The sequence below is a fragment of the Butyrivibrio hungatei DSM 14810 genome (genome assembly GCF_900143205.1).
Taxonomy (GTDB): domain Bacteria; phylum Bacillota; class Clostridia; order Lachnospirales; family Lachnospiraceae; genus Butyrivibrio; species Butyrivibrio hungatei.
In genome coordinates, this window is record NZ_FRDH01000007.1 from 145490 (window position 1) to 203160 (window position 57671).

At 40.1% G+C, this 57671-nt stretch carries 50 protein-coding genes, 1 tRNA gene and 1 pseudogene (1 of these 52 cut by a window edge); 5 read left to right on the forward strand and 47 right to left on the reverse strand.

Features of this window, described 5'->3' with window-relative positions:
- The 3 genes and pseudogenes from BUA02_RS15890 to BUA02_RS09605 form a co-directional block, all read right to left on the reverse strand.
- Nucleotides 1-542, reverse strand: a pseudogene (locus BUA02_RS15890) (hypothetical protein); the annotation flags it as partial.
- A 785-nt stretch (nucleotides 543-1327) separates the two neighbouring features.
- Nucleotides 1328-2989, reverse strand: a complete 1662-nt coding sequence (locus tag BUA02_RS09600) for an alpha-amylase family glycosyl hydrolase (protein ID WP_072703383.1) — start codon at nucleotides 2987-2989, stop codon at nucleotides 1328-1330.
- 97 nt (nucleotides 2990-3086) lie between these two features.
- On the reverse strand, nucleotides 3087-4061 hold the full coding sequence (locus BUA02_RS09605) for a nucleoside/nucleotide kinase family protein (protein ID WP_083572723.1): 975 nt from the start codon (nucleotides 4059-4061) through the stop codon (nucleotides 3087-3089).
- A 200-nt stretch (nucleotides 4062-4261) separates the two neighbouring features.
- Between BUA02_RS09605 and BUA02_RS09610 the strand changes: the two genes are divergently transcribed.
- The 4 genes from BUA02_RS09610 (at nucleotide 4262) to BUA02_RS09625 (ending at nucleotide 9015) form a co-directional block, all read left to right on the forward strand.
- Complete coding sequence (locus BUA02_RS09610; protein ID WP_072703386.1) at nucleotides 4262-5275, forward strand: LacI family DNA-binding transcriptional regulator; 1014 nt, start codon at nucleotides 4262-4264, stop codon at nucleotides 5273-5275.
- A 354-nt stretch (nucleotides 5276-5629) separates the two neighbouring features.
- Entirely contained in the window at nucleotides 5630-6970 is a 1341-nt protein-coding gene (locus BUA02_RS09615; RefSeq protein WP_072703389.1) for an ABC transporter substrate-binding protein, read from the forward strand.
- Between the two features lie 78 nt (nucleotides 6971-7048).
- The gene (locus BUA02_RS09620; protein ID WP_091757026.1) at nucleotides 7049-8146 is read left to right on the forward strand and encodes a carbohydrate ABC transporter permease; all 1098 of its coding nucleotides are present in this window, start codon (nucleotides 7049-7051) and stop codon (nucleotides 8144-8146) included.
- Nucleotides 8146-9015: a carbohydrate ABC transporter permease gene (locus BUA02_RS09625; protein ID WP_072703392.1), complete on the forward strand. Its 870-nt coding sequence runs from the start codon at nucleotides 8146-8148 to the stop codon at nucleotides 9013-9015. Before BUA02_RS09620 ends, BUA02_RS09625 begins: the two co-directional genes overlap by 1 nt.
- Before the next feature lie 63 nt (nucleotides 9016-9078).
- Here BUA02_RS09625 and BUA02_RS09630 read toward each other — a convergent pair whose 3' ends face one another.
- From BUA02_RS09630 to BUA02_RS09765, 28 genes are all read right to left on the reverse strand, one after another.
- On the reverse strand, nucleotides 9079-9354 hold the full coding sequence (locus BUA02_RS09630; protein ID WP_083385687.1) for a DUF1858 domain-containing protein: 276 nt from the start codon (nucleotides 9352-9354) through the stop codon (nucleotides 9079-9081).
- 79 nt (nucleotides 9355-9433) lie between these two features.
- Nucleotides 9434-10468, reverse strand: a complete 1035-nt coding sequence (locus tag BUA02_RS09635; protein WP_072703395.1) for an aldo/keto reductase — start codon at nucleotides 10466-10468, stop codon at nucleotides 9434-9436.
- Between the two features lie 31 nt (nucleotides 10469-10499).
- Nucleotides 10500-12875 carry an alpha-galactosidase gene (locus BUA02_RS09640; RefSeq protein WP_072703398.1) on the reverse strand — a complete coding sequence of 792 codons (2376 nt, stop codon included), beginning with the start codon at nucleotides 12873-12875 and terminating at the stop codon, nucleotides 10500-10502.
- A 2-nt stretch (nucleotides 12876-12877) separates the two neighbouring features.
- Nucleotides 12878-13444, reverse strand: coding sequence for a TetR/AcrR family transcriptional regulator (locus tag BUA02_RS09645; protein ID WP_072703401.1), 567 nt, complete (start codon nucleotides 13442-13444; stop codon nucleotides 12878-12880).
- A 33-nt stretch (nucleotides 13445-13477) separates the two neighbouring features.
- Nucleotides 13478-14929 carry an aminoacyl-histidine dipeptidase gene (locus BUA02_RS09650; protein ID WP_072703404.1) on the reverse strand — a complete coding sequence of 484 codons (1452 nt, stop codon included), beginning with the start codon at nucleotides 14927-14929 and terminating at the stop codon, nucleotides 13478-13480.
- 105 nt (nucleotides 14930-15034) lie between these two features.
- On the reverse strand, nucleotides 15035-15391 hold the full coding sequence (rplT, locus tag BUA02_RS09655; RefSeq protein WP_071175429.1) for a 50S ribosomal protein L20: 357 nt from the start codon (nucleotides 15389-15391) through the stop codon (nucleotides 15035-15037).
- A 50-nt stretch (nucleotides 15392-15441) separates the two neighbouring features.
- Nucleotides 15442-15642 carry a 50S ribosomal protein L35 gene (rpmI, locus tag BUA02_RS09660; RefSeq protein WP_013280183.1) on the reverse strand — a complete coding sequence of 67 codons (201 nt, stop codon included), beginning with the start codon at nucleotides 15640-15642 and terminating at the stop codon, nucleotides 15442-15444.
- A gap of 69 nt (nucleotides 15643-15711) precedes the next feature.
- Nucleotides 15712-16221 carry a translation initiation factor IF-3 gene (infC, locus tag BUA02_RS09665; RefSeq protein ID WP_178297644.1) on the reverse strand — a complete coding sequence of 170 codons (510 nt, stop codon included), beginning with the start codon at nucleotides 16219-16221 and terminating at the stop codon, nucleotides 15712-15714.
- A gap of 214 nt (nucleotides 16222-16435) precedes the next feature.
- Complete coding sequence (locus BUA02_RS09670) at nucleotides 16436-17020, reverse strand: VanZ family protein (RefSeq protein ID WP_072703407.1); 585 nt, start codon at nucleotides 17018-17020, stop codon at nucleotides 16436-16438.
- A complete protein-coding gene (locus tag BUA02_RS09675) occupies nucleotides 17020-17637 on the reverse strand; it encodes a flavin reductase family protein (protein WP_072703409.1) in 618 nt (205 codons plus the stop codon). The genes BUA02_RS09670 and BUA02_RS09675 overlap by 1 nt, the downstream gene beginning before the upstream one ends.
- A gap of 13 nt (nucleotides 17638-17650) precedes the next feature.
- A complete protein-coding gene (gene pepF, locus BUA02_RS09680) occupies nucleotides 17651-19450 on the reverse strand; it encodes an oligoendopeptidase F (RefSeq protein ID WP_072703412.1) in 1800 nt (599 codons plus the stop codon).
- A gap of 23 nt (nucleotides 19451-19473) precedes the next feature.
- Complete coding sequence (locus tag BUA02_RS09685; protein ID WP_072703416.1) at nucleotides 19474-20145, reverse strand: HAD family hydrolase; 672 nt, start codon at nucleotides 20143-20145, stop codon at nucleotides 19474-19476.
- A 54-nt stretch (nucleotides 20146-20199) separates the two neighbouring features.
- On the reverse strand, nucleotides 20200-21864 hold the full coding sequence (locus tag BUA02_RS09690) for an alpha-amylase family glycosyl hydrolase (RefSeq protein WP_072703419.1): 1665 nt from the start codon (nucleotides 21862-21864) through the stop codon (nucleotides 20200-20202).
- Between the two features lie 23 nt (nucleotides 21865-21887).
- Nucleotides 21888-22916 carry a CPBP family intramembrane glutamic endopeptidase gene (locus BUA02_RS09695; protein ID WP_072703422.1) on the reverse strand — a complete coding sequence of 343 codons (1029 nt, stop codon included), beginning with the start codon at nucleotides 22914-22916 and terminating at the stop codon, nucleotides 21888-21890.
- A gap of 244 nt (nucleotides 22917-23160) precedes the next feature.
- Nucleotides 23161-23466, reverse strand: a complete 306-nt coding sequence (locus tag BUA02_RS09700) for a hypothetical protein (RefSeq protein ID WP_072703425.1) — start codon at nucleotides 23464-23466, stop codon at nucleotides 23161-23163.
- An 18-nt stretch (nucleotides 23467-23484) separates the two neighbouring features.
- Nucleotides 23485-24909, reverse strand: a complete 1425-nt coding sequence (locus tag BUA02_RS09705) for a hypothetical protein (protein ID WP_072703428.1) — start codon at nucleotides 24907-24909, stop codon at nucleotides 23485-23487.
- A 4-nt stretch (nucleotides 24910-24913) separates the two neighbouring features.
- A complete protein-coding gene (locus tag BUA02_RS09710; protein ID WP_072703431.1) occupies nucleotides 24914-27139 on the reverse strand; it encodes a nuclease-related domain-containing protein in 2226 nt (741 codons plus the stop codon).
- A gap of 786 nt (nucleotides 27140-27925) precedes the next feature.
- Complete coding sequence (locus BUA02_RS09715) at nucleotides 27926-29128, reverse strand: hypothetical protein (protein ID WP_072703434.1); 1203 nt, start codon at nucleotides 29126-29128, stop codon at nucleotides 27926-27928.
- 152 nt (nucleotides 29129-29280) lie between these two features.
- Nucleotides 29281-29352 (reverse strand) — tRNA-Trp (locus BUA02_RS09720).
- Nucleotides 29353-29433: 81 nt separating this feature from the next.
- Nucleotides 29434-29955, reverse strand: a complete 522-nt coding sequence (locus BUA02_RS09725) for a peptidylprolyl isomerase (protein ID WP_071175417.1) — start codon at nucleotides 29953-29955, stop codon at nucleotides 29434-29436.
- A gap of 83 nt (nucleotides 29956-30038) precedes the next feature.
- Nucleotides 30039-30845 carry a hypothetical protein gene (locus BUA02_RS09730; RefSeq protein WP_072703436.1) on the reverse strand — a complete coding sequence of 269 codons (807 nt, stop codon included), beginning with the start codon at nucleotides 30843-30845 and terminating at the stop codon, nucleotides 30039-30041.
- 128 nt (nucleotides 30846-30973) lie between these two features.
- Complete coding sequence (locus tag BUA02_RS09735) at nucleotides 30974-32425, reverse strand: CapA family protein (RefSeq protein ID WP_178297640.1); 1452 nt, start codon at nucleotides 32423-32425, stop codon at nucleotides 30974-30976.
- On the reverse strand, nucleotides 32425-34647 hold the full coding sequence (locus BUA02_RS09740) for a DUF3160 domain-containing protein (protein WP_072703440.1): 2223 nt from the start codon (nucleotides 34645-34647) through the stop codon (nucleotides 32425-32427). Before BUA02_RS09740 ends, BUA02_RS09735 begins: the two co-directional genes overlap by 1 nt.
- A 113-nt stretch (nucleotides 34648-34760) precedes the next feature.
- Nucleotides 34761-35498, reverse strand: a complete 738-nt coding sequence (locus BUA02_RS09745; RefSeq protein ID WP_071175413.1) for a GTP pyrophosphokinase — start codon at nucleotides 35496-35498, stop codon at nucleotides 34761-34763.
- Between the two features lie 189 nt (nucleotides 35499-35687).
- Nucleotides 35688-36923, reverse strand: coding sequence for a bacterial transcriptional activator domain-containing protein (locus BUA02_RS09750; protein ID WP_072703442.1), 1236 nt, complete (start codon nucleotides 36921-36923; stop codon nucleotides 35688-35690).
- A 7-nt stretch (nucleotides 36924-36930) separates the two neighbouring features.
- Nucleotides 36931-37134: a hypothetical protein gene (locus BUA02_RS09755; protein WP_071175411.1), complete on the reverse strand. Its 204-nt coding sequence runs from the start codon at nucleotides 37132-37134 to the stop codon at nucleotides 36931-36933.
- 176 nt (nucleotides 37135-37310) lie between these two features.
- Nucleotides 37311-38006 carry a hypothetical protein gene (locus BUA02_RS09760; protein WP_072703444.1) on the reverse strand — a complete coding sequence of 232 codons (696 nt, stop codon included), beginning with the start codon at nucleotides 38004-38006 and terminating at the stop codon, nucleotides 37311-37313.
- 142 nt (nucleotides 38007-38148) lie between these two features.
- Nucleotides 38149-38673: a cysteine hydrolase family protein gene (locus BUA02_RS09765; protein ID WP_072703446.1), complete on the reverse strand. Its 525-nt coding sequence runs from the start codon at nucleotides 38671-38673 to the stop codon at nucleotides 38149-38151.
- A 183-nt stretch (nucleotides 38674-38856) separates the two neighbouring features.
- On the opposite strand from BUA02_RS09765, the gene BUA02_RS09770 reads away from it, so the two are divergent.
- Nucleotides 38857-40467: a hypothetical protein gene (locus BUA02_RS09770; RefSeq protein ID WP_143147405.1), complete on the forward strand. Its 1611-nt coding sequence runs from the start codon at nucleotides 38857-38859 to the stop codon at nucleotides 40465-40467.
- Nucleotides 40468-40510: 43 nt separating this feature from the next.
- Here BUA02_RS09770 and BUA02_RS09775 read toward each other — a convergent pair whose 3' ends face one another.
- The 16 genes from BUA02_RS09775 to rpoB form a co-directional block, all read right to left on the reverse strand.
- Nucleotides 40511-41005 (reverse strand): HAD domain-containing protein, encoded by a 495-nt coding sequence (locus BUA02_RS09775; RefSeq protein WP_072703450.1) that lies wholly within the window; start codon nucleotides 41003-41005, stop codon nucleotides 40511-40513.
- Between the two features lie 15 nt (nucleotides 41006-41020).
- Nucleotides 41021-41167, reverse strand: a complete 147-nt coding sequence (locus tag BUA02_RS15895; protein WP_178297641.1) for a hypothetical protein — start codon at nucleotides 41165-41167, stop codon at nucleotides 41021-41023.
- A complete protein-coding gene (locus BUA02_RS09780) occupies nucleotides 41167-42042 on the reverse strand; it encodes a metallophosphoesterase family protein (protein ID WP_072703452.1) in 876 nt (291 codons plus the stop codon). The genes BUA02_RS15895 and BUA02_RS09780 overlap by 1 nt, the downstream gene beginning before the upstream one ends.
- Nucleotides 42043-42210: 168 nt before the next feature.
- Nucleotides 42211-42750, reverse strand: a complete 540-nt coding sequence (locus BUA02_RS09785) for a phosphoglycerate mutase family protein (RefSeq protein ID WP_072703455.1) — start codon at nucleotides 42748-42750, stop codon at nucleotides 42211-42213.
- Nucleotides 42747-43004 carry an NUDIX domain-containing protein gene (locus BUA02_RS09790; protein WP_072703458.1) on the reverse strand — a complete coding sequence of 86 codons (258 nt, stop codon included), beginning with the start codon at nucleotides 43002-43004 and terminating at the stop codon, nucleotides 42747-42749. The genes BUA02_RS09785 and BUA02_RS09790 overlap by 4 nt, the downstream gene beginning before the upstream one ends.
- Nucleotides 43005-43049: 45 nt before the next feature.
- Entirely contained in the window at nucleotides 43050-43469 is a 420-nt protein-coding gene (locus tag BUA02_RS09795) for a GNAT family N-acetyltransferase (protein ID WP_072703461.1), read from the reverse strand.
- 47 nt (nucleotides 43470-43516) lie between these two features.
- Nucleotides 43517-44140, reverse strand: a complete 624-nt coding sequence (locus BUA02_RS09800; protein WP_207647714.1) for a hypothetical protein — start codon at nucleotides 44138-44140, stop codon at nucleotides 43517-43519.
- Nucleotides 44141-44216: 76 nt separating this feature from the next.
- The gene (locus BUA02_RS09805; RefSeq protein ID WP_072703465.1) at nucleotides 44217-45224 is read right to left on the reverse strand and encodes a non-canonical purine NTP pyrophosphatase; all 1008 of its coding nucleotides are present in this window, start codon (nucleotides 45222-45224) and stop codon (nucleotides 44217-44219) included.
- 101 nt (nucleotides 45225-45325) lie between these two features.
- Nucleotides 45326-45940, reverse strand: coding sequence for an HAD family hydrolase (locus tag BUA02_RS09810; RefSeq protein WP_072703467.1), 615 nt, complete (start codon nucleotides 45938-45940; stop codon nucleotides 45326-45328).
- A gap of 39 nt (nucleotides 45941-45979) precedes the next feature.
- On the reverse strand, nucleotides 45980-46495 hold the full coding sequence (locus BUA02_RS09815; RefSeq protein ID WP_072703470.1) for an AAA family ATPase: 516 nt from the start codon (nucleotides 46493-46495) through the stop codon (nucleotides 45980-45982).
- A gap of 115 nt (nucleotides 46496-46610) precedes the next feature.
- Nucleotides 46611-47801, reverse strand: a complete 1191-nt coding sequence (gene tuf / locus BUA02_RS09820; RefSeq protein WP_072703472.1) for an elongation factor Tu — start codon at nucleotides 47799-47801, stop codon at nucleotides 46611-46613.
- Nucleotides 47802-47939: 138 nt separating this feature from the next.
- Entirely contained in the window at nucleotides 47940-50057 is a 2118-nt protein-coding gene (gene fusA, locus BUA02_RS09825) for an elongation factor G (protein WP_071175401.1), read from the reverse strand.
- 54 nt (nucleotides 50058-50111) lie between these two features.
- Nucleotides 50112-50582 (reverse strand): 30S ribosomal protein S7, encoded by a 471-nt coding sequence (gene rpsG / locus BUA02_RS09830; RefSeq protein WP_071175400.1) that lies wholly within the window; start codon nucleotides 50580-50582, stop codon nucleotides 50112-50114.
- Nucleotides 50583-50745: 163 nt separating this feature from the next.
- Nucleotides 50746-51165: a 30S ribosomal protein S12 gene (gene rpsL, locus BUA02_RS09835; protein ID WP_026515647.1), complete on the reverse strand. Its 420-nt coding sequence runs from the start codon at nucleotides 51163-51165 to the stop codon at nucleotides 50746-50748.
- A gap of 144 nt (nucleotides 51166-51309) precedes the next feature.
- A complete protein-coding gene (gene rpoC / locus BUA02_RS09840) occupies nucleotides 51310-55032 on the reverse strand; it encodes a DNA-directed RNA polymerase subunit beta' (RefSeq protein WP_072703594.1) in 3723 nt (1240 codons plus the stop codon).
- A 59-nt stretch (nucleotides 55033-55091) separates the two neighbouring features.
- A protein-coding gene (gene rpoB / locus BUA02_RS09845; protein ID WP_072703476.1) for a DNA-directed RNA polymerase subunit beta crosses the window boundary here: on the reverse strand, nucleotides 55092-57671 show its 3' portion. The gene runs 1290 nt beyond the window's last position; 2580 of the gene's 3870 nt are visible here — the last part of the coding sequence; the start codon falls outside the window, past its right edge; it ends in the stop codon at nucleotides 55092-55094.

Genomic DNA, 57671 nt, shown 5'->3' on the forward strand with positions numbered 1-57671 from the left:
TCAAGTGTCATCTCTGGCATTGCCTCAGGTGCTGGCTCCTCAAGTGCCATCTCTGGCATTGCCTCAGGTGCTGACTCCTCTGCAGGTGCTTCTCCTGATGCCATTGCTGCCATCATCTTATCTACATCAGTTGCTGTTTCTGCAGCGGCCATTGCTGCCATCAAAGCTTCTGTATCCTGTACAGGCGCTTCTTCAGCTGTAGCCTCAGCTACTGCCTCTTCAAGTGCTATTTCTGGTGCTGGTTCTTCTGCTGGCATTTCAACTGCAGCCGCTGCTGCAAGAGCATCTGCTTCTGCAATTTCAGCCGGACTTGGAGCGGCAACCTCCGCTTTATTTTCAGCAAGCATAGCTTCAAGATCAGGAAGATCTGGTGCTGGTTCTGGCGCAGCTTTCTTTGGACGTCCTCTCTTTGGCTTAGGTGCTTCTGCAGGTGCAGGCTCCGGAGCCGGTGTTTCTGCCGCCATAGCAGCTAATAAATCATCAACATTCGCTGTTGAAAGATCCTGTCCGTTAATCATTTCCTGAGTGCTCATGCCTTCCATGTATATATCTCCTTTCGAGAATCAAACTCAAAAAACATGCATAAAACAGCCTATATATATTATCGTTTATTTCGATGATAATTTACAGTAAATTTTTCATAAATTTATCTAATTTAGGCAAATTTACAGAAGATTCATATTTAATTTGTCATCAGGCTAAATTGTCTAAACCTTGTCATCACTTCCATGACTAACTTCACAGAAATCCTAACTTGAAAGCATGCCTTTGGCTCTTTATTCTCCTTTTGGACATGTCAAATATTTAGATAAGCAAGTTTTTATAGCATGCCTTTTTCTATCTTTTCTACTTTTAGCATGTCAAAAATCTAGATAAACATGTTTTATGGCATGTCTTTTTCTATGATTTCCTCTTTTAACATGCCGAATAGCCAAATAAACAAGTATTTTGGCATGTCTTTTTCTATAATTCCATCATTTGACATGCTAAGCCCAAACAAATCAAGCCAATATACCGCAAATCAAGCCCATATACCCAAAATGAGCCACTAACCCCGTCCCTAGGGCTCATTCAAAATGAGCCACAACCTCCGTCCCTAGGGCTCATTTTCTCTCAAGCCAGCATACATGGGCACCGTAGTCCAAGCCTTTATACCAAAAATGAGCCGCAACCTCCGTCCCTGGGGCTCAAAAACTCCCGCTGGCCTCCCTAGGGCTCATTTGGGCGAAAAATCCCCCGGCTGAGCCTCAAAAGCCCAAACGGGGGAATAGAACTACATATTCACATATCAAACAAGTTTAAAACTCACTAAAAATTTACTCAAATCTTACTCTTCAGAAATCTTGTAGCTATAATCTGCAAAATCAGCTTCGAGAACAGCCTTGTGGCCTTGGTTTTCCCAAACAAATTTCATAACAGATCCGGCAAAAGAAATATCGAGCTTAGCATCAAAGCCAAATGCAGGGCATGTATTTCGGAATTTCAGGAGTTTAAGCTGCTCCTTAACAACATCCTTTTTCATAGCCTCTTCAATCTGTTCTAATGTTAGATTTGTACGATTGATTTCTTTGTGTCCGCCGGCACCAGCTCTTTTAACAGCTTCATGATCATTCTTGCCTGCAAAGAGGTCAAGGTACCATACTTGTGGCTTACCTGGCATGAACATCTGGATTGCTCTAGCAAAAAGCATCTTCTTGTCATCATCGCCAAGGGCACTGTAGTATGTAGCGTTTACCTGATAATACATATTCTTGGCACCGTGAAGATCCTTAACAAATCCGCCGCGGCCAACAATTGTATCGATCATCTTCTGAATATCATCATCAGCTAAGATTCCCTTAAGATCAAGAAGAGGAATACCATCGTGGCATCCAAGCATGTTAACTACGCGGATCTTCTTTTCCTGAATCTCGTTTGCCCACTTAGCAAGCACTTCTCCAGACTTTGTCTCAATAGCATAGATCAAAAGTCCAGGAAGGAAGAAGTCATATGTCATATAGCCCTTATTTGCTACAACTTCATAGATCTTCTCGCTGTAACTTGCATGAATCTCTGGTAAAAGAGATACCTTAAACTCGTCAGCAAGCTTCTTAACCTTTTCAAGTACATCCCAAGTATCAGGCTCATTTAAGAAGTTCTTTTTACCTGGTTCCTTTGGAGCATAAGCAAAAGCATCAAGTCTTACGATGCTTGCGCCATATCCTGAAAGAGCCTTAAGAGTATTTCTGTAATGCTCCCAAACGAGATCGGACTTAATATTAAGATCCATCTGACCAAGATATCTTCTACCTGATTCCAAAAGATCTACAACTGCATCCTTATATTTCTCATAGCCAGTAAAATCGATTTCTGCTGGCTTCTTTCCCTCATCAAGTCCCGCACACACTCTCTTTGACAATCTATCTGCTGCAAGATACTGAATATCAAGTTTATCCATCAGATCCTGCGCGTCAGGGCGCTTGTACTGCACCTCCTGATAGAATGTATTCCAATATGGAACATCCTTTCCATCAGGCATACGCACCATAAGTATTGGAAGTCCTGGCTTTCTAAAGAACATGTCCTTAATGTACTTCTGATCAGGCTGAATGTAGCCCTCATCAGTCATCTCGCCATAGCCATCCCAAAACTTATTCCAGTTAATGAAGAAATCCTTATACTTGGACTTCTCACCGTTTTTCACAAGATCCTGGAACTGAGGAGAAAGAACTGAGGCATGATTCAAGATAAAATCAAGCTTTAAGTTGATTCCAAGCTTCTCAAGCTTCTCAAGGTCCTCCTTACTTCCAAGTTCTTCATTTATGCCATAATCAATAACGGAAAAACCTCTATCCAGATCTGTGTTAAATATACTAGGCAAAATATAGAAAGACTGAAACACATCTTTAAACTCGTCCTTAGAAAGAACTCCTACAATGTCTCCGAGCTTTCCGCCCATACTGTCCGGATAAGCATTAAGCATTGGTCCATTATCCACAAATTTACTCATACATATTCCTTTCAAATACTACAATGTTACGTTTTTCACAGAGCGAGAATGTCAACAAAATCTGTCATACACAATCTCAAAAAAGGCGTCCTGCCAATCACTTCATAAGCTCTTTAAACTGATCGTAGCTGATGATCTCTCCTGATTTAGTTACGATGATCTTGGCTTTGTGAGCCTGGTTAACAAGTTTGTTTTGCTCAAGCTCAAGTACAAGTGTTGTAAATGGACTGTCAAGCTTGCCATCCCTGTTTCTTGATCTTCTGTGTTCAAGTGTTTCCTGTGGTGTACTATTTAAAAGAACAGGTATATCAACCTGAGTCATGTAATCGCTGTTACCATGTGTCCACTCTACGATCAGAACCTGCTTGTCTGACATATCAACTTCGTCATACCAAAGAGAAGCTTCATCTCTGCCCATTCTCTTGAGCCAAAGCTTGTCAGCTCCATCCTTAAATGCCTTCATGATCTGATCTACTTCTGCAAAGTCTGTCTCCTTTGGAGTTCCAAGGTAATCATCAAGTCCCTTGCTTCCAGCCTCAAAGTATGACTTGAACCATGCGTCAGTTTCTATATGTGCCTTGTTTGCGTCATCTTCAGCTATCTGCCACTCTTTTACCTTTGCAAAGTTTTCTGGATTCATGACACCAGCGTCAACCATTCCTCTGATGCCGCAAACTCTGAATGTATGAAGTCTCTCTGCATCATTGTACATAGGAATACGATGTGGATAATTATCTCCTGACATTGTGTAGCTACCGATTCCAGCCTGTTCTAACATATATGACAATAGTGACGCAATTTCAGATTTTCCAACTCCTGATCCGCCGCAAACTGCTACAACAGCGCGTCTGTAAGGATTAGCAGTCATCTTTTCCTTAAGCTCTTTTACCAGAACAGGAAAAATAGTCTTGGCCTTAGCTATATGGCTCTCGCCGATTTCAATCTTGTCCCCTGGCATATCGCCGTGAGGAATATCACTTGGTATTTCTAAACTAGCAATATTATCTGAAGCTTTTTCAACCTTGTCTAAAACATCGTTTGAAACAGTCATTTTGTTAAATTCTTTATTCATAATTCTCCTTCTTAAAAACAACAACCAACTTGCACAAATCCCAGCCACCGCCAAGAGCCAGTATTTATGCGGCTTCTACATAATAATTCCATCAAAAGAAATTTCGCGTACAGTTTTCATTTTGACAAGTCATACTATGCCATGTTATTTTGAACACAAGATACAATAACTTTTTTTCTTTGTAAAGACTAAAAAAAATTATGATAACGATTAAAGAGATTGCAAAACAACTAAACATGAGCACTACAACAGTTTCAAATGTTATCCACGGAAAAACTGGTGAAGTGTCCGAAGAAACAACAAAAATCGTTCAAGACTTCCTGAAAAAAGTTGACTATGTACCTAACATCAACGCGCGAAATCTTGCACAAAATGAATCCAAGATCATAGGTCTTGCCCTTAAGGCTCGTGCCGACAAGTATGAAAACCTCATAATGGACCCTTTTGTATCGGTCCTTATAGGTGGTGTCGAAGAAACCATCAGAAATGCCGGCTACTTCATGATGCTGTATATTTCCAGTGACACAACAGAGATCATGCGACATGTTTCCACATGGAATGTTGATGGCCTGATACTTTTTGGTATGCTCAATGACGACGGAATCCGCGTCAGTGAAAAATACAAAAAGCCTATAGTCTGCATCGACACTTACAGTATTGAAGGATTAAAGCACTTCACAAATGTCGGTCTTGATGATGAACAGGGCACCTACGACATGGTCACCTATCTTATCTCACAAGGTCATAAAAAGATTGCATTCCTGTCAGATAATATGAATGGTGTCGACCTTGCCAGACTCAATGGTTACAAGAAAGCTCTTAAAGACAACAATATAAAGTACTCGGATTCAAACTTCCTAAAGATCAGACCTAAAAGTGATGAAGTCGAGTATAGCTTGGAAGAAATCTGTCGAAAGGCCAGGGACTTCACCGCGATCATGTGCGTATCTGATCTCTATGCCATTACACTTATGGCAGCCCTTGAAGATAGAGGCATATCTGTTCCAAATGATATTTCAATAGTTGGTTTTGATGATAATATGCTTGGTCAGTTACACAGGCCAGCCCTCACTACTGTTCATCAGGATGTAAAAGAAAAAGGTATTGTAGCAGCAAGGACGTTGTTACAGCAGCTAAACAACCAGAAGACACCTAATCAGATTCTTCTTCCTACACACCTTGTTATCAGAGATACTGTAAAGAAATTAACGTAATAATGACCCTTATCCGTGAATATGTCAAATTTTTTTGATCAAAATCGGATAAGGGTTATTTATTTTTACCAATCACCTTATGCGCATAAGTCATGATTGTTAACGCTATTACAAATATTTAATGTACGTTTTATTATAATTTAAGAATTTTCTGTGTTCACGCCAAGCCCAGTATTTTACTGGGCTTGGCGTTTTTCTTTAGCACACTTATATTAAAATAATGCTAGATACCGCTTGAATTTTAACAGTTTCTGTGCTAATTTGAATATAGCGTACAACTTATGCGCAAAAGTAACCGCCAAAAATGAATTTTATTATGGCATTTTGCACAAAGGAACAAAGGAGGAAACAAAAATGAAAAAGAAACTCATGTCAGTTCTTTTAGCAGGAACAATGGTTCTTTCACTTGTTGCTTGCGGAAAGGCTACCACTGACACAACTACATCTGACAACACAGATGCAACTGCTACTCAGACAGATGCTACTCAGACAGATGCTGCTCAGCCAGCTGATGCCTCAGGTTCTAAAGATGCAATTCGTCTTGTAAATGGTAAGCCTGAGATCAATGACCAGCTCAATACCCTTGCTGCTAAGTACAAGGAAGAGACTGGAAATGAAGTAGTTATCGAGACTATCGGTGGCGATCAGAAGGCTTCTGATGCACTTAAGGGTTATTATCAGGCTGGTAATATGCCAGATATCTTCTTCGTAGAGAGCAACGATATTCCTGATTGGGAAGGTAAGCTTGTTGACCTTGCTGGTGAGCAGTGGACAGAAGATACAGATTCTGAGCTCGTTGTTAACGGCGTTACAGTAGGTTTCCCATATTCAGTTGAGGCTACAGCTCTTGGTTACAACAAGGAGCTCCTTGACAAGGCAGGTATCGATCCTTCAACTCTTACTTCACCTGCAGCTTGGAAAGAAGCTGTAGAGAAGCTTGACTCCATGAAGGATGAGCTTGGTATCACAGCTGTATTTGGCTGGTGCACAGAGCCATCTAACCTTGGATGGTCATCAGGTACACACGTATTTGGTCAGTATCTTGATGCTGGTCTTGCATACGACGATACAAAGTACATTGATCTCCTCAATGATGGTGGACAGATCGACGAGAACAGAATGAAAGCATTCGCTGAATTCATCGACATGATGAATCAGTATTCAGATCCTGATCTTGTTATCGATGGTAACTATGATAGCCAGGTTGCTGGATTTGCAGAAGGCAAGTATGTATTCGTAACTCAGGGTAACTGGATTGCTCCTAACATTCTTGCAAACGACAACTATGATGGATTCGAGATGGGCTTTGCTCCATACGCATTTGAAGATGGTATTGATACAATCATCGGTGGTGTTCCAAACTTCTGGGCAGTATATGCTGATGGTAACGTAGAAGCTGCTAAGGCATTCCTTCAGTGGTGTTCTGAAGATTCTGCTCAGCAGATCCTTGTTGAGGAAGCTGCACTTATCAGCCCATACACAGATTGTAAGTACACATCAGATGCTCCATTCGCAGCAAGCATTGCACAGTATATCTCAGCTGGTAAGCTTTCATACTGGCACACAATGGAGAAGAAGAGCGGTCTTGAAGATAAGACTTCTGTTGTATTCAACCAGTTTGCACAGGGTGCACTTGATGTAGATAGCTTCGTATCTACAATGGGTCAGGTTATTGCTAGCTACTACGCTAAATAATCCTGCAAAAAATTTATAGATTGTTTAGGCGGGGGCAAATTAATTGCTCCTGCCTTTTCTGGAAAAAGGAGATTCAATATGAGAGGAACTTTCAGACCTAAAAGAACTTCAGCAGTCATATGTCTTATAATCGGTATATTGCTTACAGCTGCTGCTCTTACAATTGATATTTTTTTGGCAACAGGTTTCATTCCTTCAGATAATAGTTCCGATCTGTGGTTTAGAGGACCTCTGTTAGTACTTGGAATTATAGGAATTGTTTTAGGATTATATTTTTATCCTACACTCAAGCATCATCGTACAATTATTAATGTATTGTTTTTGTTCCCATTACTTTTCGCATTTTTTATTACAGTTATCTTACCTCTGTTTTTAGGTCTCTTCTATTCTTTCACTGATTGGAATGGAATAGAGTATTCGAGTGTAATTGGAGTTGGAAATTATACAAAAATGTTCAAGGATCCAAGCTTTATCTGGTCAATCCTTATTACATTCTTGTTTGTAGTATTTAATATGATACTTGTTAACCTTGTAGCTTTCCTTTTAGCTCTTCTATGCACTTCCAAGCTTCCAGGCATGGGATTCTTCAGAGCAGCTTACTTCCTGCCAAACCTTATCGGCGGAATCGTACTTGGTTACATTTGGAATTTCATTTTTGCTAATGTAGTAACTCTTTTAACAGATTCATTATCAGGAAACAGATTATCAATGCTTGCCAATACCAAGACAGCATTTATGGCGATCATCATAGTATATGTATGGCAGTATGCAGGTTATATCATGCTGATCTACATCACAGGTCTTAACACTATTCCAGGTGATGTACTTGAGGCTGCAGCAATCGACGGCGCTAAGCCTCTTCAGACACTATTTGAGATCAAGATACCAATGATCGCACCAACTATTACGATCTGTACATTCCTTACACTTACATCTGCTTTCAAACAGTTCGATGTAAACCTTGCTCTTACAAATGGTGCAGGCGCTGTTCCAAACTTCCTTGGAGAGTTCATCACAAATGGTACTCAGATGCTTGCACTTAATATTTATGATACAGCTATTACTGCAAGAGATTACTCTTTTGCACAGGCTAAAGCGTTCCTGTTCTTCATAATCCTTGCTTGTGTATCAATCATTCAGGTTCGCATTTCAAATAAGAAGGAGGTAGAACTGTAATGCATAGAAAAGAAAGACTACCTATCATTGTATTAAGGTTTGTTATTGCTACTATACTTGCAATATATGTACTATTTCCTTTCGCACTTGTTGTTATCAACTCATGTAAGAACAAAACAAATATTATTGATAACCCTATCAGTTTTAATGAAGCAAGCTTGGGGCAGCTGTTGTCAAACCTTGACAATGTTATCAATAATCAGAGCTTCCTATTTTGGAGAGCATTTGGCTTTTCTGCGCTTATAACTGTGTTATCTTTAGTACTTTTAGCATTATTTGGGGCTATGGCAGCCTGGGTCATCTGCCGAAACAAGACAAAATGGTCAGCAGCAATCTACTTCACATTCATTGCTTCTATGATCATTCCTTTCCAGGTAGTTATGCTTCCACTTATCTCAACATTTAGAAGAGCTGGTGATTTCATCGGTATTCCAATGCTCTTCTCTGTACAAGGTATCGTATTTGCTTACCTTGGATTTGGTGGAGCTATGACAGTATTTATCTTAAACGGATTTATCAAGGGTGTTCCATATGACCTTGAAGAGGCAGCATCAATCGATGGTTGTGCTCCTGAACAGACTTTCTTCAGGATCATCTTTCCTCTTCTTACACCTGTTATTACAACAGTTACCATTCTTAATGGTATGTGGATCTGGAACGATTACCTTCTTCCATCACTTATGCTTGGAAGAGCCGGTGATATCAAAACCCTTCCAATTGCCGTACAGGCATTTGTTGGTTCATTCGTTAAGCAGTGGGATCTGATCCTTACTGCAGCACTTTTGGCAATCCTGCCAATGATCATCCTTTTCCTTATCGCTCAGAAGCAGATCATGGAAGGCATGATAGAAGGAGCCGTTAAAGGCTAATATAAACCCACAAAAAATACCTCGCACATTATATGTGCGAGGTATTTTGATATTCTGATCTAATTATGCATTATGCTCAAGAAGGTAATCATTAAGAGCATCTACAATCTCTTCGCCATCGATACCATGAACTGCGCAAGCCTCAGCAAGTGATTCCATCTGTGAAGCTGGGCAATGAATACATCCCATACCACACTCCATAAGGAACTGTGCTGCAAGTGGATGCTTTGTAATGATCTCACCAACGTTCATATCCACTGTAACTAAGTTCTCGTTCTCCACGTTTTTGTCCTCTCTTTCCTCGTCATTTCCAAAAAACAGATCTTTTAATCCGCTCATTTTTTCTCCTATTCGTGCATGTGTAACCATGTACAAGTAAGTTTAACAGTTAGCACTTTTTTGATTGTGCACAATGATTTTACCGCACACTTACTTCTCCTGCAAGTACCTTTTTATAATCTTCATAATTTTTTCGCAGAAGTTCAGGAGTATTAAGTTCATAAGGGCACTTTAATGTACATGCTCTGCAACCTAAACACTCGTCAATCTTGGCCATTTCACCCTGCCAGTATTCATTTAGCCAGTTTTCTGAAGGCGCTCTTCTGAGCATAAGAGACATTCTGGCACAATTATTGATCTGGATACCTGCTGGACATGGCATGCAATAACCACAACCTCTGCAGAAATCACCTGACAATTCCTTCTGCTCCTTCATAATGAAGGCTTCAAGCTCTCCACTATATTCAGGAGTATTGTCCATATATGAGAGCCACTCATCAAGCTCAGATTCCCTCTGAATCCCCCAAATAGGCATTACATTATCAAATTGACTCATGAATGCCATAGCCGCATCGGAGCGGTTGATAAGTCCTCCAGCGAGTCCTTTCATAGCTATGAAGCCCATATTGTGCTCTTTGCACATTTTTACAAGCTCGATCTCCCTCTTAGAAGAGAGATAACTAAACGGGAACTGTAACGTCTCATAAAGGCCGCTTTCTATGCACTCTCTTGCAACCAACAGCTTATGTGATGTAACACCAATGTGCTTTATAAGTCCTTTTGCCTTGGCTTCCAGCATGCATTCATACATTCCTGTACCATCGCCAGGCTTGTAGCACTGTGACACCATATGGAACTGATAGATATCGATATGATCTGTCTGTAGCTTATTTAGGGATGTCTCAAGATCTTTCCAGAAATCCTCTGGTGTCTTGGCTGCAGTCTTAGTGGCGATATAAATCTTGTCACGGACGCCATATTCTACAAGACCTTTGCCCAATTTTTCTTCGCTATCGCTATAGGCTCTAGCTGTGTCAAAAAAGGTAATTCCACCCTCATAGGCCTTTCTAAGTATCTTAACAGAGGTTTCAATATCATCTCTCTGAATAGGAAGAGCGCCAAATCCGTTCTGTGGCGCGCTTATCCCTGTGGTGCCAAGTGTTATCTGTCTCATGCCAAATCTCCTATATACTAGTCAAAAGTCTTTATTTTACTTCTTCAAATACGTAGAGTCTTGTATCTCCGGTTCTCATGATCCTTGTTCCTTCGTTATTGCCAGTTCCACAGAAGGATGAATTAAGGGCTACTCCATGATTGTTAAAAGAAGCTCCTGTAGCCGTTTCTTTCTGCTCTTCTCCACTCATATTAACAACCTTGTCCATAATAGTATGAAGGATTCCGTCCTGTTTCACGTGGATAGGAGTCTGTGTATTTACAAGGCTTCCAAAGTCTTTAAGACTATGAGGAACCTTTCTGCCTGTCATATTATAGAGTTTGTAATCATCAAGTCCCACTGTTCTAAGGCATCTATAGTCATTATTTGGCCTTGCATTCTTTTCAACCACAAATGCTACAGCCTTAGTCTTATCCTTGCTGACAATAATATAGCTATTATCAGGAAGTCTGTAGTAATCGCCAAACTGGAACAATTTTCTATGTTTCTTGTAAAACTCAACCTGATCCGAAACCAGCTTTTTATCTGCCTCAGACATGTCGCATAGATTAAGTTCATAGCCAAAACATCCGGCAGCTGCAACTTCAAACCTGGTCTCCATTGGCACAGTATTAAGCGTTTGATGGTTAGGACAAGCTGAAACATGGGCTCCAATAGTACTTGCAGGATATCCGTAGCTGTAGCCTCTTTGAATATCTACTCTGCACATAGCATCTGTATCATCACTTCCCCAGATCTGCGGGAAATAACACAATATGCCAAGATCAAACCTGTTACCACCAGCAGAGCAGCCTTCAAACAATATCTCAGGAAAGCTCTCAGTAAGTTCCTTCATGATCCTGTAAAGTCCAATATAATATCTGTGCTGGAACTCACCCTGTTTCTCAGGTGCAAGTGCTGTACTATATCTATCAGAGAATATCCTGTTCATATCCCATTTAACATAGGACACTTTGCCTGATGAAAAGACCTTTTTCATGTTGTCAATTACATAGTCCTGAACATCATCCCTTGTAAGGTCAAGGTTCATCTGATTTCTACCCTTTGAATGAGGATGGCCAGGAACAGTTACAGCCCACTCAGGATGTGATCTGTAGAGGTCACTATCCTCATTTACCATCTCAGGCTCAACCCAAAGACCAAAGGACATTCCAAGATCTGTGATCTTGTTTGCAAGCTCCTTGATTCCTCCAGGAAGCTTCTTTTTATTCTCATACCAATCACCAAGAGATGAATTGTCATTATTTCTTTTGCCAAACCAGCCATCATCCATGACAAAGAGCTCTATACCGCATTTCTTAGCCTCTTTTGCAAGGGAAACAAGTGAGTTCTGAGTAATGTTGAAATATGAAGCCTCCCAGCTGTTGATCAGGATAGGACGTTCTTTCTTTTTCCAGGTACCTCTTACTATATGTTCTCTTACAAAATCCTGCATGTTGATGCTCATTGCATTCATGCCCTTGTCAGAATAGGTCATAACAGCCTCAGGAGCCTCAAATTTGCTTCCTGGTGCAAGGATCCAAGAAAATCCCACAGGCTGGATGCCGCTGACAAAACGGCTCATAGAATTGCCATTTGATGACAGGGCTTCATAATGATTGCCACTGTAGATAAGGTTAAAACCGTAACAGTCTCCACTAAAATCATCAGCTGATGTGCTGCTTACTATAACTAAAGGATTGGATCTTGATCCTGACTCGCCTGCCGCAAGCTCTTCAGATACTACTTTTCCACCGCTGCAGATACTCTCATACTTGCCCATTTCATCAGCCCATCTTCCATGGAAGGAAGTAAACTTATGAGATGGAGAATTAAAATCAACACAGGTACTAAGGATTCTGTCAATCCTGATATCTTCTTTACTTTCATTGGACAAAACTGCACTTCTGGTGATGACATCGCACTCAGGGAATACTGAATAAATGAGCTTAAGTCTTGCTCCATATTCCTTGTCTTTTAAGGTAACAACAAGCTGCTGGATCTTGTCATCTAAAACTGCAACATCCTCTGCATATGAAGATGGAAGTGTACTTAGAGGCTTTTTGCCATCGGTTACCTTGTGGCACTCATAGAGAAAGTCCACGGTACTAGAGCCATCTGCATAGGTCAGTTCCACGAAAGGATCTCTGATATCGCCTTTTCCAAAGCTGGACATCTCCAAAGTCAGCTGTTCAAGCATGACAGAGCTATGTTCATCTGAATAGTTATTGAGGTTACCTGCTCCATTAAAGTGCTTTGGCGCAACAGCAGCTGCTACTTCATCTAAATGATTTAAACAGTCATTTTGGTTAGGAAACAAAAGACCTCCGTAATGAAGGTGTTCAAGATGGCCTGATTCAAGCCTTCTGAACATATATGCAGTATTCTTTGTCTGCAGCAAAAAGACATTATTATTAGTAACGATCATTGTCAATTCCTCACTTTAAGTCCATTCATGATGATATCGATCATGCCGTTTAGTGACTCTTCATAACTGTACTTGGTGTTACTGAGTTCTTTTGATGTAAGGAACTTTTCAATGGCTCCCTCGATGATCAGCTTAATAAGAGGAATTGGAAGATCCTTTATAAGCTTTTTGTCGATAGCTTCTTTTAAAAGCTTCTCTGTTTCTTCCCAATCGCTTTCAATTCGCTCAGCAACCTTCCTGTAAACAAGAGGATACTTTTCCTTGAGCTGGTAAACCTTTCTAAAGTCGATATTCTTATAGTTGTCAGGAAGACAAACAATGAGCATAGAAATCTTTTCCAGAAGATCCAAGGAATCATCTGCCAAGACTTCTGCCTCTTTTTTCTTGATGTTAGAAAAACCATATTCTACAGTAGCAAAAAAGAGTTCATCTTTATCATCAAATTCCTTATAAATTGTCTTTTTACTAATGTGAAGCTCCTTGGATATATCATCCATAGTAAACTTCATTCCCTTGCTGTTAAACTGGTCGATAACAGCTTCCATAATCTTTTGCCTGATTTCATTCATATGAAATCCCCTCCTTATATAAGCCCCAATAAATTACTTCAAAACTGCTTTTAAATATTCAAATACGTTGCCTGCAGACTTAACTGAAAGCTTTTCCTTTGGTGAGTGAATATCCTGCATGTCAGGACCGATAGAAATTGAATCAAGCCCCTTGATCTTCTCGCTAAAGAGTCCGCACTCAAGTCCGGCATGAATAGCCTCAACCTTAGGCTCAACGCCATACATATCCTTGTAAACCTTAACCATGTGATCTCTAAGTTCTGAATGCTGTCTGTACTTCCAACCTGGATACTGTCCAGTTACGTTATATACTCCGCCATTAACTGTAGCGATTGTCTCCAGCTTTCTGATGAGCATCTTCTTGGCAGACTCTACGCTGCTTCTAACTGACTGTTCTGTTGTTACGACATTTCCTTCTGTCTTGACAATACCAAGGTTAAGAGATGTCTCAACAAGTCCTTCTACTGATGAGCTCATAGCCTGAACTCCGTCAGGGAAAGAGATCATTGCACCAAGTACTCTCTTGGCACTGTGGAGATCATATGCATCAAAACTTCCCACGCCGCACTCTGTAACTGTGATATCAACGTTAGGATCCTTTACTTCAAGCTCTCCCTTAACGTCTGAAAGAGTATTCTGTACGCTGGCCTTAAATGTATCTACATATGCCTTATCTACAACTACCTTAGCAACTGAAGATGAAGGAATTGCATTATCTGCAACGCCGCCATTTATGCTGATAAGGGCAACCTCTGTCTCATTTTTGGCATCATCCATAGCCTCAACAAGAGTTCTTGCTAAAAGAACATTCGCATTGCCTCTGCCTTTGATGATCATCTCACCTGAGTGTCCACCTAAAAGACCTGAAACCTTAACCTCAAGGCATACGCCATCTTTTTTTATGCTATTTCCAAGATCAAATTCTGTATAGAATCTTGCACCACCAGCGCAGCTTACGATAAAGTGGCCCTCTTCCTCATTGTCAATGTTGATGAGCTTCTTACTCTTAAGCATTGAAAGGTCGATTGCCTGTGCGCCAAACATACCTGTCTCTTCATTTGTTGTGATGACAACTTCAAGTGGAGGATGTGGGATATCGTCTGAATCAAGAATTGCAAGGCAGTAAGCTACAGCTATTCCGTCATCTCCGCCAAGGCTGGTACCTTCAGCCCATACGTACTCTCCATCAGTTCTGCATCTAAGTCCCTCTTTTGTCATATCAATATCGCAACCATCTTCTTTAACAGCTACCATGTCCATGTGTCCCTGGAGAATAACTGGCTCTTTGTCCTCGTAGCCCTTGCTACCTGGAGCTTTGATGATAACATTGAGTTCCTTATCCTGGATAACTTCAAAATTTCTTTCCTTAGCAAAAGAAACGAGATAATCGCTTATCTTCTGCAGATTGCCTGAACCATGTGGTATATTACAAATTTCTTCAAAATACTTAAAAACTTCTTTTGGTTGTAAATTTTCAAATGCCATTCTAAATTGCCTCCTAAACGCGAAAAAATAAGGAGTATCAAAGATTTGATACTCCTTAATTCTATCCTAAAAAAACTTTTTTTACAATGAAAGTTTCCGCAAAAATTATGCGATTTTTGTCTTAGCAAGCTCTGCAAGTGTCTTGAATCCTTCTGGATCATTTACTGCAAGCTCAGCAAGCATCTTTCTGTTGATATCAACACCTGCAAGCTTAAGACCATGCATCATGTTGCTGTATGAAAGACCGTTGATTCTAGCAGCTGCGTTGATACGTGTGATCCAAAGAGATCTCATATCTCTCTTCTTCTGCTTACGTCCAGCGAATGCTGATGTAAGTGCTCTCATAACTGACTGCTTAGCAACTCTATACTGCTTTGATCTTGCTCCTCTGTATCCCTTTGCAAGCTTTAATACTCTATTGTGCTTCTTCTTGGCATTCATTGCGCCTTTAACTCTTGCCATCTTAATATCCTCCTAATAAATTCTAATAAACCAAACTGTAAACGTACTTCTTATGCGTAAGGAAGAATGCTCTTCATTGCCTTAACGTTTGTAGCGTCAACAAGTCCGGCATGTCTAAGATTTCTCTTTCTCTTTGTGGACTTCTTTGTTAAGATGTGGCGCTTATACGCTTTGTTTCTCATGAGCTTTCCTGTGCCAGTAACCTTGAATCTCTTGGCAGCAGCTCTCTTTGTTTTCATCTTTTGCTGCATAACTAAAATCCTCCTATGACTCTTTCATTATTTTGTAGCTATATCTTAACCAAAAATTGGTAAAATACCTTAGTTCTTCTTTTCTGAAAGGAACATTGTCATACTACGTCCCTCAACCTTAGGCTGTTTCTCAATAACTGCTACATCTGCAAGTGCTTCTGCAAAATCTGTAAGGATGTGTACGCTTGCTCCCATGTGAGCCATCTCACGTCCGCGGAAACGAAGTGTTACCTTTACACGATTTCCTTTTTCAAGAAACTTCTTGGCAGCGTTAACCTTAGTATTAAGATCATTTGTATCAATGTTTGGTGAAAGTCTGATCTCTTTGATCTCAACAGTCTTCTGTTTCTTCTTTGCTTCCTTCTCTTTGCGAAGCTGCTCATACTTAAACTTACCGTAATCAACAACTCTGCAAACAGGTGGTTTAGCTGTTGGGGCGATCATAACAAGATCTACGCCTTCATCTTCGGCAACTTTTCTAGCGTCCTGAATTGACATGACACCAAGCTGCTCCCCATCAATACCGATTACACGAACTTCCTTAGCTCTGATCTGATCATTAATAAATAACTCGCTAATGGCTTTACCCTCCGAAATAAATAAAAAAGGTGAATACGCAATGTATCCACCAAAATCTCACATAAATCACAGACCTTATACATGTCTGTTTGAAAGATATTAACGCCTACTGGCTAAGCCGCAGGGTGAGAGTGGATACTCTGCTTTGTTTTCAAATACTAAAGTAATATATCACATGCAAAAAAACATGTCAACACATTTTATCAGAATTGCATCAATTATGTAAAGGCTTATTTCTTCTCTTTGCCTTTCTATGCTTTTTATCTGATTCTTCGCTATTTGACAGGGGCTTGAATATAGTCATTCTTCCTGTCCAGCCAATTATCCTGGTGAGGATGATTCCGGGAAGTACTCCACAGCAATCGATGAGCACATCTCTTTTGGACGGTGACCTGCCACTTACAAAGGACTGATGATACTCATCAAGACACGCAAAACCTGCACAGAATATTCCTGCCGTAAACACCAGCCACAGTCCCCTTACACCATATACATAAAGCGGAAATGCTACTGATACGGCAAGCAAAAAGTACTCTGTAAAATGGGCTGTCTTTCTGACATAAAACTGGGAGCTTTCGGACAGATCTTCAATATGCTCCTTACTCCATCCCTTATCAAGCTTTTCATTGGCAAATGAAAAGACCTTTATTCCGACCTTATAGCTGAGCTGACTACTGGTAGTGCCTTCCTGAGATGAAAACATGAATATGATGCACATCATTATGATTGCGGGTGTGAAGGAAAGTGGTTTAAGCACGAACCGCAATGTTTGTTTTATATACATCAAAAAGTATTTCATTATTTTCTCTTCTTTTTTCCTGGCTTTTTAGCAGATTTCTTTTCTGACTTCTCAGGCTTTTTAGCTACGCTATAGCCAAACTTACCAAGCTTTTCTCCAAGCATAAAATATTCGCCATGAGAATAAGCCACAAGCTTAGCCTTGCCAAGATCAAGTCTACCCTTGTCATCAAGAAGCTTGTCATCAACTGTGACACAGACAACTTCTGCAATAAAAAGGTCATGGCTTCCAAGGTCTACAACCTGCTTAACTTTGCATTCGATATTCACAGGACTTTCTTCGATTCCAGGCGCAGATATCTTTTGGGATTTCGAAGGAGTAAGATTCATCTCTTTGAACTTGTCGAAATCTCTTCCTGATCTGACACCGCACCAGTCTGTAGCACGTGTAAGCTTCTTGCTGGTGAGATTAACTACAAATTCACCTGTTTCCTTTATGATATCGTAGGAGAATCTTTCTTTTCTAACAGATATAGACAGCATAGCAGGAGAACTACAGATGTTCCCTGCCCATGCTACTGTTATTATGTTTGGTGTTTCGCCAGGGCGACCGCAGCTAACCATTACCGCTGGTATTGGATAGAGCATATTTCCCGGCTGCCATACCTCTTTTGCCATATTATTACCTCAATTATCTGGTGATCTCTTCCATCTCGTTGATAGCTTCACCAAATACAGCAAGTGCTGAATCGATAGGAGCTTTTGTTGTAAGATCCACGCCTGCAATCTTAAGAAGGCTTACTGGATCCTGAGTGCATCCGCTTGAAAGGAACTTCTTGTACTGATCTACTGCTGGCTTACCTTCCTTAAGGATCCTGTCTGCAATTGCAACAGCTGCTGCAAAGCTTGTAGCATACTGATATACATAGAAGTTGTAATAGAAGTGAGGAATTCTGCACCACTCCCATCCAATCTGTGGATCAGAGATCATGTCTTTGCCAAAGTACTGCTTGTTAAGTTCAAGATATACGTCATAGAGTGACTCTGCTGTAAGTGGAGTTCCAGCTTCTGCCATCTCACAGGTCTTGCGCTCAAACTCTTCAAACATAGTCTGTCTGAACATTGTACCCTTGAAGCTATCAAGGAAGTGGTTGATGATAAATGCCTTTTCTTCCTTGGACTTAGCGTTGTCCTTCATGTAGTGATAAAGAAGAACTTCGTTTGTAGTAGAAGCTACCTCTGCTACAAAGATCTTGTATCCGGCATCAACTATTGTCTGTGCCTTATTTGAATACCATGTGTGCATTGAATGTCCCATCTCATGCACAAGTGTGAACACATCATCAAGAGTATCGTTGTAGTTAAGGAGCATATAAGGGTGTACATTATAAACACCTGAAGAATATGCGCCGCCTCTCTTACCTTCGTTTTCAACTACGTCGATCCATCTGTTCTCGTAAGCTTCCTTAACTACTTCAAGGTAGTCCTCTCCAAGAGGAGCAAGTGCCTTAAGTGAAAGCTCTTTTGCCTCCTCATAGGAAACCTTCATATCAAAATCAGGGAGCATTCCTACGTAAACGTCATACATGTGAAGCTCATCAACTCCAAGGAGCTTCTTACGAAGTGTTACGTATCTGTGCATCTTGTCCATGTTGTCATGAATTGACTCAAAAAGGCTGTCACAAACTGCAGGAGATACATCATTATGATCTACTGCTGCCTCGAAGGCTGATCCATATTTTCTAGCCTTAGCTTCGAAGATACGGCTCTTAACCTCTCCGTCATACATTGCAGCCCAGGTATTCTTGAACTCTTCATATCTGCCGTAGAAAGCCTCAAAACTAGCCTTTCTAAGATCTCTGTCCTTGGACATCTGTGTAGGAACAAATCTTCCATTTGAAAGCTGAACCTCTTCGCCCTTGGAATCCTTAACAGAAGGGAACTTAAGGTCAGCGTTAGCAAGCATACCATATGCCTTCTGTGATGCGCCCTGCATCTCTCCTGCTGATGCTAAAAGAGCTTCTGTAGCCGCATCAAGCATGTGTTCCTTAAGCCTTCTGGTCTCGGCGATCTTTCTTTTGTATCTGTCAAGTTCTGGAGTCTCAGCGTAGAATTTCTCAAGATCTGCATCTGAGATCTGAAGGATCTCTGGATCAATGAATGCTGACTTTTCTGAAACAGCCATATATGTTGAAAGTGCTCTCTGTTTCATGCCCTGATACTTGGAATTAGCTGTATCCTGGTCTTCTCTCATGTGAGCATATCCATAAACTCTATCAAGATAAAGCTCAACCTCTTCTGCAAGCTTTGATACCTCTAAGAGGCTCTTGCTGTCTTTTGAGATCTTGCCCTGGTAAGAAGCAAACTTATCTGCAAGTTCATTAACCTTATTAAGCTCGCTCTCCCATTTGCTCTCATCGTCGTAAATATCTTCCAGTCGCCAAGTGAGCTCCTTAGCAACTTCATCTCTTTTTGGTAATTTCTGCTGCATACTTATGTCTCCTGTCTTTAAGATTATCCTATATCGGAGAAATCTCCGTCTTTTACAATGATAGCGTCAACGCCGTTCTTTTCGGCAACTCCGCCATCACTAAAAGTTTCATTTCCTATCATAACGCACCTTGAAGGCTCAAGGTTGTTACTTTTTATGAGTTCTTCCAAAAACTCCTTTTGCGGCTTTTTTACCCCTTTATCTGAAGAGATAAAAATGTCATCAAAGCAAGGTGTAAGTCCTGTTTCATCCAGCTCTTTTTCTGTAAAGAATCTCTGGGCATTAGATAAAAGAAATACCTTCTTGCCATCCTTTCTAAGACCATTTATAAGGTTCATAGTATCCTTATAAAGAGTGAACTTATCCCTTGATTCCTCTCTGAAATAGATGCAAAGGTCTTCAAGGCTTGCTGGGGCTACCTTTTCATTGATCTTGTCAGAAATGAGTTTCGCCCATACTCTCTCTATTTTGATTTCCGGGTATTCAGCATGATTCTTTGACTGGAGGTCTTTTTCTTCCTCTTTGCAAAGCTTAAGATATGTAGCCCTTAGCTCCTTGGCCTCGTAATTAGCGCCATATTCATCCTTGAGCTTGCCTGCCATATTGGTCCAAAGCTCTAATGATTCCTCATCGGTGTGGATGTCTACTAAGGTTCCATAGAGATCGAAAATGTAATTATCGTACTTATTATACATACCGATACCTCCTCCCAAAAAACAAAAAGAGCCATGCAGAACATGGCTCAATTATCACTTCTTAGTAAGTACTGCTATTCCAAAGGCTGGAACAGTTACTACTTCCCCATCTATCGTAGAAACTGCCTCAGTGGCATTAAGAGAATACGCAAGCTCTGTATACTGAGCTGCCTCTGCATTCTTACCAAGGTCTACTTCCCTCGCCTCATCAGAGATATTGATAAGGAAAAGAAGACTTCCTGTTTCAAATTCGCCATTTTGCTTTTCTTTCTTAATATAACATGAAATATCCTTATCAGCCAATTCCTCAATAGGTTCAGTAACGCCGCGAGCTATGACCGGATATGTGTTTCTAAGCCTGATGGCAGCCTTATAGTAATTGTATATGGACTGTGGATCCTTTATCTGCTCCTCAAGAGAAGGATACTTCATGTCAAAAGAGTCCATATCAGCAGGCCCGTCGCACATTCCTTCCGCGTCTTGGCTTCCCCACTGCATTGGTGCCCTCTTATTTTCATCTTTGCCAGAGCCTACCATACCAAGCTCTTCACCATAGTAGATAAAAGCATTGCCACTGGTCAAAAGATTCAGTGCTCCCGCAAGTTTGACGCCTTCTTCCGAATGTTTTCCTGTATAGTATCCGGCAGATCTTGCCATGTCATGATTAGTATAAAAAGGAGCGTTTATTGCGTCAGGATTTATTTCTGATATGATCTTTTCCGTGTTAGCAAGAGAGTCTGCATACTTGGAAGCCACGTATCTTCCTCTTGCCATCTTGGCTATATCACCTTCACTTCCTGACATGTCGAAGTCAAAAAAGCTGTCTATTCCGCTAGCATAGTACTTGGAATAGGTTGCGATATTAGTCCAGGCTTCACCAACAATGTAAGCGTCCTTGTTCTGCTCTTTTATCTCACTATTAAGCCAGGTCATAAACTCGATGTTACTCTCATCATCACCTGTGTAATAGGACGTAACCGCATCAAGTCTAAATCCATCAACTCCATGGTCTGTCCAAAAGCCTGTGATATCCTGAATCTCAGCTCTTACATCTTCGCTATCAAGGTTTAGATCCGGCATTCCTGACCAGAATCTTGCTTCATAGTAAATATCAGTTCCCTTAAGTGGCTCGTAGCCTTCCTTTTTGTCTTTTGAAAAATTGTAGTAATCAAGATATTTACAATTTGTGAGATCTTCCTGTGAAAAGAGGATATTGCCATCCTCAGAAGTCTCAGCATCCTTGAAACTTTCTGCATTATCTCTTATATAAGAAACTGCCTCTTTAAACCAGGGATGCTGATCTGACGTATGATTAAGGACTGTATCTACTATGATGTTGACCTTCCTGTCATGACAAGCCTTAACAAGCTCATCAAAATCATCCATGGAACCATACTGAGGATCAATATCCTTATAATCTGTCACGTCATATTTGTGATAGGTTGTAGATGGACAGATTGGCATGAGCCAGATCTCATTGCAACCAAGATCCGTATCTGTGGTATCATCTCCGTCATTTATGTAGTCAAGCTTCTGTATGAGTCCCTGGAGATCTCCGATCCCATCGCCATTGCTGTCATAGAAAGAGTAGACGAATACCTCATAGGTTGTGCGGTATTTGTCGTCTATGATATTAAGAGGCGTATTTCCACAAGCAGACAACATACATGCCGTAGCACATAGGATTGCTAGTTCTTTTCGTAATAACTTCGTTCTCATATAGCTCTTTTCCCCAACACTTATCAAATAAACTTAAACACCTTGCAGATAACTTCCAATATGCTGATTCCAAACTGCATCAGTATGATTGATAAGATCCAGTAAAATACATATATTATCATTCCAGGGTTACCCATAACTGTATCAAATCTCTCGCCCTTTGGAATCTCGCCTTCATGATGCTCAAACACAAACTTCTTGCGAAAAACGATCATAAGTATGATCCCTGCTACAGCAACTGCCAAAAGCCATAGGCCAATAGTCATTAATAATATAAGTGAATAAATATTATCCCGTACCAGATCAGTATATGTGTCAATATCTCCAGATAAAAGAGCTGTTGTGATCTGGCCAATCACAGATCCATTAAGTACATATGCTGACAGATAGCTGCTTACGCCATTGATCATCATGTGGATTGCAATTGAATAGCCGATTCTTCCCGTTCTGATATAAATAAATGCAAAGAACATGCCAAGTGCTGTAGCATATACAAACTGCGCAAGATTGCCGTGGTACAGACCAAACATGATTCCCGAAAGGAGCATTGCTGATACTTCACCGTATTTTACAGTTCTATCGATCAGAAATTTTCTAAACAATAATTCTTCGAATATAGGTGCAAGAATCGCTACTACTACAATCTGCATCACTGGTGACATTGTTCCTACCACGTCAAATATAGGATTTACTGCCCCAAGACCTGTAAGTCTCCCAATGAGGCCATTAAGTACAAGTCCTGTAAGATTAGATATGTACATGATAGCTACAGATATGCAATAGCATGCGATAAATCCACCTATACCAAGTCTCTTTTTCTCAATCTGATGCTTGGGAAGGCTTCTAACTGCCAGATACATTATCGGATAGATAATTGCGAATCTAAGGCCAAAATTAATGATCAATGTGATGCTCTGTGGTAAATATGGTGCTCTGCATATCAGCTTAACAACCTGCAGTACCACTATGTACAAAAGTACATACACCCAATGCATCCCCACATAACTCAGCCCAAATCTTGAGTATGTCCTTTTTGCGTTTTCTCTTTCCATTAAACTCCTCCTGTGTTTGCTATGAATGTTATTATACCAAGAAAGAGTGGGACATAACTAGAGGGGGATTATCTTGCATGTAGCAAAATAGAGCTGGTTGTTACGTTTAATTTGGGAAATGCATAAAATGGGAAGCAATTTACATCTCTAATAATCATTCAAATAATCAGACTCACTAATATTCTAAAAAAGGTTGAACATAGTATTATGTTCAACCTCAAATGATAACTTTTAGAAAAGTATTTTATTCTACTTTTGTCCACCTTCGCTTGTACCCATCTTCATTCATTATCCACTGAGTTTCGCTTACAACCTCAGCCTCTTCATAAGCAAATAGTGAGCTCAAATACACATATCCATTCTTAACATACCACCTTCCAGGAATTCCTTTGTTAGTGCATATCCCAGAAGATTTTAAAATATAGTCTGCTTGATGCTCTGTATTCCATGTTCCAACCATATAGCTTGGATGAGAAATAGGATCTACAACACACAAAAACAGAAATGATGCCATTATAGCTGCAATAACTGGTAGTATTACTTTTTTCATATAATCACCTTTCAAAATCTAGTTTTCTGTATAGATTAAAAAATATGAACACAGCATTGCAACTATTCCAGTATACATGTGATTATAATAAATCATTATGCATGGAAGAACAGCGGCCATTGAACATGAGACCATAAATGCTGTAGTATTTTTATTCCTTAATTTATAAAGATTGTATTTGTATATCATGTAAAACATAATTATAGTTATTAAAACAAGGAAAAAATGATATCTTCGTATCAAAAACAATACTGGTGTCATAATAGAAAATGTCAAAAAAAATCTATATGCATATTGATTTTTCAATGCATGAGTAGCTTTTTTTGAAATGATGTTTTGCAAATACACAAATCCCAATACAGCAAGAACATCAATTAAATAATGTCCATTCTTCGCAAAGTGAGCTACTGTACATATAGACACTATTGGAATGGCGATATTAACGAGAATTGAAACGAATCCCGCCGTAACGTCCTCACATTTATCAATGTCATATACAGAATAATTGCCAACTTGACTAGCGATTCTCTTTCTTTCAGAATTAAGCCCCTGAAGACTGGCAACCGTATAGCAGAACCCATACCACTCTTTTTCCATACACTCTTTATAGAACTGATCCAAATCGCTATCGTACATAACATCATGAACCATATCATCAGTCGTATTTGCTATCTTTTCTGCTAGAATTGCCCCTTTCTTTACTACAAGATACTCAAGCTTTTGTGCATCGCTTAAATAGATTCCTTTTTTATTTAATTCAATCGCTTTATCAGCAAGAATTTTAGGGATATAAATCAATTCATAACACACACCTGCGCGCCTACCTGTTACCATCTTATCATTATACGTATTTTTTCCTTTTAATTCTTCACTGTATTGGCTGTATGCCTCAGAATAACTTATATTTTTTTGAAATGAATTATTGATTATTGAGCAAAACGGCACTCCATACTGACTTGTTTCTGTTCCCGTCATCCTATAAAACGCTCTTACTATTCGAGCATATTGTTCAATTTCTTCAGGTTTATCTCTTAATACTAAGGGCATTATTCTATCCCTATAAAAAGAAAACAGTTCCCAAAGCATATCAGTATCCTGCTGATGAGTTACACGCTTCCACATTTCTCTTATCGCATAACAAGCAATAATTTCGCATGTACGTGGAGCCTGATAATCTTTAGAAAGTGCATCAAGTAATGGCATAATGCTCTTTCTCACCTGTTCCCCAAAGAATACTTGTCTTACATTTAATTCCAATGATGCATCGTATAGAGCTCTTGCTCTTTTTGCTCCATCTATATCAGCTTGTTCACCGTTAGATTCTGCCTGTTTTAATATATCCAACATCTGAATAGATATTTCAAAATATGCTTCCTCTGATGTTAGCGTAAAAGTTCCTTCCTTAGTGTCTGATATCCACCTATTGTCTACTCTTCTAAGCATTTCATTAACCTCTATAATTTTCTGGCACAGCTACATCGTCCAGTGAAATTTTTAATGCCTCACATGCATTGCAGATACTTTTTAACTTCTTATCTGTTATCATTGAAAAAATAACCTTGTAATCCTTGTGAACATACTTATGTGATGCTTTCAAATTTTTCTTTATTGCATTGGCAATCTTCTCTTGCATTTCAGCACTCAATTTATCTCCATAAGATGAATTCAGCGCCCTCCCCAGCAAAACAGGTCTAACAATTGGATAATCCAATTCATTTTTGCTTATTTCAAAATCGTTATTAGCTATGACAATGATTCCATGTACAACATTCTTAATATCATCTGAAGAATCATCAAAAACATCTTTTAAAAACATAGAAAGATATCTAATATGATTTTCACTTTGTTCTATTACATTCTGTTTTTCAGAAGGAAGTAACTCCCCACGACTGTCATAATGAGCAACCCTTCCATCTGAATAGATTTCTATTTTTCCCTTTTGATAATTCTTAACTTCAAGTGTAAACACACCATTCTCATTTACTATGATCAAGTCATTTTCAAACTCACCAATTCTCTTTTCCATTTCAGTCTTAGGCGATGTTATCGGAAGAATTGCACTATTAAAGATAATCCAGTCCCCTTCATTATACTTTGCCAGTTCAGATAAAATAAAACTTTCTCCCGCCTCACCCTGACTAACTGAGGATTTATCATTTTTATAATTTCTAAATAAATCGTTAAACCAATATAGAAAAGATTCTAACTTTAAAATATATCCGTCATACTCTTTGTCAACTATTGCCCAACCCTTTTGCTTATGCCCATCAAAGACATATTTCATTTGTTTTTTTCTTAAATTCAAAGCATTTATATAATCCAATAGTTCATTAAAGCGATCCGTATTAACCTCATAGTTATTAAATTCTTCATTTGTCAAATACAAATCCTTAATTACACTAATATCTGGGATAGCAAAATCATCATCATTCACATCTGTAAAATACTTATAAAATTTTCCAACATATGGATTTGCATTTTGATTTAAATCATAATGAGAATAAGATTGACTTGCTTCATCCCATGACATATGAACATATCTATAAACTTTTGCCTTGCCAGGATATTTCAGCGTCAGCTGAATGTTTCCTAATCTATCTCTTCTTTTTCCCACTAATTCCCAATAAGAAATACCTGCCCACGTATTTCTTATATAGTCATCCAATCCTTTTTGCCTTAATGTAACGTATTCTTTGGCTAGCAATAATTCTGTTTGCCTATCTTCTTCTAACCTTCGCTGATATTTTTTTCTGGCTTTCGAAAACGAATCTTTCGATTTAGTCGAAACTACTTTTTTCTTTTCAGAATTATTTATATTTGTTTTTTTCTCTAAAGCTGTCGCTTTATGGCCACCTATCATTTTTACTATTTTATTACAATTTTCTTCCAATCCTGCCAATGCATCCATTGCATAGCAAGCTGAATACCATGAATGCAAAAGGCATTTATCATATACTTTCTTAGCTCTATCGTCCTGATATATATTGATAACATCCTCTTTGTCCGAACATACCATGATAGAAATGATTTCGTATACTTTAATTGCCAATTCTAGTTCTTTTAGCTGTTCTTCACTTATTGAATCCCCGCCCTTGTATATTATCAATGCTCTATGAGCCAATATTTGGGAAATCTCAAATAATTCAAAATTTACATCTTTGCTAATCTTGTCTTTTTTTACCAAAAGCTTACCAAATTCAGTGGCATCATAAAAAGCTCGAACTATCCCTTCATACTTGTCATATTCTTTTTCATCTGCCTTAAGTGTAAGAGAAAAGATACTATCTCTGTAAAATTTAAAAAGTTCCCATAGTATCTTCATATCATTACGATTGCATATTAAAAACCACGCTTCCCTCACTGCATATCTAACTGCTGCTTCACATGTTTTAGGTCCCTTATTATCTACTAATATAGCCTTAAAAAATGCAGTAAGCCTTTCTGAGTAATTATCTATAATAAAGCTCTCGTTATCGTACCAGCCATTTGTTAATTCATAGATATCTTCCACTTTTTTTGAAAACTCAACATCCAGCAAATCAACTCTAGCATCTGTCTGTTCAACTATATCTATTATTTGAGCTAATAATATAATATGTGCTTTTTCAGGCGAAATCTCCGATACACCATTTTCAGTGCTTTCAAACCATTTCAATCCATCTCTCGATAACATTCTTCATCCTCCATCTAGTTAAAGCCGACGTTGACTATTATAACGCCCCCCCGTGTATATCAATACGTATAAGTGATAAAAGCATTCCCCGACAACTATTTATTTCATCAAACTGCAGTATTCTAAGAAATAAAATTTCAAATCACTTGTTTTCATATGAATTTACACCAATAAAAAAAGACAGAATTTCTAGTGATTATCTTGAATTCTGTCTTTTTCAATAATCGATAAGAATTATCTTCATGATTGTCTTACTCCATCGATTATGCTATCTTATTAAAGCCGTGTCCCTCCAGCAGAAAGGAGGTGAGGCAGTTCAATGGAATGTATAACCGCATTTATTATCTCTGTATTGGCAAGTATAGTCGCCTACTATATTTGCAAATGGCTAGACAGAGATGAGTAACACGGCCCTAGCCTGAGCATAACTCGCTCAATAGAGCAAGAAACCCTCGATGTCGCCACATCGAGGGTTTCGTTTTTTCAATGAAATATATAATCGCTTTTTCTGCATCTCTGCAATAACATCATATATCAACAGCAAAGTTCAGTCAATATCTATAAACAAAAAGCATAAAACTCATCCAATTCATCTCTTTATTTGCAAATGGCTAGACAGAGATGAGTAACACGGTACTAACCTGAGAATAGCTCACTCTAACGAGCAAGAAACCCTAGATGCTGCAACATCTAGGGTTTCGTTTTTGCCATAGCTTTTTATTATCTCGTTTTAATGCGTTTCCGCACAATCATAATACTACATTTACTACAACGAGTCAATTTCAATCAATTAGAATACAGATACAAACTTCCGCTCTCTTCATCAATTCTATAGTTTAGATCCAGCATCTTACAGAAATCCTCAAGTGTTACCATTGTTACACTAAAGTCGTTCTCTGGCTTGTGATTATTACCGATATGAAGGTCTTCGCCATCGCAGGTAGCTTTGAGATCAGTCACATTCATCTCGTTGTAATGGCATGTCATTACGTATTTGTGGTCGCCGATGGTCCAGGAACACTCAAGGTCCTGGTCTTTGGTGGTCTGGTCCTTAGTAAGGATCTCAAAAGAGCCGCCAAGCCTGTCTGTGTACTCTCTGATCACAAAGGCAGGACTTCCTATACCGTCTGCTACAAGGCCGAAATCTACAAACATCATATAGCTGTTTTCATCATAGTTATATTCTGAATAAGCGTATTTTTCAGTCATTACTCCTACAGTACCGTAGTCATTTTGATTGTTATCATAGAGCATCTCTTCATCATTAAGATAGATGTGGTCCAGCTGTGAAACATGTATATCTTCTATAGCATCCTCATAGCCCTGATACTGCTCTCCCGAGATTTTTCCATCTTTGATGGCCTGGGCAATCCCATTGTCTAAGGCATTTTTATAATATTCTTCATCATATTCAACACCATTAATGGCAAAATATCCAAGGCCATAGGTCTTATAAGTGCTTCCTGGAGCAGTATCACATACAACTCTTATATTGTCATAAGGGTGCTCTTCTAAAAAGTTCTTATCATTGTACTTAAGTTCTTCTCTATAGATCTCGTTTGCCTTTACGAAGGCTTCTGCAAGCTTATCCACCTGATCAGAACTGGCAATCTTTACATCTCCATCAGAAATGAACTCCTCAAATAAAGGCTTGATCCTGGAATCGTAAGATGTTCTGACCACGTACTCATAATCAGTTCTTATTTTTCCTTTATATATCTTCATTTCGTACATACCAACATTATGTCGATATGCATATACCTTAAATTCAAGGTCACGCTCTTTTGACTTATATGTATAAGCTATTTCCTTTGGGCTTTCGCTAACTGTCTCTCGACTTACATACTCACACTTTTCAGAAATATTTTCTTTAACATACTTTGCCACATCGCCTTTACTAGGAACAGGTCCCTCAGGTCCGCCGCATCCACCAAGGAAAGTTGAAACTGCAAGAGCTGTAAGGCATACTAATACATTTCTTTTTTTCATATATTGGCTCCAAATTGTTACACATTTTTTCATATTTACACAGTATACTTCATGGTCCAACTTTTGTACACGTTTTGCGTCAAATAAGAATTTCTTACACAACAAAAAAAGCTGAACTCTAGAAACTCTCTAAAGTTCAGCCTATACAATAGCAGGGGAAGCAGGATTCGAACCCGCATGAGCGGTTTTGGAGACCGGCATACTAGCCATTGTATGATTCCCCTATTGCACCAACGAATGTTATGATAGCATACCGGCTCATGATTGTAAAGAAGAATTCTGCAAAAAACAAAAGTATTTTAGTATCAGTACTTCTCTGGTTCTGGATAGTCTACTCCAAAGGTCTCAACAGTAACTGTCTTCATGACCTGATCCTGAACAGGACGATCATTCCAGTCTGTCTCTGTCTCTGCGATCTTGTTGACAACATCAAGACCTTCAGTAACCTTACCAAATGCAGCGTAATCACCATCAAGGTGAGGAGATGTCTTGTGCATGATAAAGAACTGTGAGCCTGCTGAGTTAGGCATCATGGATCTAGCCATAGAGAGAACACCCTCTGTGTGCTTTAAGTCATTCTTGAAACCATTTGATGAAAACTCACCCTTGATACCATATCCTGGGCCACCCATTCCTGTTCCTTCTGGATCTCCGCCCTGGAGCATGAAGCCGCGGATTACTCTGTGGAAGATAAGTCCATCATAAAAGTTCTTTTTAATAAGTGAAATGAAGTTATTAACTGTGTTAGGTGCAATCTCTGGATAGAGCTCAGCCTTAATAACATCACCATTTTCCATAGTAATTGTAACTATTGGGTTCTGTGCCATTTCTTTTCCTCCTAGTCAAATCATTCTTTGACTAGTATAACAAAAAAGAACTGCCGGCACAAACCAGCAGTTCTTTTAACATCTTATTCGCCTAAGCTGATATTAAATACCTTTGAGATGCCAAGTACCCAAAGAGCAAGATTATCTTTGTTGTAGATATCTGAGTAATCTGTGTCGCCATTATCAATGGAGAACTTGTAGTTGAGCATATCACTTACAAATGTATCATCCTTGCCATCGATAGTTACGTCGTAGTAACGAACCTCTCTGTTGTCGAATGAAACTCTCATCTTCTTGACCTGAACATCATGATCTCCAAATTCATAAGCAATTGAAAGTGCCTGAAGGCAAGCATAAGCAAATGAGTAATCATCGTCTGTTACGTCATCACTGATAAGATTAACCTCAAGGAACTGGTAAACAAGGTCTCTGTTGAGCTTCTCTCCTTTTGGAAGAATCTCTTTATCCATGTAATCGCACATTTCTCCAGCAGTTACACCGTTGAAAAGAACTGTATCATCTTTGATTGTTCCACTTGGAGCTGATGTGATGCATCCATCCTCATATCCTACATAAGAATATCCAAGGAGAACGCCCTGTCCACTGTTTGCAGTGCTACTAATATCTTCAAGATCCTCAATATCTTCAAGTTCAAGATCTGAATCTTCACTCATCTCGTCAATATCTGTATCAATATCTTCTGATGCCTCTGTGCTAGCTTCATCAGATGAGCCAATCTCTTCTTCGAGCTTCTTTTCTGAAACGAACTCTTTCTTCTGATTCTCGTCCTCTGTTCCCTTAAGTTCGTGGTTTCCACTTGAACTGTTACAAGCAGTTGCTGAGAACAACATTACGAGACATAAGCCAAAACATACTAATCTCTTTTTCATTTTTCTTTCCTCCTAAAGGGCTATCATAGTAAAAATTTTATAGCCAGCGCTTAGGACATTAAACAATACAAAGGGCAAATTAGTCAAGTTTATAATAGACTTTTTGGCGAAAAAAAATATATGCCAAGTCACTTTAGTTTCCAGTATGCCTCAAACTCTGTCTGCTGCCATTCTTTAATGGAGACTCCTTCAAAAGAGTGCTCGATAACAAAGCTTGCTTTGGCTCCTTTATACTCCTGATCTGCTCTGAAATTCCCAAGAGAGTAGTAAACAAGCATATCTTTGCCATCAGGTCTTTTTACAAGCTCTGCTTTCTGGACCACATGAGGATGGCTTCCTATGACCACATCCGCCCCAGCCTCTGCCAAAAGAGCTGTCATCTCCTTTTGATAGTCAGATACTTTTGTCTCGTATTCATCACCCCAATGCACATAGACGATCACAAAATCCGCTTCATTTCTGGCGCTTTTGATCTCACTGACGAATGCATCCTTCTCTGCGTCTGAATCTCCAGGAAGGTAATGGATCATGTATGGGTATTTGTCTGACGCATCACCTGCATTAGTTCCGTATGTGTAGGCAAATAGCGCGATCTTAATGCCATTTTTGCTGATAAGCTCATAGGGGCGATATTCTGTCTCAGTGCTCCCCTGCATTCCCAGCACAGTCATGCCATTTTCCTTGTAAAAAGAACTGCTGACATCGATACCATAGGTCCCTTTATCAAGAACGTGGTTATTGGCACAGGCCACAACGTCAAATCCCGCTTTTTTAAGAGCTTTGCCAACCTCCATAGGTGAACCAAAGCTTGGATAGCCTGATACCATGTCTTTTTTATCAACTAACACAGTCTCTGCCTGAACCATAGCAATGTCCGCACTCTGGATCTCTTTTGCAAAGGGCTCATACAAAAAGTCAAAGCTTCCACCTTCGTATCTCTTTGCATATTCGTAGATAGGCTCATGAATGATGTTGTCACCAAAGGCCAAAAAGCTCACTTCGTTTTCTATGTTCTTAAGCCCAAAGGACTCCCATCTCCAAAGGGTATTATTGCCGCTTCTGTCTTCTGTAAGGATGATCGAAGGATTCTTGTCCATAAGCTTCATTCGGCTTACAAGGATACCAATGTCCGAAGCAAACCATTTCTGGCTGACTTTTCCATCATCAGAAATGTCATATATGAAGATATGCTGTGAATAGGCGCTGTCGTTATTTTTCACCCAGAAGGGACGCGCCTTGCCGTAGGTTCCTCTTTTCCACACCAAAAGAACTATCTCAGGATTGCCATTTCCATCAAGGTCCGTAAGAAATCCATCCTGAATCCTGTATGCATCATCACTTGTCCACAATCTGCCGCCATTTGAACTATATAATCCACATTTTTTACCCTGAATTACCAACGAATAATCGTATCCATTTTCGGTAAAAGAAATTCTTTTATCCTGGAAGCTGACCCAAAGAGGTGGTGCAAACAGGGTTCTAAGATTTGAAAAGTTCAGAGCACAGCAAATGGCTGCCACTGCAAAAAGCAGTAGCAGCCACCATTTATATTTACTTATGTATTGTAAACACCTTTTCATCAGCCACCTATTCTGTAACTCATTGTCCATTCAGGCTTAGCTGGTGCTGATTCGCTCTCAACCCAGTTCCAGTCATCATCGAGATATCCACCCTCAAGCATTGCTCTCCACTGGCTGTCTGTGAGCCTGTTCTCTATTGGCTGTGTGAACTGATAGAAGCTGTAAGCAGCGCCTCTTGCTACGTGGAGCTCACCGTCGATAGGGAACACCACGTACAGGCTATCAACTTTACCAGAGCCGACCTCGAGAACTGTTCCGTTAGGATCTGTGGCTATATCTGCAATTACAGGGCATGGAGCCTGATAAGCATAGACAAGGTCCGTATCAAAGTCATCCTGATTAGCCTTAAGCCAGAAGTGCTCAAGATTACCGCCATAATTTCTGATGTACTCATAGTCATCATCTGAAAGTGACTCATTTTTTAGCTCTTTTTCTGAGATCTGAAGAAGTCTCATGGCAATCTCCGAAAGGAGCTTTAAGTCTTCCTCGCTCTCCTGGTCGATCATGCCATAGCCCTTAAGGCCTTCAAGAGTCTTGTTAGAAAGAGACACGAATCTGCTATAAACAACTGGCTGAGGATCTACATATCCTCTGTCATCAGGGATTTCCTCATCTTCTCCGCCGCCCATCTCAGCCATGACCTGTTTGGCATAAAGAATTGTGTCGTGCTTGAGCTCAGCATATGAACCAGTAAAGGTTTCAAGGTTCTTTTTGTCCCAATCCTCAGACTTCATGTATGAAGGATAGCCCTCGCCCTTATGCTCAAGGAGAGGTCTAAGTGTGTTGAGCCATTCAGAATAAAGAGATGCATTCCATGTTGCAGGATCTGAATTATTGAAGGTTTCCTGCATCATAGCCATGTTCTCTGAGTAGTTCTTGTAATCTGTAGCACCCTGCTCTTTTAAGATATCCATTGCTGTGTCTGAACCCAGGGCTGCTGGCACATCAAGAGCATCAGGGAGCATCCTGCGCTGTCCCTGGCTGTTCTCTTCCACTGCGCGGAATATTAGCTGCTGCATGATCGCTGCATCTACTGTAAATCTCTGTCCCATGAATCTATAGGATGGGATCACGTTTTCTTCGTCTTCATATACAGGTATTGAATTTATCTGTGGTGCCTTAGCATTCTTAAACTCTGTTACTACCTGCTGAAACGCAGCTGCATTTGATGTAAGGTCAGAAGTTTCTGGCATCTTGCCATAGCTCTTTTCCAAGATTTCCTTAACATCTGCGTATCCGATATCATCTGATACTCCGGCAAAAAAGCTGGTTATGTCATAAACGCTGTTGTAATCAGCATCACCCTCTGAAAGTGCTGCGTTCATGAGGACTGTGCATCTGACCATTTCCTCGCTGTCAGCCTTGAAGGCAATTCGTCCATACCACATCATAGCGCGGAAGTACTTTTCAAGCTGCGCATCGCCTTCATAGTAGCCTCTTGGTTTGTACTGGCTGTAGTCTTCATTAAGGCCTGTAAGCGGGCATTCATATATGCCATCTGCTGCCTGTATCTTGGCAAGCTCCTGCTGGACTGCCTTGTTAAAGCTATCAGCTGAAATTGGAGCTGTGATCTTGTCATCAAGAAGAAGGCATCCAACATAGAAGAATTCAAGGTTATTTAAAGCTGCGCCTTCCCAATCTGTGCCTTTTAAGGCTTCATACTGGGCTGCAGTTCTTTTGAGCATATCTTTACTGATGTTATTTAATTTTACTGAAAGGTAGTTTTTCTCAGTTCTTTTAAGAAGATATGAGAAATACAGGTGATATGTGTGCATAAGGGAATCAACAGTTACAAAGCTAGGAAATACGATGTATCTGTTACTTTCATACACATCAAAAAACTCTGAGAAGCTATCCTGCTTGACTGCAAAGTTCTTTTCCTTGAGAGAATCAACAAGCTGCGCTGCAGATTCTCCACCGTACTCACTACTTGTATCAAACATGTAGTCAAAGTAGTGGTGATAGACAACATTAGAGAAGTCATCTGCTACCTTGTATGGTTCAATTGATGGAACCAGATCAGGATCATAGTAGATATCTTCATCATAGCCAAAGGCGGATTCAGTTCCTGTGCCCTGAGCGACGTTTGTATTTGTATTTGTTGCTGAATTTGAATCAGAAGCAGATTCAGGATCATTTGGCGTACTTGAACATCCGGCTACGCCACAAAGTGACATAGTCATAGTGATCGCCATAACTATAGAAACAATTCTTTTCTTCATAACACTCCTCTTTCCTTTCCCCCAAAAAGTGAGCCCTAGGGACGGAGGTTGCGGCTCATTTTCAAAAAGTGAGCCGCAACCTCCGTCCCTAGGGCTCACTTTTGCTTTCTATCTTAGTCAGTATCTCCGCTAGCGTCAATCTTCTCGCGGATCTGCTGCATTCGAAGATCCAGCTGGTTGATGAGATCTGCGCTGAATTTAAGATCATCAGAAATAACTTCCTGATTCTCAATATTCTTTTTATATTTCATCTTATGCTCAAGACTTGCCCAGAAATCCATTGCGATAGTTCTAAACTGAACTTCCACCTTCATATACTCTTTTTCCTGAGTCAGGAAGATAGGAACTTCGATGATGAGATGAAGACTTCTGTATCCGCTTTCCTTAGGGGTTTCAATATAATCTTTTCTCAAAAGAACCTTGATATCGTCCTGATTTGCAAGACAATCAGCCAGCATATAGATATCATCCACAAAGGAACAGATGACTCTGATACCGGCTACATCTGACAAATGCTCGTTTATATTATCGAGGGTAAACTCAACTCCTTTGCTTGCCAGCTTGTTGTAGATGCTGACAGGCGTCTTGATCCTCATCTTAATAGCTTCAAATGGATTACGGTTGTTGATAAGTGAGAGCTCTTTGTTTAGAACATCAAGCTTGGTCCTCACTTCTGATAACGCACAATCATATTTCATCATAAGGATCTGGAAATCCTTTGCCTGATCCTTCATTTTGAGAAGGTTCTCGAGATCACCTGGTGTAATAAAATTAAGTGACCCAATCTCTTCTATACTTTCTGCATTCTCAGCAAAATCTATATCTGAATAGTCGACATGTTTAGCTGCCATAGACTTCACTCCTTTTCGCTTATAATACTACTTGATAAGTATATCAATAGAACTTAAACCACATATGAACGAATTATAAAATTTTCGATAAATAAATTGCCCATAAACCCAAAATTCCGCAAGGCACGTTACGTGCCTGCGGAATCCTCATAAAAAAACCACTTTTCCCCCGAAAAGCTATATTTATTGTTATTCTGCCCGGCCAAGGCCTTCTGGAAGATCTACTAAAGAAACTACGCTATATTCCAGTTCTGTTCTTGGTCCAGCCAAAATTTTAAGCTTGTTAAGAACTCTTCTGTATACGATCTTGCAGCTTTCTTTGTTGGTTCCAACAAGGAGAAGCAAGAACTGTGATGCGGAATACTTACAATAAGTATCTCCCTGACGAAGAGTAAGAGATATTGCCTTCTGCAAGAGTTTTCCTCTTGCCTCCAACTTAGCCTGATTAGAAATGGTCTTGCCTTCGTAATCTACCAGTGTCAGAAGCATCATGTACACTGACTGTCCTGAACGCTCCATGTTGCGACTAAGTATATGATATGCATCTATGAAGCTTGGGTAGGAGCAATCATAGGCTCCACCTTCTTCTACTGATACATTTCCTCTTCTTTCTATGATGTCATTCCTGATCTGTAAGATCTTGCCTGGTGTATTTGTAATCTGTCTGCTCATTCGCTCGTAGCATTCAAGAAGATCATTACTTGGGGTTATGCCAAGTTCGTCAGTGTAATATCTGACTGTCTCATCATATACAGCATATGCATCTTTAAACGCTTCCATATCCACAAGGGCGTTGATCTCACCGATCTGCCACTCATCATCCGGATAAAGCTCTGCTGCCTTTTTGTAGGTCTTATACATAGCTTCGTAATCTCTGCGCTTTTCGTAGTAATTGGCAACCGCAACTACACACTCAGAGTACATCTTCTGTAATTGAACACTCTTGATGATCACCCATTCCTGGGTCGCTATTTCTGGTAAAAGCTCAGCTACATAAAGATCAAAGGCTCTTTTATAATGTAAAAAACCTTCCGTTGTGTCTTCGTGCTTTCTGGCTTCAATAACAGCCTTCTCAAACTCTCCTGCATCTGTGACTATTTCTATATTGTCATCAGTATAGAAGATACCATCTTTATTGACAATGTAGTCATAGTCTGGCAGTCCTGATTTCTTTAGCTGCTTATGCATCTGATAGATCAGATTGTTGAAGCTGTTGCTAAGATTCGACTGTTCTTCGCGCTCATAGAGGATATTCATAAGTCTTTCCTTAGGAATACCATTTTCTCCAGCGAGCCACACTATTTCTAACAGCTGAACGTATTTTGCAGACTTATTTTTACCAACTGATATGTTCTTACCCTCATAAGAAACCACAAGTCCACCAAATAACTGAACGTCTAACTTAATCCTAATCCCCTCGCTCATAAGTCACCTACCTGTTTACCACTTCTTTCCGGTTGCCTTCGTAATTGCAAACACTGAGATTTTCCGTTCCGCCATTTATATTTTCTAGTCGAAAATTAGACCACTTACAACACCAACATTCTTTCATAGGAACAAGTGCTCCATCATCAGGTTCCCAATGCTCGCAGCAGTAATCCTCCTTTACGATCATGAGTCCACATTCGTCGTACATAGTTTCCTCCATTCATCGTCACAACTGCATGCTCTCTTTCACACTTTTACAATAACATGAAACTTATTTTCACTGATTTATATTGTCGCCAAATGTACTTTTTTTGTCGTGGGATGAAAAAAGCTCCCCAGGCTTTGTAAACCTGAAGAGCTTCCGATTAATTATACGATTATTTTTTATTTTACTGTGAATTCAACTACGTCAGCATTCTGCATCTCGCTAACTAAGCCATCGATCACAGAATAGTCTGGTACTTCTTTTTCTTCAGTACCATCATTTACGTAGTTTGTTGCATTATCTTCTGAATCAAACTCTGTCCTTGCTAAAAGCACAAGTGAGAGTAAACCATCTTTGACCGTATATTTTGCAACTGAGTTAGGTGTTGCAAAGTATATACAATCTCCTTTCATGACTACAGGGTAACCTGTACCGCTGCTGTCTAATCCGCCGAGTCCTGTTACTTTTCCATCTTCTCCAATGATAAAGAAGCTTGAATCTATTGCCGCATTCTTGCCATCAAGGTCGAAGCAGCTGCTTGATACTAAGAGTACATCTGTATCTCCAAACTTGAGCTTGGCATATCCCATACCTGATTCAAGCTTTGTATCGATCACCTGGTCAAAAGAATCAAGGCCTTCCGCATCAATCATTGGCGCTCCGCCAGGGAGAACTACGTCGTAGTCGCCTTCTATCTCATCTGGCGCTGTTTCTGCATTTGGTGTTGTAGCTTCATGTGTTGTGTCTTCTGAGATCACATATACATCGCCAGTAGCGCCTGAACTACTTTCTGATGTATCAAGTGACTTACCTTGACTACCACATCCCATTAGCATTACTGCCAATGCCAAAGAAAGTACGATTTTTTTCTTCATAGGCAATTCCTCCTGTTAATAATATGTTGGTAATTATTACATTAATCGTAATAATTGTCAAATCATGTATTTACAGGAGTTTGAGTATATACGTTTATATTTGTTATATCATTTATTTCTTGATTTGTAATAAATGTGTAATTTATTGTTTAATTTTCCCTATTGCCTCTTCCATGGATGGGCACTGTGCAAATCTCTTTGGCCACATCATCTCGTTGTAGTATCTGTAGGTTGTCTCTCCATCCATGTAGTCATTATCAAAGGTTGAGTTTGTGCCCTGTGGGATTATCACGTTGTATCCCCTTTCAAAGGCTGACTTAACAGTGGCATCAATGCAGAAGTTAGTCTGAAGACCTACTATCATCAGGTCTTTTTCATTGCTCTGTTCCAGATATTCCGTTAATTCCTTGTTTCCGAAGGCACTATTTATGGTCTTATAAAAGATCTTTTCTCCATCCCTAGGAGCTACCTGATCTGCTATCTCAAAATCTCTATCTCCGATTGAAAATCCTGAACCAGGGCCGTCATCATGCTGAACGTAGATCACTTCCACGTTATTCTGTCTTGCAGTCTCTATGATCTTTGTGGTGTTACTTATAAAACTCTCAAATGCGTAAAGTCTTTCGTCAGTGATTCCCTTTTGAATGTCGATAACTAGTAATTTCATACACTTCCTCCAGATGTCTTGTAATAGAAATTATTATCGCACAGATCATATCAGTTCATCTACTGCATTTCTAATCTATGCATTTTTGATTTTTGCTCAACATAAAGATATTTTTACTTGTGTTCCTATTGTAAGAAGATTTTTTCGAGTAAGATATATAAAGATATAGTGAGGTTAGTATATATGATGAAAAAACAATTTTTAGCAGGAATAATGTCTTTTACCCTTGCAGCGTCAATGCTTGCTGGCTGTGGTAAAGATACAGAAATAAAAGAAAGCGCGTCAGGGCGGTCTAAAGAGTTTGAATCAGTTGATAATAGCGAAAGCTCTTCAGAAACTTCATCCGAAACTGCCGCTGAAAACGCTAGTATAGAAGAAAATATCTACGAAGCCTTCATGAATGGTGACGTTAAAGTTAAATATCAAAATCTCCCATCAAAGGGCGGCGATTCTCTTTCTGATTACCTAGAAGATGGCAAAGAATACGACATCAATGAGATCATCAAATGTATCGAAAACGACCACAATACTGTTGATGGTGACCCTAAGTATTGTTACATCGATTGCGGAGAAGACGGTGTTCAAGAGTTACTGATAAAGCTTGATCTTGGCGCATCATCGAGTCTTTCTTTTATCCTTAAGGAATTTGATGGAAAGCTTAAGATCTGTTATTCCGGTGAAGCTTGGGAGAGAAGTGAACTTAGTATCAGTGATACCGGAATGATCTCATCAGCAGGTTCTGCAGGGGCAACAGCTCACGGCGGTGATTTTGCATTCGTAAACGCCGATGGTGATTACAAGTTCTTTTACTCCAGTATGACAGAAGGTGATCCTTATAGCTACTATGCTTACAATGAAGCGGGCGATATGGTAACAGTTAAATTTGAAGGGCTTGAAACTGAGCACTTTATGATCACTAGATACTACATTGAGGATGAAAACGGTGTGGATCACCCTTACTACACCTACGATATGCTTGATGAAGATTATTCGATCATTACTACTGATGAGTGCTTTGACGAATCAAATCCCTATATGCAAAGATTCATTGAAGCTGGCATAAAGGTCTATAAGCAAAACGAAATTGACGAAATGCTCACCAAAAAAGCTGAGGAAATAAGCTATCCAGGCGGCTATCATCCATACTCTTCTGATGAAGAAGATAATCAATATGGCATTTCTTTAGTTTCTATGGAACACACGGATGTATCATCTTTATGCCCGGATGATCAGTTTGAAAGTTGCAGAGATGTTTCATTAAATGATATTACTGGTGATATCACCGAGTACGTAGATGGAATCAAAGGAACTCGATTTGATGGGCATTTAGCTGTATTTAGAAGTAAGAACGACAGCGGAGACATCATTTACAGTTTTACAGTTGATGGAAAAGAGGCTGGAAGCTGTATTCATGAGGCACATGACTTTAAGACCATTGATTACATTCAGGCCAAAGATATTGATGGTGATGGAGTTGCTGAGATTCTCATCGTTACTTATACCTACAGTTCAGAACCAATTATAGCTGTTGATTTCTCAGCTCTTAAGTACTGCCAAAATAGAAATGCGGCTGATGGCTCATCATATGGCATAGATACTTGCTACCACCTAAATAATGACTTTTCTTGGGGCAACGCTTACTTCTACATTGAACATGACGAAGCTTTAACTAGCGGAAATGTTGTTTATGTCAGTCTTGAAGATAGCGGCCTTAGAGTTGTTGTTGATAAGGGTGAAAAAGTTAATGGCGCATATGAATTTGATACATATGATGTTGTGATGAAGCTTGGATGATCATAAAACGAGGCCTCTATCCTTTTTCGAGATAGAGGTCTCATTATTTAAGTATCTCTATTGCCTTTTCTACGTCTTTTTCCGTAAGTCCTATCTCTGGATCAGTCTTCACCTGATGTCTTGCCACTTCCTCGTTATGTAAATCTAGGTCATCTAGCACCACCCACTTGGTAAAAGAGCTGTTGTCATCCAGCCACTTAAGTATCTCATCAGCCTTAACTAGACTAAATTTCTTTGTTTTTCTTATCTCCTCTGTCGTCAGATCCGGCGTAACTCCGTAAATGCTTATTTCTTCTTTTGCTAGCGCGTTAGCAAAAAACTCAGCTTCCGGTCTTACGGGCTTCATAGACTCATCAAACCAAAACCTCCATCCTGAATGGAGAATAAGCTTTGCATTAGTTCTTTTCACAAGAGTTCCTAGAAGCTTTACAGCTTCAGGGTCTACATATTTACCTTCACTGATCTCACGCTGATGATCATTATTCCAGAATTTGGAATTGAGAACGCCGTCTACGTCTAGAAAAATGATTTTATTCATAGTTTCAACATAGCCTCATTGATTCAGTTCTTTTGTGTAATAATGCCTTTTCCCCGTGTATGGATAATCTTCACGATTGCTTAGATTAAATGTCTTAAGCATCTCATATATTTCTTGAATATCTTGTTCATTACCATCTGATGTTATTCTAAAATCTGGCATTATCTAGTCTCCTCTTTGCCAAATATTGTATCAAGTTCTTTTTCCCAAAACTCCTCAGGTATGCCGTGAAGAGTCTCTATACCTGTCTTTTTGTAATAATCAGACATTACTTTTCTCAATATTGATGCATGGGAGTTTTCACCTGTCTGCAAAAGATGTTTTGTAATCCTATACCAGCCTGGTGCCAGCTCATTTATCTTTTCATCGTGCATAGCCCTAATTGTGGCATTTACATCATATTCTACAGAATAGAAATGATAATCCCAGGCTCCATTCTCACCTTCAAGAATCATAAACTGAGCTTTACCGCCTGCATTTAGCGATATTCCTATTGCTCCAGGGTTGATAATTAGCTTCCCTGATCTTGTATACTGGGTTTGAATGTGGAAATGAGCACAGATTACTATATCGTTTTTAAAAGTAGCTGTAACCTCGTCTATATAGTCATAATCAGGGCGCAGGCTCTGATTCGCGCTATATGGTGAGCCATGACAAAAAGTGATATCAGGAAGTCCCTCGTAATGCTTATCTATACTAATTGGCATGCTCTCAAAGAAATCCAAATCCTCATCTGTCACACGGTCAAAATTATATCGAAGCATCCCAGTAGTAGTTCTACCATACGCCCAGTCCTCTGCGTCAGGATGCCTTCTATGTTCTAACCAATAATCCTCTTTATTTCCTCTAATGAAGGTGCAGGGATAGTCTTTTCTTACCTGATATACCATATCCATGGTCTGTCTTAAATTAGCCATGTCTCCAAGGTAATCGCCAAGAAAAATAAACTCTGTAGCACCTTCTTTAATTGCTTTATCAAAACAAGTCTTAAACGCTTCAAAATTACTATGTATATCTGCAAATACTGCTATCTTCATCTAGTCACCGCCAATCTGCCATAAACAATATTATTAAGATGTTAGCCGTATGCTATGAATTAGTCAAGGTCCCAGGGCATTATAACTTGTCTTTGTATCTCTCCTGTAAAGCTCTTTGCATATCAAGCATTTCATTAATCCCAAAATCCGACATTGCTTTTCCCCTTATTAGTTTCTTGTAAGTAAAATCACTTCTCCATTCCTATAGTTCACTCGCTCTTTATCTGCTTTGAAGCCCACATTCTTCATTATTCTAATCAAAGTATGCATAAAGAAGCCATGTGTGACTACAGCACAATCCTCATTATGCTTTATTATCATGTTCACAAACTGCTCTGCTCTCTTAGAGGTCTGCTTCCTGCTTTCAGGTTGTCTTTTATTTCCGATTAGCCACTGCAGCCTTCCTAGAAAATTCCAAACACCCAACGGCAAACGTATTGCTATATCAAATCCTGAATGAAGCGGAACCTCATTTAGCAGTGCTGTCCTATTGAAATCCTCTTCTCCAAATAGCTTTTCTGCAGTCTGTCGAGTCCTGTCCAAATCGCTAATATAAATCTTTTGAATATCATCGTTCACTGTATCTACAGATGCCTTATCAATCGGAGCTTTGTCATATAACGCACATTGCTCATCAAACTCAGCAGATGTGCACCACTTTTTCCAATCATGAAGCACTTTTCCATGCCTTATTACATATACTCTCATTTAATTGCTACCGTCCAGTTATCCCCATCAACCAGATATTGGAACTCTGTCAGTTCAGGATTATTTATATCCAGGCCGGTTTCTTCTTTCATCTCACGAATTACCGCATCAACAAAAGACTCTCCCATTTCAACATGACCCCCTGGAAGAGTGTAGCCTTTCCAATCCTCTTTGACTCTATTTTGAAGCAGCACTTTGTCTCCATCTGAAATGAGGCAAAGGACTGTTATTTCTGATATTTCGGTTCTGCTCATATACATTCCTTCTAGTCTTAACAAAAACAGTTCTACTTATCTGCCTTATGTGTATATTACCTTTCTAAGCGCAGGTCCACAGAATTCGTGTGGGCAAAGCTTAAAGCCTTGTTTTACATAGAATTCTTCTTTTCCTTTTTCTGCCAGCAGTTGTACACTTATTCTCGCTCCTTCAGGCGCATCAGTTTGAATAAGCTCAAGTAATTTACTAATTATAGTTGAGCCAACCTTTTTCCCTTGATATTCAGGTCTTACTACAACGTCCACAATAGTGTAGTACATGCCATCTCCAACTGCTCTTCCCATTGCTATAGGCTTATCTTCATCCTTTACCAATATAAAAAATGCACTTTTATTTATGGCTTTCTGCGTCTGTTCTGGACAAAAATTATTCCAATCAACAGATCTACGAAGTTCAAAATAAGTATCTAAATCCGGTATTGTTTCATAATAAACTATTTCCATCTTTTTCTCCCATCAAGTTTTTGCATTTCTCAATTAAACAATGATTCTTAAGAAGTCTTCAGCCAATCCATAGAACAAAGGTAGTCATAAAAAGACTGGTATTCCGGGACCTCCCACTTGCCTTCTACATATGCAAGCAGATCTGTATCAGCTCTGTAATTTTCGATTGCACATTTGCCATACGAGTATAAATGGTCACAATCTTTTCCCAACCAGAAATTCCCAGACTCCACATCATAAACCATAGTTTGATATTTCTGATCTGTCCCCGGAAACAGTTCTTCTTCACATAAATCTATCACAACATAGTGGAAATGATTTTTGTCCGCACCAGTAAGTTTCTCTATTCCAAAGTTGTCATCAGTTACATCAAACAGAAAGCTGTTAACTGAAACGTTTCTGTAGAGTCTGAAAATAGCTTCGTAGCTGTCATTGTGCCTGTAGAAATCATTAAGATCATATCTCATCTTATGCCTAAAGGTATTTCTATGGTCATCTTCCTCAGATAATGATACAAATGAGCATCTGTACACCTGTGGGATGTAGAAAGACGCCTCCTGAGACTCTTCAGCCTTTTTCCCGCAAGCGCATAGCTGAAAGGCCATCAATACCAATAATAAGCCAATCGCATATCGTATTCTTATCCCCTTATGTATCTCTAGTCTTAACATACAATCACCACATTCCCAGCAAGATACTGACTGAATTCCTGTCACCATTATGGTGTATGCCCATAAATAGGCATTTTCAGCCGTATATAAATTCATCTGCTTCTAACAGTATTCTTCTTTGATCCTCATATTCCAACAGATGTAATGCATCTTCAAGTTTCAATCTTTTGATAGTTTTCACTTCTTGTGACCTTACAATCCTAGGCTCCTGATTTTTATTTTCTGCAAGAAAGTACACAATCTGCCTCTTAATGGTTGGTCTCTCGGCAGGTACATATTCACTAACTTTTCTAAAACCTGATATCAATTTGAGATCAAGTCCCGTTTCTTCCAAAATCTCTCGAATTGCTGTTTGTTCCTCAGATTCACCAATTTCAATATGACCTTTCGGAAAACTATAAAATCCAGACGTTTCCTCAACTAAAAAGTATTCTGTGTGACCATCTATTATCGAATAAACTACAGTATCACATGACTTTTCCGGAATTATTTTGGATTCTTGCAAAAATCTAATGCACTTTTCATCAAAAGAACCTGCAAGAACTGAAAGCTCATCTAATGAGCAGTCATTAAAATACTTGCCGTTGGCAGGACAAATCGTTACAACATCAAGCGGATTACCTCTATGTTGCCTGTTAACATTTGGTTCATTAGATATGTAAAAATCGTCATCAGGTACTTCTGTAGTATATTCTTTTCCATCTATCAAAAGAACCAATCCTGTAATATAACGTGCCTTCAGCCTTCCTCCGTATCTTGCAGCCAGATTACTATAATGCTCAATCATTTCCTCTTCCGATAATGTCTTACCTTTTACCCTGCGCACAAATAATCCCGGCTGCGCATCTGCAGGAATATCATCTACATAGAGCCCTGAATCTGCTGCTAATGTCGGAAGTCCTGTTTTTTCATAATATGCCATTGCCTTTAATCTGGCATTCTCTATAGGAGTACTGCCTGACTCATCGACATCTATATGAATTCCCAGGCCTTTAGGAGTAATAATCTCTATATCATATCCCGTGAGCCTATATCTCATATTGCATATTTTGGATTCATTCCCTGTAGCATATAACAATTGCATATTTCAAATACCTTTCTCACAAGCTCTAATTATAGTTCGTTTTATTATTTCTAAATTATCCTTTATGTTCCCGGTTACTCCCAATTTATAAGCTGCTATTTTCATAGTATCTCCAGAAGTTCTGATAAACTGTCAACTTCATAATCCGGTCTTTCGCTTTCATCAGAGAAAATCCAATATTGCCCCATGCCTTGCTTAACCCAGATAGTTTTCATTCCCATATTCTTAGCAGGAACAATATCGTAATCTATCCGATCTCCAACCATAACAGCCTGATCAGCAGAACAGTTGGCTCTTTCAAGAGCAATTTCAAACATTCTTCTATCTGGCTTTGCAACACCTTCTTCTGCTGATGCCACGATAACATCTATGTACTTTCTTATCCCAAACTTTTCCAATCTCTGCTCTGTACCAGGTATCTGATTCGCTATAATGCCTATTTTATATTTTCTGCTAAGTCGCTCAAGGCATTCTTTTGCATCATCATATAACCTTTCATACTGCGGTTCCCAAATAGGCTTTTCAACTCCCAGGAGTTTACTAACCTCTTTATCGCCTCTTTTGTTCTGCTTATAATACTCAAGTGCTTTTTCATAAACAAAGTCATACGTCTTATTTGCTGATTTCGCTATCTTTCTGTATATCTCCTCATAGACTAAGCTCTCATCTGCCAATGTAGAGCCTATATCAAAAAATAACCACTTTATTCCATCCATATCTTTACCACTACCTTTAATATTTGACTTATCCACTAATCAAGAAATCACATTTAAAAGATTTTGAACATTAGTAGCTACTTCGACAGTTCCATCTATACTAATTACAGGACATGTTAAATCCTTCAGCCACCATTTTGCATGATCATCAGATCTAACCTCGACCATTTTAAAGAAGCGTTCTTCACTCTCGTATAGGTCTCCTCCCGGTAGCATACGATTCCCAAATTTATCATTGGAACGCTTTCTTACTCTAGCCATCCTTATATCTTTGGGTATTTCAATGTATACTGCCAGATCAAATAATTTTTCTATCTGCTCGCTATAATTACCACGAACTGAAGCTAGTACAACGTCTTCATTTTCTTCCAGGTCTTTTAATAAAAGCGCTGCTACTTCTTCCTCTGTCCTCTGAACACTGTATTCATATTTATCATCTGTCTTCGGGAAATAATAATCTTCGATATCTCTGAATTCATAATGAAGCTTTCCTGCCAAAGCTCTCCCCAAAGTACTTTTACCAGCTCCATTTAAACCACAAACAATAATACGCATAGTCTTTTTACTCCCCCAAATATACTCAATACGTTTCTTTATTGTACGAAAAAAGAGCCCCAAGCACAAGGCTTGAAGCTCTTTGAAATTCAGTGTTTATGCAATCCGATAAGAATTACTCAACGATTGTAGCAACCTTACCTGATCCAACTGTACGTCCACCCTCACGGATAGCGAACTTAAGACCCTGCTCCATAGCGATTGGGTGAATAAGCTCGATAGACATTGTTACGTGGTCACCAGGCATGCACATCTCAACACCATCTGGAAGGTTGCAGACACCTGTAACGTCAGTTGTTCTGAAGTAGAACTGTGGTCTGTAGTTTGTGAAGAAAGGAGTATGACGGCCACCCTCGTCCTTAGTAAGAACGTAAACCTCAGCAGTGAACTTTGTATGGCAAGTTACTGTACCAGGCTTTGTGATAACCTGTCCTCTCTGGATACCCTCACGGTCAACACCACGAAGAAGAAGACCAACGTTGTCACCAGCTTCGCAGTAATCCATTGTCTTTCTGAACATCTCGATACCTGTTACAACAGACTTAGATGTCTCTTCCTTAATACCAACGATTTCGATTTCGTCGTTGAGGTTAAGAGAACCTCTCTCTACTCTACCAGTAGCAACTGTTCCACGACCTGTGATTGTGAATACGTCCTCAACAGGCATAAGGAAAGGCTTATCTGTCTCACGAGTAGGTTCAGGAATGTAAGAATCAACTGTATCCATGAGCTCGATGATCTTGTCACCCCACTCAGACTTAGGATCCTCAAGAGCCTTAAGAGCTGAACCACGAATGATAGGTGTGTCATCTCCAGGGAACTCATACTCTGTAAGAAGGTCTCTGATTTCCATCTCAACGAGGTCAAGAAGCTCAGGATCATCAACCATATCGCACTTGTTCATGAATACGATGATGTAAGGAACACCAACCTGACGAGCAAGAAGAACGTGCTCCTTAGTCTGAGCCATAACACCATCAGTAGCAGCAACAACAAGGATTGATCCATCCATCTGAGCTGCACCTGTGATCATGTTCTTAACGTAGTCAGCGTGACCTGGGCAGTCAACGTGAGCATAGTGTCTGTTAGCTGTCTCATACTCGATGTGAGCTGAGTTGATTGTGATTCCTCTTTCCTTCTCTTCTGGAGCCTTATCGATCTGATCGAATGCTACAGCAGGGCTGAATCCTCTGTCTGCAAGAACAGCTGTGATAGCAGCTGTAAGAGTTGTCTTACCATGGTCAACGTGTCCGATTGTACCAATGTTAACGTGTGGTTTGCTTCTGTCAAACTTAGCTTTTGCCATTTCTAAATATCCTCCTTAAGTGAAATGTTAAATCAACATTTTCATACATAATTTAACCGACTATATCGATTATATTAAATGTTAGCCGCTAAATCAAGCTAAAAACTTGATTTTTTGCGGCTTTCATTTAGTTTTTAATTAGTTACCCTTGTTAGAAAGGACTTTCTCCTGAACATTCTTAGGAACTGGAGCATACTTCTCAAAGAACATTGAGTAGTTACCACGTCCCTGTGTTCTAGAACGAAGGTCTGTAGCATAACCGAACATCTCAGCAAGAGGCACATGTGCTCTTACGATCTTTCCGCCGCCAAGATCATCCATTCCTTCAACCTGTCCACGACGAGAGTTAACGTCACCGATAACATCTCCCATGTACTCCTCAGGCATTGTTACTTCTACCTTCATGATAGGCTCAAGAAGTACAGGTGCGCCCTTAGCCATAGCATCCTTGAATGCCATAGATCCAGCGATGTGGAATGCCATTTCTGATGAGTCTACTTCATGGTATGATCCATCATAAACTGTAGCATGAACACCAACTACTGGATATCCACCAAGTGTACCAGCCTTCATAGCTTCTTCGATACCATCGCTGATTGGCTGAATGAATTCCTTAGGAATAGCACCACCAACAACTTCGCTATCGAACTGGTAAAGGTTGTCTCCGTTAGCATCCATAGGCTCGAAACGAACTTTACAGTGACCATACTGACCACGTCCACCAGACTGCTTAGCGTACTTAGACTCAACGTCTACAGCCTTTGTAAGAGCTTCTCTATATGCAACCTGAGGAGCACCTACGTTAGCCTCAACCTTATACTCTCTGAGAAGTCTATCAACGATGATATCAAGGTGAAGCTCACCCATACCAGCGATGATTGTCTGACCTGTCTCAGGATTTGTATGAGCTCTGAATGTAGGATCTTCTTCAGCAAGCTTCATAAGTGCTTCATCAAGCTTCTGCTGACCAGCCTTAGTCTTAGGCTCGATAGCAAGCTCAATAACAGGATCTGGGAATTCCATTGACTCAAGGATTACTGGGTTCTTCTCATCGCAGAGAGTATCACCAGTTACTGTGTTCTTAAGACCTACAGCTGCTGCGATATCACCTGCGTAAACCTTATCAAGGTCAGATCTCTTATTAGCATGCATCTGAAGGATACGTCCAAGACGCTCCTTGCTGTCCTTAGTACTGTTAAGTACATAAGAACCTGAATTTGCTGTACCACGATATACACGGAAGAATGCAAGCTTTCCTACGAATGGATCGCTGACAATCTTGAATGCAAGAGCTGCGAATGGGCCATCATCTGTTGACTCAACCTCAATCTCATTTCCATCCATGTCTGTACCCTTACATGCAGGGATATCAAGTGGTGAAGGCATAAACTCGATAACAGCATCGATAAGCTTCTGGATACCTCTGTTCTTGTGGGCTGAACCACAGCAAACAGGGAATGCCTTACACTCGCAAGTAGCCTTACGAAGTGCAGCCTTAAGTTCATCAACTGTAGGCTCTTCACCTTCAAGGTACTTCATCATAAGATCTTCATCAAGATCGCAGATCTTCTCAACGAGCTCTGAGTGATAAAGCTCAGCATCATCCTTGAGGTCAGCAGGGATCTCACCAATTGTAACATCCTCACCCTTATCATCATTGTAGATGTAAGCCTGCATCTCGAAAAGATCGATAACACCCTGGAACTGATCCTCAGCTCCGATAGGGATTTCAATCATAATAGCGTTTTTCTTAAGTCTATTTCTGATCTGCTCTACAGCACCGAAATAGTTTGCTCCAATGATATCCATCTTGTTGATGAATGCCATACGAGGAACATTAAATCCATCAGCCTGACGCCAAACGTTCTCAGACTGTGGCTCAACGCCTTCTTTAGCACTGAATACACCAACAGCACCATCAAGTACACGAAGTGAACGCTCAACTTCTACAGTAAAGTCAACGTGTCCAGGTGTATCAATGATATTGATACGATGCTCAAGAGCACCTGGCTTAACCTTACCATTCTGCTGAAGTGTCCAGTGACAAGTTGTAGCTGCAGATGTGATTGTGATACCTCTTTCCTGCTCCTGTTCCATCCAGTCCATGGTAGCAGTACCTTCGTAAGTCTCACCAATCTTATAGTTTACACCGGTATAGTAAAGAATACGCTCTGTAAGAGTTGTCTTACCAGCGTCGATATGTGCCATAATACCGATGTTTCTGGTTCTCTCCAATGGGTATTGTCTATCAGCCAAAGGTTCTTCCTCCTAAATAATATTAAACCTGTCTCATACAAAATCAGATTACGATTAGAATCTGTAATGTGAGAACGCCTTGTTTGCTTCTGCCATCTTGTGCATGTCTTCTTTTCTCTTTACAGCTGCACCAGTGTTATTGTATGCATCCATAATCTCTGAAGCGAGTCTATCTACCATAGTCTTCTCGCCTCTAGCACGTGAGAAAGTTACAAGCCAACGAAGTGCAAGAGCCTGACGTCTGTCAGGTCTAACCTCGATAGGAACCTGGTATGTAGCTCCACCGATACGTCTTGCCTTAACCTCAAGGGCAGGCATGATGTTATTCATAGCTCCTTCAAAAACTTCAAGAGCTGGCTTTCCAGCCTTCTCTTCTACCTGTGCGAATGCACCGTATACGATTTTCTGAGCAACACCCTTCTTACCGTCGAGCATTACTGTGTTAACAAGCTTAGTAACAACCTTGTTATCGTATAAAGGATCCGCTAATACATCACGTTTTACAATATGTCCTTTACGTGGCACGGTTCTTCCCTCCTTTAGAATTGCAATGATCACTAGTAAGATCATTGCTTACTATAATCATCGGTACTCACTAATTTAGTGTACGTGCGGTTTTCTTACTAAAATATATAGATATAGAACACCAACACTATTCAAAAATTAGATCTGTTAATGAAACAAAAAATTACTTGGCAGCCTTAGGTCTCTTAGCGCCATACTTAGAACGAGCCTGTTTTCTGTCGGCTACACCTGCTGTATCAAGAGTACCTCTGATGATGTGGTATCTTGTACCAGGTAAATCCTTAACTCTTCCACCACGGATAAGAACAACGCTGTGCTCCTGAAGGTTGTGTCCTTCTCCAGGAATGTAGCTTGTTACCTCAATACCGTTAGAAAGACGTACTCTGGCGATTTTTCTCAGAGCAGAGTTAGGCTTCTTAGGTGTTGCTGTCTTAACAGCTGTGCAGACACCACGCTTCTGTGGAGAAGCTGTAGCAGTTGCCTTCTTGTGAAGAGAGTTGAAACCCTTCTGAAGAGCAGGTGCTGTAGACTTCTTAACTGATGTCTGACGACCCTTTCTAACTAACTGGTTAAATGTTGGCATTCTTTTTACCTCCTATTTTGATATATGTATGTACAAAATACAAAGGGGCAGAATATCACCCCTTTGCACATACACGCAATTATGAATTATAAATAGTATTATTTTAGTTGTCAACTAAATTTTTTATGACAACTTGTCAGAAAATTACTCCTCTTCTGAGATTGAAACTTCATCATCTTCAATGTCGATTGCATCTTCAAACTCATCATCAAAGTCTTTCTTCTTTTTCTTAAGAATAAGCTTCTCTGGATCCTTGAAGTTTGCGTCAGTATTAAGAGCTGTATTTCTATATCTCTTCATACCTGTACCAGCAGGGATCAGCTTACCGATAATAACGTTTTCCTTAAGTCCGATAAGTGGATCAACCTTACCCTTGATAGCAGCATCAGTAAGAACCTTAGTTGTCTCCTGGAATGATGCAGCTGAAAGGAATGAGTTAGTTGCAAGAGCAGCCTTTGTAATACCGAGTATTACCTGCTTACCCTCTGCAGGTCTCTTACCTTCACTGATAAGTGCTTCGTTACTATCTTCAAAATCAAGTACATCTACAAGTGTTCCTGGGAGGAATTCTGTATCTCCACTCTCGTCGATTCTTACCTTCTTAAGCATCTGACGAACAATAACTTCGATATGCTTATCGCAGATATCAACACCCTGTAAACGATATACTCTCTGAACTTCTCTTAAGAGATAATCCTGTACTGCACGGATACCCTTAATCTTAAGAAGATCGTGTGGGTTAACTGAACCTTCAGTAAGTTCATCACCAGCTTCAATTGTCATTCCATCCTGAACCTTGATACGTGATCCATAAGGAATGAGGTAAGCCTTTGATTCACCAGTCTCATCGTTAGTTACAATAACTTCACGCTTCTTCTTGGTATCTCTGATCTCAACCTGTCCATCAAGCTCTGAAATAATAGCAAGTCCCTTTGGCTTTCTTGCCTCGAAAAGCTCTTCTACTCTAGGAAGACCCTGAGTAATATCGCCACCGGCAACACCACCAGTATGGAATGTTCTCATTGTAAGCTGTGTACCAGGCTCACCGATTGACTGAGCAGCAATAATACCAACTGCCTCACCAACCTGTACAGCCTCACCAGTTGCCATGTTTGCACCGTAGCACTTAGCACAGATTCCGTTGTGTGAACGGCATGTAAGAATTGTACGGATCTTAACAGCTTCAACTGGCTGACCCTTAGCATTAACGCCTACTGAAAGGATCTTAGCTGCTCTTGATGGTGTGATCATGTGATTCTTCTTAACGATCACGTTACCATCTTTATCTTTAATAGTCTCGCAAGAATATCTTCCTGTGATTCTATCCTTTAATGGCTCGATTGTTTCTTTACCATCCATGAATGCCTTTACAGTCATTCCTGGGATTACTTCCTTGTCTGCGCAGCAGTCGATGTCACGGATAATGAGTTCCTGTGATACGTCAACCATTCGACGTGTAAGGTATCCTGAATCGGCTGTACGAAGAGCTGTATCTGACAGACCCTTACGAGCACCGTGAGCTGACATAAAGTATTCCAAAACGTCAAGACCTTCACGGAAGTTTGACTTGATAGGAAGTTCGATTGTACGACCTGTTGTATCAGCCATAAGTCCACGCATACCTGCGAGCTGCTTGATCTGCTGGTTACTACCACGGGCACCAGAGTCAGCCATCATGTAGATGTTGTTGTACTTATCAAGACCAGCAAGAAGCTCATCAGTAAGCTTTTTATCTGTCTCCATCCAAGTATCAACTACTGCACGGTAACGCTCTTCGTCTGTGATAAGACCACGGCGGAAGTTCATAGCGATTTTATCAACTGTAGCCTGTGCTTCATCAAGCATTTCCTGCTTCTGCTTTGGCACTGTCATATCTGCGATAGATACTGTCATAGCAGCGCGTGTTGAATAGTGATAACCAGTAGCTTTGATCTTATCAAGAACCTCTGCTGTAGCAAATGTTCCGTGAGTATTGATCATAGCTGTAACAATCTGCTTGAGCTGCTTCTTACCAACCATGAAGTCAACTTCAAGTTTGAACTCGTTTTCTGGAACTGTTCTATCAACAAATCCAAGGTCCTGAGGAATGATCTCATTGAAGAGGAATCTACCAAGAGTTGACTCTACGATTCCAGTTCCAACTGTTCCATCAGCCTTAGTTCTGTCCATTCTAATCTTAATTCTTGTCTGAAGTGTGCAGTAACCATTCTCATAAGCAAGAATAGCTTCGTCAACACTCTTAAAGAACTTACCTTCGCCAAGAGCACCAGGTCTCTCCTGTGTCAAATAGTAGATACCGAGTACCATATCCTGTGTAGGAACGTTTACTGGGCCACCATCTGAAGGCTTAAGAAGGTTATTAGGTGCAAGCATGAGGAATCTACACTCAGCCTGTGCCTCTACTGACAATGGAAGGTGAACAGCCATCTGGTCACCATCGAAGTCGGCGTTGAAAGGTGTACATACAAGAGGATGAAGCTTGATAGCCTTACCTTCTACAAGAATTGGCTCAAATGCCTGAATACCAAGTCTGTGAAGTGTGGGGGCACGGTTCAGCATAACTGGGTGCTCCTTAATTACATCCTCAAGAACGTCCCAAACCTGCTCATCAAGTCTCTCAACGAGCTTTTTAGCGTTCTTTATGTTCTGTGAAATTCCTCTAGAAACAAGTTCTTTCATAACGAAAGGCTTGAAAAGCTCAATAGCCATTTCCTTAGGAAGTCCACACTGATAAATCTTAAGTTCTGGTCCTACTACGATAACTGAACGTCCTGAATAGTCAACACGCTTACCAAGAAGGTTCTGACGGAAACGTCCTGATTTACCTTTGAGCATGTCAGAAAGTGACTTGAGTGCTCTGTTACCAGGTCCTGTTACAGGTCTTCCTCTTCTGCCGTTATCGATAAGGGCATCTACAGCCTCCTGAAGCATTCTTTTCTCGTTGCGAACGATGATATCAGGTGCACCGAGATCAAGAAGTCTCTTAAGTCTGTTATTTCTATTGATAATTCTTCTGTAAAGATCGTTAAGATCTGATGTAGCGAAACGTCCACCGTCAAGCTGTACCATAGGACGAAGATCTGGTGGGATTACTGGGATGCAATCCATGATCATCCATGCAGGATTGTTTCCAGACTCTCTAAATGCTTCTACTACTTCGAGACGCTTAATAATTCTAGCTCTCTTCTGTCCGCTTGATGTATCAAGACCTTCTTTAAGTTCCTGATATTCAGCTTCAAGATCAATTGCCTGAAGAAGCTCTTTAATGGACTCAGCGCCCATTCCAGCACGGAACTTTCCGCCCCACTCTTCTCTGGCATCCTGGTATTCTTTCTCAGAAAGAACCTGTTTGTACTCAAGTGAAGTCTCACCTGGATCAAGTACTATATATGAAGCAAAGTAAAGAACTTTCTCAAGTACACGTGGAGAAAGATCAAGGATAAGACCCATTCTACTAGGTATTCCCTTGAAGTACCAGATATGAGAAACAGGAGCTGCAAGCTCGATGAATCCCATTCTCTCACGACGTACGCTGCTCTTTGTGATCTCTACGCCACAACGATCGCAGACAACGCCCTTATATCTGATCTTCTTATACTTACCACAGTGACATTCCCAGTCTTTAGTTGGTCCAAATATTCTTTCGCAGAAAAGACCATCTCTTTCTGGCTTCAATGTTCTGTAGTTGATTGTCTCTGGCTTTGTTACCTCGCCACTATGTGGGTCATTATCGATTCTATGTGCCCAGCTTCTGATCTTTTCTGGTGATGCAAGTCCAATCTTGATTGAGTCAAAGGTCATAGGCTGATAGGTCTGCTGCTGTGTACTACTTCTTCCGCTTGAAGCTTCATTTATTGCTTTATTCATAGTTGAATCAGACATTCGTAACCTCTTTTCTTTATGTTAAACGTAATCAACAGTCACAATTACTCTTCATCGGATGATTCGTCAAAATCGTCGAAACCTTCCTCATCAAAACCATCAGCGTCGCTCTCATCTGCTACAAGCTCGCCATCTTCATTAAAGCTCTGCTCTGTATATCCGTTAGCAGCGAAAGATTCCTGATTGTAATCGCGTCCTGATGTATCGCCTTCGATCTCATAGCGGTAATCAGAATCTGTATAATCAACGCTTTCCATAATTTCAACTTCTGTATTGTCTTCACGAAGAACTTTAATATCAAGTCCAAGTGACTGGAGCTCCTTAAGAAGAACCTTAAAGCTTTCTGGAACACCAGGTTCAGGAATGTTATCACCCTTAATGATTGCTTCGTAAGTCTTAACACGTCCTACAACGTCATCAGACTTAACTGTAAGGATTTCCTGAAGTGTATAAGCTGCACCGTAAGCTTCAAGTGCCCAAACTTCCATTTCTCCGAAACGCTGTCCACCGAACTGAGCTTTACCACCCAGAGGCTGCTGTGTTACTAATGAGTAAGGACCAGTTGAACGAGCGTGGATCTTATCATCTACAAGGTGATGGAGTTTGAGGTAATGCATGTGTCCAATAGTTGTTGGGCCATCGAACTTCTGACCTGTTCTACCATCACGGAGCTGTACCTTTCCGTCTGATCTGATAGGAACACCCTTCCAGAGTTCTCTGTGATCTCTGTTCTCATAGAGGTAATCCATGATCTCAGGAAGTACAAGATCCTTATACTTCTTCTCGAAGTCTTCCCATGAGCTGTTAACGTAATCGTTAGCCATCTCAAGAGTATCCTGAATATCTACCTCGTTTGCACCATCAAAGATAGGTGTTGCTACGTTAAATCCAAGAGCCTTAGCTGCAAGAGAAAGGTGGATCTCGAGGACCTGACCGATATTCATACGGGAAGGAACGCCGAGAGGGTTAAGTACGATATCAAGTGGTCTACCATTTGGAAGATATGGCATATCTTCAATAGGAAGTACACGTGAAACGACACCCTTGTTACCATGACGACCAGCCATCTTATCACCAACAGAAATCTTTCTCTTCTGTGCGATATAGATACGAACTGCCTGATTTACACCAGGTGAAAGCTCATCGCCGTTATCTCTTGTAAATACCTTAGCATCAACTACGATACCATATTCGCCGTGAGGAACTTTAAGAGATGTATCACGTACCTCTCTAGCCTTCTCACCGAAGATAGCTCTAAGGAGTCTCTCTTCTGCTGTAAGCTCTGTCTCTCCCTTAGGAGTAACCTTACCTACAAGAATATCACCGGCACGAACCTCAGCACCGATACGAATGATACCACGATCATCAAGATCCTTAAGTGCATCATCACCTACGCCAGGAACATCACGAGTGATCTCTTCTGGTCCGAGCTTAGTCTCACGGGCTTCTGCTTCGTATTCTTCAATATGTACTGATGTATAAACATCATCACGAACAAGTCTCTCTGAAAGAAGAACAGCATCCTCGTAGTTGTAACCTTCCCATGTCATGAAACCGATAAGAGGGTTCTTACCAAGACCAAGTTCTCCCTGTGAAGTAGAAGGTCCATCTGCGATAACCTGACCAGCTTCTACATGATCACCCTTGAATACGATAGGTCTCTGATTGTAGCAGTTACTCTGGTTAGATCTCTGGAACTTAATAAGGTGGAACTCTTCCTTCTCACCATCATCATATGTCATCTGAATAAGCTTACTGTCAACGAAATCAACAGTTCCAGCTTTTCTAGCAACAACGCAAACACCTGAGTCAACAGCTGCCTTGCGCTCCATGCCAGTTCCTACTGCAGGAGCTTCAGTTGTAAGAAGAGGTACGGCCTGACGCTGCATGTTTGATCCCATCAGCGCACGGTTAGCATCGTCGTTCTCAAGGAATGGGATAAGTGCTGTAGCAACTGAGAATACCATTCTAGGAGATACGTCCATGTACTCAAAAGCTGTCTTAGGATAAGCTGATGTCTCTTCTCTGTAACGACCAGATACAGAATTCTTCTTGAAGTATCCGTTCTCATCGAGAGGAGTATTAGCCTGAGCTACATGGTAATTATCCTCTTCATCTGCTGTAAGGTACTCAACCTCATCTGTTACCCTTGGATTCTCAGGGTCGGACTGGTCAACCTTACGATATGGAGCCTCTATGAAACCATAATCATTAACTCTTGCATAGCTTGCAAGTGAGTTGATAAGACCGATGTTAGGTCCTTCAGGTGTCTCGATAGGGCACATACGTCCATAATGTGTATAGTGTACGTCTCGAACCTCGAATCCGGCTCTATCTCTTGAAAGGCCGCCAGGACCAAGTGCTGAAAGACGTCTCTTATGTGTAAGCTCACCAAGAGGGTTGTTCTGATCCATAAACTGTGAAAGCTGTGAAGATCCGAAGAACTCCTTTACTGCAGCCTGTACAGGTTTGATGTTGATCAGAGACTGAGGAGAAACTTCCTCTGTATCGTGAGTAGTCATTCTCTCACGTACAACTCTCTCAAGTCTTGATAAACCGATACGATACTGGTTCTGAAGAAGCTCACCTACGCAACGGATACGTCTGTTACCTAAGTGGTCGAT

What these genes read in the sequence shown, in the direction of transcription:
- rplT (WP_071175429.1), bottom strand. Translation starts at nt 15,391, where the DNA reads ATGGCAAGAGTTAAAGGCGCAATGAATGCCAAGAAGAAGCACAATAGA.
- BUA02_RS09735 (WP_178297640.1), bottom strand. Translation starts at nt 32,425, where the DNA reads ATGAAAAGGTGTTTACAATACATAAGTAAATATAAATGGTGGCTGCTA.
- BUA02_RS09765 (WP_072703446.1), bottom strand. Translation starts at nt 38,673, where the DNA reads ATGAAATTACTAGTTATCGACATTCAAAAGGGAATCACTGACGAAAGA.
- BUA02_RS09795 (WP_072703461.1), bottom strand. Translation starts at nt 43,469, where the DNA reads ATGGAAATAGTTTATTATGAAACAATACCGGATTTAGATACTTATTTT.
- pepF (WP_072703412.1), bottom strand. Translation starts at nt 19,450, where the DNA reads ATGCAGCAGAAATTACCAAAAAGAGATGAAGTTGCTAAGGAGCTCACT.
- BUA02_RS09705 (WP_072703428.1), bottom strand. Translation starts at nt 24,909, where the DNA reads ATGCTTAGAAGAGTAGACAATAGGTGGATATCAGACACTAAGGAAGGA.
- BUA02_RS15895 (WP_178297641.1), bottom strand. Translation starts at nt 41,167, where the DNA reads ATGCCAGATTTTAGAATAACATCAGATGGTAATGAACAAGATATTCAA.
- BUA02_RS09750 (WP_072703442.1), bottom strand. Translation starts at nt 36,923, where the DNA reads ATGAGCGAGGGGATTAGGATTAAGTTAGACGTTCAGTTATTTGGTGGA.
- BUA02_RS09675 (WP_072703409.1), bottom strand. Translation starts at nt 17,637, where the DNA reads ATGGCAAAAGAGGTATGGCAGCCGGGAAATATGCTCTATCCAATACCA.
- tuf (WP_072703472.1), bottom strand. Translation starts at nt 47,801, where the DNA reads ATGGCAAAAGCTAAGTTTGACAGAAGCAAACCACACGTTAACATTGGT.
- BUA02_RS09790 (WP_072703458.1), bottom strand. Translation starts at nt 43,004, where the DNA reads ATGAGCAGAACCGAAATATCAGAAATAACAGTCCTTTGCCTCATTTCA.
- BUA02_RS09685 (WP_072703416.1), bottom strand. Translation starts at nt 20,145, where the DNA reads ATGTATAATAAGTACGATAATTACATTTTCGATCTCTATGGAACCTTA.
- BUA02_RS09650 (WP_072703404.1), bottom strand. Translation starts at nt 14,929, where the DNA reads ATGGCATTTGAAAATTTACAACCAAAAGAAGTTTTTAAGTATTTTGAA.
- BUA02_RS09745 (WP_071175413.1), bottom strand. Translation starts at nt 35,498, where the DNA reads ATGGCAGCTAAACATGTCGACTATTCAGATATAGATTTTGCTGAGAAT.
- BUA02_RS09810 (WP_072703467.1), bottom strand. Translation starts at nt 45,940, where the DNA reads ATGGATGGAATAAAGTGGTTATTTTTTGATATAGGCTCTACATTGGCA.
- BUA02_RS09785 (WP_072703455.1), bottom strand. Translation starts at nt 42,750, where the DNA reads ATGAGAGTATATGTAATAAGGCATGGAAAAGTGCTTCATGATTGGAAA.
- BUA02_RS09740 (WP_072703440.1), bottom strand. Translation starts at nt 34,647, where the DNA reads ATGAAGAAAAGAATTGTTTCTATAGTTATGGCGATCACTATGACTATG.
- BUA02_RS09710 (WP_072703431.1), bottom strand. Translation starts at nt 27,139, where the DNA reads ATGTTATCGAGAGATGGATTGAAATGGTTTGAAAGCACTGAAAATGGT.
- BUA02_RS09725 (WP_071175417.1), bottom strand. Translation starts at nt 29,955, where the DNA reads ATGGCACAGAACCCAATAGTTACAATTACTATGGAAAATGGTGATGTT.
- BUA02_RS09670 (WP_072703407.1), bottom strand. Translation starts at nt 17,020, where the DNA reads ATGAAATACTTTTTGATGTATATAAAACAAACATTGCGGTTCGTGCTT.
- BUA02_RS09605 (WP_083572723.1), bottom strand. Translation starts at nt 4,061, where the DNA reads ATGAATAAAGAATTTAACAAAATGACTGTTTCAAACGATGTTTTAGAC.
- rpoC (WP_072703594.1), bottom strand. Translation starts at nt 55,032, where the DNA reads ATGAATAAAGCAATAAATGAAGCTTCAAGCGGAAGAAGTAGTACACAG.
- BUA02_RS09695 (WP_072703422.1), bottom strand. Translation starts at nt 22,916, where the DNA reads ATGGAAAGAGAAAACGCAAAAAGGACATACTCAAGATTTGGGCTGAGT.
- BUA02_RS09700 (WP_072703425.1), bottom strand. Translation starts at nt 23,466, where the DNA reads ATGAAAAAAGTAATACTACCAGTTATTGCAGCTATAATGGCATCATTT.
- BUA02_RS09625 (WP_072703392.1), top strand. Translation starts at nt 8,146, where the DNA reads ATGCATAGAAAAGAAAGACTACCTATCATTGTATTAAGGTTTGTTATT.
- BUA02_RS09690 (WP_072703419.1), bottom strand. Translation starts at nt 21,864, where the DNA reads ATGAGAACGAAGTTATTACGAAAAGAACTAGCAATCCTATGTGCTACG.
- BUA02_RS09600 (WP_072703383.1), bottom strand. Translation starts at nt 2,989, where the DNA reads ATGAGTAAATTTGTGGATAATGGACCAATGCTTAATGCTTATCCGGAC.
- rpsL (WP_026515647.1), bottom strand. Translation starts at nt 51,165, where the DNA reads ATGCCAACATTTAACCAGTTAGTTAGAAAGGGTCGTCAGACATCAGTT.
- BUA02_RS09760 (WP_072703444.1), bottom strand. Translation starts at nt 38,006, where the DNA reads ATGAAGAAAAAAATCGTACTTTCTTTGGCATTGGCAGTAATGCTAATG.
- BUA02_RS09640 (WP_072703398.1), bottom strand. Translation starts at nt 12,875, where the DNA reads ATGATCGTTACTAATAATAATGTCTTTTTGCTGCAGACAAAGAATACT.
- BUA02_RS09730 (WP_072703436.1), bottom strand. Translation starts at nt 30,845, where the DNA reads ATGAAAAAGAGATTAGTATGTTTTGGCTTATGTCTCGTAATGTTGTTC.
- BUA02_RS09780 (WP_072703452.1), bottom strand. Translation starts at nt 42,042, where the DNA reads ATGAAGATAGCAGTATTTGCAGATATACATAGTAATTTTGAAGCGTTT.
- BUA02_RS09770 (WP_143147405.1), top strand. Translation starts at nt 38,857, where the DNA reads ATGATGAAAAAACAATTTTTAGCAGGAATAATGTCTTTTACCCTTGCA.
- BUA02_RS09610 (WP_072703386.1), top strand. Translation starts at nt 4,262, where the DNA reads ATGATAACGATTAAAGAGATTGCAAAACAACTAAACATGAGCACTACA.
- BUA02_RS09800 (WP_207647714.1), bottom strand. Translation starts at nt 44,140, where the DNA reads ATGTTAAGACTAGAGATACATAAGGGGATAAGAATACGATATGCGATT.
- BUA02_RS09630 (WP_083385687.1), bottom strand. Translation starts at nt 9,354, where the DNA reads ATGAGCGGATTAAAAGATCTGTTTTTTGGAAATGACGAGGAAAGAGAG.
- BUA02_RS09620 (WP_091757026.1), top strand. Translation starts at nt 7,049, where the DNA reads ATGAGAGGAACTTTCAGACCTAAAAGAACTTCAGCAGTCATATGTCTT.
- BUA02_RS09635 (WP_072703395.1), bottom strand. Translation starts at nt 10,468, where the DNA reads ATGAGACAGATAACACTTGGCACCACAGGGATAAGCGCGCCACAGAAC.
- BUA02_RS09805 (WP_072703465.1), bottom strand. Translation starts at nt 45,224, where the DNA reads ATGCAATTGTTATATGCTACAGGGAATGAATCCAAAATATGCAATATG.
- BUA02_RS09815 (WP_072703470.1), bottom strand. Translation starts at nt 46,495, where the DNA reads ATGCGTATTATTGTTTGTGGTTTAAATGGAGCTGGTAAAAGTACTTTG.
- BUA02_RS09715 (WP_072703434.1), bottom strand. Translation starts at nt 29,128, where the DNA reads ATGAAAAAAAGAAATGTATTAGTATGCCTTACAGCTCTTGCAGTTTCA.
- BUA02_RS09775 (WP_072703450.1), bottom strand. Translation starts at nt 41,005, where the DNA reads ATGAATAAAATCATTTTTCTAGACGTAGACGGCGTTCTCAATTCCAAA.
- BUA02_RS09645 (WP_072703401.1), bottom strand. Translation starts at nt 13,444, where the DNA reads ATGAATGAAATCAGGCAAAAGATTATGGAAGCTGTTATCGACCAGTTT.
- BUA02_RS09755 (WP_071175411.1), bottom strand. Translation starts at nt 37,134, where the DNA reads ATGTACGACGAATGTGGACTCATGATCGTAAAGGAGGATTACTGCTGC.
- rpmI (WP_013280183.1), bottom strand. Translation starts at nt 15,642, where the DNA reads ATGCAGCAAAAGATGAAAACAAAGAGAGCTGCTGCCAAGAGATTCAAG.
- BUA02_RS09615 (WP_072703389.1), top strand. Translation starts at nt 5,630, where the DNA reads ATGAAAAAGAAACTCATGTCAGTTCTTTTAGCAGGAACAATGGTTCTT.